47 protein-coding genes and 10 pseudogenes (1 of these 57 running past the window's edge) are annotated in these 57,671 nt (G+C 68.3%); 32 read left to right on the top strand and 25 right to left on the bottom strand.

Features of this window, described 5'->3' with window-relative positions:
- Positions 1-124 carry the end of a MarR family winged helix-turn-helix transcriptional regulator gene (locus JK364_RS46785; RefSeq protein WP_201857540.1) on the top strand. Its footprint begins 323 nt before the window's first position, so 124 of the gene's 447 nt are visible here — the last part of the coding sequence; its start codon lies off the left edge, out of view; its stop codon occupies positions 122-124.
- Between the two features lie 249 nt (positions 125-373).
- Here JK364_RS46785 and JK364_RS46780 read toward each other — a convergent pair whose 3' ends face one another.
- Together JK364_RS46780 and JK364_RS46775 are read right to left on the bottom strand one after the other, a co-directional pair.
- Positions 374-1,825, bottom strand: a complete 1,452-nt coding sequence (locus tag JK364_RS46780) for a leucyl aminopeptidase (RefSeq protein WP_201857539.1) — start codon at positions 1,823-1,825, stop codon at positions 374-376.
- 19 nt (positions 1,826-1,844) lie between these two features.
- On the bottom strand, positions 1,845-2,546 hold the full coding sequence (locus JK364_RS46775; protein WP_201857559.1) for a FadR/GntR family transcriptional regulator: 702 nt from the start codon (positions 2,544-2,546) through the stop codon (positions 1,845-1,847).
- Between the two features lie 267 nt (positions 2,547-2,813).
- On the opposite strand from JK364_RS46775, the gene JK364_RS46770 reads away from it, so the two are divergent.
- The 5 genes from JK364_RS46770 to JK364_RS46750 are packed head-to-tail and all read left to right on the top strand — an operon-like array spanning position 2,814 to position 8,346.
- Complete coding sequence (locus JK364_RS46770; protein ID WP_307841614.1) at positions 2,814-4,433, top strand: ABC transporter substrate-binding protein; 1,620 nt, start codon at positions 2,814-2,816, stop codon at positions 4,431-4,433.
- Positions 4,430-5,425 (top strand): ABC transporter permease, encoded by a 996-nt coding sequence (locus JK364_RS46765; protein ID WP_201857537.1) that lies wholly within the window; start codon positions 4,430-4,432, stop codon positions 5,423-5,425. Before JK364_RS46770 ends, JK364_RS46765 begins: the two co-directional genes overlap by 4 nt.
- A complete protein-coding gene (locus JK364_RS46760) occupies positions 5,425-6,393 on the top strand; it encodes an ABC transporter permease (protein WP_201857536.1) in 969 nt (322 codons plus the stop codon). Before JK364_RS46765 ends, JK364_RS46760 begins: the two co-directional genes overlap by 1 nt.
- Complete coding sequence (locus tag JK364_RS46755) at positions 6,386-7,360, top strand: ABC transporter ATP-binding protein (protein ID WP_201857535.1); 975 nt, start codon at positions 6,386-6,388, stop codon at positions 7,358-7,360. Before JK364_RS46760 ends, JK364_RS46755 begins: the two co-directional genes overlap by 8 nt.
- Positions 7,357-8,346 (top strand): ABC transporter ATP-binding protein, encoded by a 990-nt coding sequence (locus JK364_RS46750; protein ID WP_201857534.1) that lies wholly within the window; start codon positions 7,357-7,359, stop codon positions 8,344-8,346. The genes JK364_RS46755 and JK364_RS46750 overlap by 4 nt, the downstream gene beginning before the upstream one ends.
- Positions 8,347-9,085: 739 nt before the next feature.
- Here JK364_RS46750 and JK364_RS46745 read toward each other — a convergent pair.
- Positions 9,086-9,796: a CPBP family intramembrane glutamic endopeptidase gene (locus JK364_RS46745; RefSeq protein ID WP_201857533.1), complete on the bottom strand. Its 711-nt coding sequence runs from the start codon at positions 9,794-9,796 to the stop codon at positions 9,086-9,088.
- A gap of 141 nt (positions 9,797-9,937) precedes the next feature.
- On the opposite strand from JK364_RS46745, the gene JK364_RS46740 reads away from it, so the two are divergent.
- Entirely contained in the window at positions 9,938-10,531 is a 594-nt protein-coding gene (locus JK364_RS46740; protein ID WP_201857532.1) for a TetR/AcrR family transcriptional regulator, read from the top strand.
- Between the two features lie 94 nt (positions 10,532-10,625).
- Here JK364_RS46740 and JK364_RS46735 read toward each other — a convergent pair whose 3' ends face one another.
- From JK364_RS46735 to JK364_RS46715, 4 genes and pseudogenes are all read right to left on the bottom strand, one after another.
- Positions 10,626-11,249, bottom strand: a complete 624-nt coding sequence (locus JK364_RS46735; protein ID WP_201857531.1) for a TetR family transcriptional regulator — start codon at positions 11,247-11,249, stop codon at positions 10,626-10,628.
- Positions 11,250-11,544: 295 nt separating this feature from the next.
- Positions 11,545-11,754 carry a hypothetical protein gene (locus tag JK364_RS58530; RefSeq protein ID WP_230993606.1) on the bottom strand — a complete coding sequence of 70 codons (210 nt, stop codon included), beginning with the start codon at positions 11,752-11,754 and terminating at the stop codon, positions 11,545-11,547.
- 512 nt (positions 11,755-12,266) lie between these two features.
- Positions 12,267-12,644 (bottom strand): annotated as a pseudogene (locus JK364_RS46720) (FAD-dependent oxidoreductase); the annotation flags it as partial.
- A 256-nt stretch (positions 12,645-12,900) separates the two neighbouring features.
- Positions 12,901-15,111 (bottom strand): MMPL family transporter, encoded by a 2,211-nt coding sequence (locus JK364_RS46715; protein WP_201857529.1) that lies wholly within the window; start codon positions 15,109-15,111, stop codon positions 12,901-12,903.
- Between the two features lie 241 nt (positions 15,112-15,352).
- On the opposite strand from JK364_RS46715, the gene JK364_RS56290 reads away from it, so the two are divergent.
- The 6 genes and pseudogenes from JK364_RS56290 to JK364_RS46685 all read left to right on the top strand — a co-directional run bounded on the left by JK364_RS56290 (position 15,353) and on the right by JK364_RS46685 (position 20,718).
- Positions 15,353-16,624, top strand: coding sequence for a sensor histidine kinase (locus tag JK364_RS56290; protein ID WP_201857528.1), 1,272 nt, complete (start codon positions 15,353-15,355; stop codon positions 16,622-16,624).
- Between the two features lie 15 nt (positions 16,625-16,639).
- Positions 16,640-17,320 (top strand): response regulator, encoded by a 681-nt coding sequence (locus JK364_RS46705; RefSeq protein ID WP_201857527.1) that lies wholly within the window; start codon positions 16,640-16,642, stop codon positions 17,318-17,320.
- Between the two features lie 185 nt (positions 17,321-17,505).
- Positions 17,506-18,360: pseudogene (locus JK364_RS46700) on the top strand (IS701 family transposase); the annotation flags it as partial.
- Between the two features lie 276 nt (positions 18,361-18,636).
- Positions 18,637-19,287 (top strand): annotated as a pseudogene (locus tag JK364_RS46695) (transposase); the annotation flags it as partial.
- A 193-nt stretch (positions 19,288-19,480) separates the two neighbouring features.
- Positions 19,481-19,831, top strand: coding sequence for a putative quinol monooxygenase (locus tag JK364_RS46690; protein ID WP_201857525.1), 351 nt, complete (start codon positions 19,481-19,483; stop codon positions 19,829-19,831).
- A 446-nt stretch (positions 19,832-20,277) separates the two neighbouring features.
- Positions 20,278-20,718, top strand: a complete 441-nt coding sequence (locus tag JK364_RS46685) for a hypothetical protein (RefSeq protein ID WP_201857562.1) — start codon at positions 20,278-20,280, stop codon at positions 20,716-20,718.
- Here the strand turns inward: JK364_RS46685 and JK364_RS46680 are convergent.
- The 4 genes and pseudogenes from JK364_RS46680 to JK364_RS46665 all read right to left on the bottom strand — a co-directional run.
- A pseudogene (locus JK364_RS46680) lies at positions 20,672-20,941 on the bottom strand (transposase); the annotation flags it as partial. The gene JK364_RS46685 and the pseudogene JK364_RS46680 sit on opposite strands and share 47 nt — an antisense overlap.
- A gap of 212 nt (positions 20,942-21,153) precedes the next feature.
- Positions 21,154-22,107, bottom strand: a complete 954-nt coding sequence (locus tag JK364_RS46675; RefSeq protein WP_201857558.1) for an NADP-dependent oxidoreductase — start codon at positions 22,105-22,107, stop codon at positions 21,154-21,156.
- Between the two features lie 346 nt (positions 22,108-22,453).
- The gene (locus JK364_RS56285; RefSeq protein ID WP_230993587.1) at positions 22,454-23,029 is read right to left on the bottom strand and encodes a hypothetical protein; all 576 of its coding nucleotides are present in this window, start codon (positions 23,027-23,029) and stop codon (positions 22,454-22,456) included.
- 263 nt (positions 23,030-23,292) lie between these two features.
- A complete protein-coding gene (locus JK364_RS46665) occupies positions 23,293-23,610 on the bottom strand; it encodes a hypothetical protein (protein ID WP_201857524.1) in 318 nt (105 codons plus the stop codon).
- Positions 23,611-23,853: 243 nt separating this feature from the next.
- Between JK364_RS46665 and JK364_RS46660 the strand changes: the two genes are divergently transcribed.
- The 5 genes and pseudogenes from JK364_RS46660 to JK364_RS58525 form a co-directional block, all read left to right on the top strand.
- Positions 23,854-24,612, top strand: a complete 759-nt coding sequence (locus JK364_RS46660; RefSeq protein ID WP_201857523.1) for an NUDIX hydrolase — start codon at positions 23,854-23,856, stop codon at positions 24,610-24,612.
- Between the two features lie 6 nt (positions 24,613-24,618).
- A complete protein-coding gene (locus JK364_RS46655) occupies positions 24,619-25,812 on the top strand; it encodes a 5'-methylthioadenosine/S-adenosylhomocysteine nucleosidase family protein (RefSeq protein WP_201857522.1) in 1,194 nt (397 codons plus the stop codon).
- Positions 25,809-27,854: a hypothetical protein gene (locus tag JK364_RS46650; protein WP_201857521.1), complete on the top strand. Its 2,046-nt coding sequence runs from the start codon at positions 25,809-25,811 to the stop codon at positions 27,852-27,854. Before JK364_RS46655 ends, JK364_RS46650 begins: the two co-directional genes overlap by 4 nt.
- A 150-nt stretch (positions 27,855-28,004) precedes the next feature.
- Positions 28,005-28,541 (top strand): hypothetical protein, encoded by a 537-nt coding sequence (locus tag JK364_RS46645; protein ID WP_201857520.1) that lies wholly within the window; start codon positions 28,005-28,007, stop codon positions 28,539-28,541.
- A gap of 23 nt (positions 28,542-28,564) precedes the next feature.
- Positions 28,565-28,654 (top strand): annotated as a pseudogene (locus tag JK364_RS58525) (IS6 family transposase); the annotation flags it as partial.
- A 495-nt stretch (positions 28,655-29,149) separates the two neighbouring features.
- Here the strand turns inward: JK364_RS58525 and JK364_RS46640 are convergent.
- From JK364_RS46640 to JK364_RS46620, 5 genes are all read right to left on the bottom strand, one after another.
- Positions 29,150-30,775 (bottom strand): alpha-amylase family protein, encoded by a 1,626-nt coding sequence (locus JK364_RS46640; protein WP_201857519.1) that lies wholly within the window; start codon positions 30,773-30,775, stop codon positions 29,150-29,152.
- Positions 30,776-30,780: 5 nt separating this feature from the next.
- The gene (locus JK364_RS46635; protein ID WP_201857518.1) at positions 30,781-31,617 is read right to left on the bottom strand and encodes a carbohydrate ABC transporter permease; all 837 of its coding nucleotides are present in this window, start codon (positions 31,615-31,617) and stop codon (positions 30,781-30,783) included.
- The gene (locus JK364_RS46630; RefSeq protein ID WP_201857517.1) at positions 31,614-32,603 is read right to left on the bottom strand and encodes a carbohydrate ABC transporter permease; all 990 of its coding nucleotides are present in this window, start codon (positions 32,601-32,603) and stop codon (positions 31,614-31,616) included. The genes JK364_RS46635 and JK364_RS46630 overlap by 4 nt, the downstream gene beginning before the upstream one ends.
- A gap of 2 nt (positions 32,604-32,605) precedes the next feature.
- Entirely contained in the window at positions 32,606-33,907 is a 1,302-nt protein-coding gene (locus tag JK364_RS46625; RefSeq protein WP_201857516.1) for an ABC transporter substrate-binding protein, read from the bottom strand.
- Between the two features lie 85 nt (positions 33,908-33,992).
- Entirely contained in the window at positions 33,993-35,237 is a 1,245-nt protein-coding gene (locus JK364_RS46620) for an aminotransferase class V-fold PLP-dependent enzyme (protein ID WP_201857515.1), read from the bottom strand.
- Positions 35,238-35,477: 240 nt separating this feature from the next.
- Here JK364_RS46620 and JK364_RS46615 point away from each other — a divergent pair, with 240 nt between their 5' ends.
- From JK364_RS46615 to JK364_RS46605, 3 genes are all read left to right on the top strand, one after another.
- Positions 35,478-36,176 (top strand): FadR/GntR family transcriptional regulator, encoded by a 699-nt coding sequence (locus JK364_RS46615; protein WP_201857514.1) that lies wholly within the window; start codon positions 35,478-35,480, stop codon positions 36,174-36,176.
- A gap of 414 nt (positions 36,177-36,590) precedes the next feature.
- Positions 36,591-38,006 carry a DEAD/DEAH box helicase gene (locus tag JK364_RS46610; protein WP_201857513.1) on the top strand — a complete coding sequence of 472 codons (1,416 nt, stop codon included), beginning with the start codon at positions 36,591-36,593 and terminating at the stop codon, positions 38,004-38,006.
- 158 nt (positions 38,007-38,164) lie between these two features.
- Positions 38,165-38,407, top strand: a complete 243-nt coding sequence (locus JK364_RS46605) for a DUF5302 domain-containing protein (RefSeq protein WP_201857512.1) — start codon at positions 38,165-38,167, stop codon at positions 38,405-38,407.
- A 60-nt stretch (positions 38,408-38,467) separates the two neighbouring features.
- On the opposite strand, the pseudogene JK364_RS46600 reads toward JK364_RS46605, so the two are convergent.
- The 3 genes and pseudogenes from JK364_RS46600 to JK364_RS46590 form a co-directional block, all read right to left on the bottom strand.
- Positions 38,468-38,722, bottom strand: a pseudogene (locus JK364_RS46600) (transposase family protein); the annotation flags it as partial.
- Between the two features lie 134 nt (positions 38,723-38,856).
- The gene (locus JK364_RS46595; RefSeq protein ID WP_201857511.1) at positions 38,857-39,516 is read right to left on the bottom strand and encodes a response regulator transcription factor; all 660 of its coding nucleotides are present in this window, start codon (positions 39,514-39,516) and stop codon (positions 38,857-38,859) included.
- 61 nt (positions 39,517-39,577) lie between these two features.
- Positions 39,578-40,897 carry a sensor histidine kinase gene (locus JK364_RS46590; RefSeq protein WP_201857510.1) on the bottom strand — a complete coding sequence of 440 codons (1,320 nt, stop codon included), beginning with the start codon at positions 40,895-40,897 and terminating at the stop codon, positions 39,578-39,580.
- Between the two features lie 190 nt (positions 40,898-41,087).
- Here JK364_RS46590 and JK364_RS46585 point away from each other — a divergent pair, with 190 nt between their 5' ends.
- The 5 genes and pseudogenes from JK364_RS46585 to JK364_RS46565 all read left to right on the top strand — a co-directional run bounded on the left by JK364_RS46585 (position 41,088) and on the right by JK364_RS46565 (position 45,431).
- Positions 41,088-41,300: a hypothetical protein gene (locus JK364_RS46585; RefSeq protein WP_201857509.1), complete on the top strand. Its 213-nt coding sequence runs from the start codon at positions 41,088-41,090 to the stop codon at positions 41,298-41,300.
- A pseudogene (locus JK364_RS46580) lies at positions 41,297-41,451 on the top strand (ABC transporter ATP-binding protein); the annotation flags it as partial. The gene JK364_RS46585 and the pseudogene JK364_RS46580, both read left to right, overlap by 4 nt.
- Positions 41,452-41,686: 235 nt before the next feature.
- Positions 41,687-42,403, top strand: a complete 717-nt coding sequence (locus tag JK364_RS46575) for a hypothetical protein (protein WP_230993586.1) — start codon at positions 41,687-41,689, stop codon at positions 42,401-42,403.
- 201 nt (positions 42,404-42,604) lie between these two features.
- Entirely contained in the window at positions 42,605-43,795 is a 1,191-nt protein-coding gene (locus JK364_RS46570) for a serine hydrolase domain-containing protein (RefSeq protein WP_201857508.1), read from the top strand.
- Positions 43,796-44,042: 247 nt separating this feature from the next.
- Positions 44,043-45,431, top strand: a complete 1,389-nt coding sequence (locus JK364_RS46565) for an erythromycin esterase family protein (protein WP_201857507.1) — start codon at positions 44,043-44,045, stop codon at positions 45,429-45,431.
- Positions 45,432-45,634: 203 nt separating this feature from the next.
- On the opposite strand, the gene JK364_RS58520 is transcribed toward JK364_RS46565, so the two are convergent.
- Both JK364_RS58520 and JK364_RS46555 read right to left on the bottom strand, forming a co-directional pair.
- Positions 45,635-46,234 carry a hypothetical protein gene (locus JK364_RS58520; protein WP_443732275.1) on the bottom strand — a complete coding sequence of 200 codons (600 nt, stop codon included), beginning with the start codon at positions 46,232-46,234 and terminating at the stop codon, positions 45,635-45,637.
- 88 nt (positions 46,235-46,322) lie between these two features.
- Complete coding sequence (locus JK364_RS46555; protein ID WP_201857506.1) at positions 46,323-47,162, bottom strand: LysR family transcriptional regulator; 840 nt, start codon at positions 47,160-47,162, stop codon at positions 46,323-46,325.
- Between the two features lie 93 nt (positions 47,163-47,255).
- On the opposite strand from JK364_RS46555, the gene JK364_RS46550 reads away from it, so the two are divergent.
- Positions 47,256-47,993 (top strand): SDR family oxidoreductase, encoded by a 738-nt coding sequence (locus JK364_RS46550; protein WP_201857557.1) that lies wholly within the window; start codon positions 47,256-47,258, stop codon positions 47,991-47,993.
- Positions 47,994-48,143: 150 nt separating this feature from the next.
- On the opposite strand, the gene JK364_RS46545 is transcribed toward JK364_RS46550, so the two are convergent.
- Entirely contained in the window at positions 48,144-48,362 is a 219-nt protein-coding gene (locus JK364_RS46545) for a hypothetical protein (protein ID WP_201857505.1), read from the bottom strand.
- 221 nt (positions 48,363-48,583) lie between these two features.
- Here JK364_RS46545 and JK364_RS46540 point away from each other — a divergent pair, with 221 nt between their 5' ends.
- Both JK364_RS46540 and JK364_RS46535 read left to right on the top strand, forming a co-directional pair.
- Positions 48,584-49,681: an alkene reductase gene (locus tag JK364_RS46540; protein ID WP_201857504.1), complete on the top strand. Its 1,098-nt coding sequence runs from the start codon at positions 48,584-48,586 to the stop codon at positions 49,679-49,681.
- A gap of 181 nt (positions 49,682-49,862) precedes the next feature.
- The gene (locus JK364_RS46535; protein WP_201857503.1) at positions 49,863-50,369 is read left to right on the top strand and encodes a DinB family protein; all 507 of its coding nucleotides are present in this window, start codon (positions 49,863-49,865) and stop codon (positions 50,367-50,369) included.
- A gap of 53 nt (positions 50,370-50,422) precedes the next feature.
- On the opposite strand, the pseudogene JK364_RS46530 reads toward JK364_RS46535, so the two are convergent.
- Positions 50,423-50,539 (bottom strand): annotated as a pseudogene (locus JK364_RS46530) (IS5/IS1182 family transposase); the annotation flags it as partial.
- A 572-nt stretch (positions 50,540-51,111) separates the two neighbouring features.
- Here JK364_RS46530 and JK364_RS46525 point away from each other — a divergent pair.
- Positions 51,112-53,253: a SpoIIE family protein phosphatase gene (locus tag JK364_RS46525; RefSeq protein ID WP_201857502.1), complete on the top strand. Its 2,142-nt coding sequence runs from the start codon at positions 51,112-51,114 to the stop codon at positions 53,251-53,253.
- 132 nt (positions 53,254-53,385) lie between these two features.
- Here the strand turns inward: JK364_RS46525 and JK364_RS58605 are convergent.
- Positions 53,386-53,496, bottom strand: a pseudogene (locus JK364_RS58605) (hypothetical protein); the annotation flags it as partial.
- Positions 53,497-53,822: 326 nt separating this feature from the next.
- Between JK364_RS58605 and JK364_RS46520 the strand changes: the two are divergent.
- On the top strand, positions 53,823-54,659 hold the full coding sequence (locus tag JK364_RS46520; RefSeq protein ID WP_201857501.1) for an FAD binding domain-containing protein: 837 nt from the start codon (positions 53,823-53,825) through the stop codon (positions 54,657-54,659).
- Positions 54,656-57,463, top strand: a complete 2,808-nt coding sequence (locus JK364_RS46515) for a molybdopterin-dependent oxidoreductase (protein ID WP_201857499.1) — start codon at positions 54,656-54,658, stop codon at positions 57,461-57,463. Before JK364_RS46520 ends, JK364_RS46515 begins: the two co-directional genes overlap by 4 nt.
- Here JK364_RS46515 and JK364_RS56265 read toward each other — a convergent pair.
- Positions 57,429-57,572: pseudogene (locus JK364_RS56265) on the bottom strand (integrase core domain-containing protein); the annotation flags it as partial. The gene JK364_RS46515 and the pseudogene JK364_RS56265 overlap by 35 nt on opposite strands.
- Positions 57,573-57,671 lie beyond the last annotated feature (99 nt).

Here is a 57,671-nt window from a genome sequence, read left to right as displayed (position 1 = left end):
CAACGCGACACTGGCCGAGGTCGACGAGGTGATCTTCGCTCCGCTGACCGACGCCGAGAAGGACACCCTCGAGGCGCTGCTCAACAAGATCAACGCACGGCTCCCGCAGCCCGCCCAGCCATAGGTCGCCGCGCAGGCCGAGGAGCCGGGCTGCGCACCACGAGGCCGGGGGCTATGTGTGGATGGCCGCGGAGCTCTACCTGCGGGCGGCGGCGATGTGGGGAAGTGCCCAGTACTCGATCTTCGATGCGGACGACCCCCGCAAGACGGCCTTGGTTCAGGCCACCGAACGGCGGCAACGCCGAGTCCCACTCTCACCACGTGGGGCTGCTGACTGCTTACGACGCGAGCGAACTTATGGTGCGCTGCCCGGTCACGTTGGACTAACCGACTGAAGCTCGGCCGACACGACCGATCGCCGTCTCAGGCGGGAAAGGTAACGGATCAGGGTACGCACGGCGGTGCCGGTGGCTCCGGCCGGGTGGAGGTCGCCGGGCTTGGTGTGGAAGGCCGTGCCCGCGATGTCCAAGTGGGCCCAGGGCACGGCGCCCGTAAACTCCTCCAGGAACAGCGCGGCGTGAATGACGTCGGCGTGCTCGCCGCCGTCGTTCTTGACGGTCGCGACTGTCGAGGCGATCTTCGGGACGTAGCCGCGGAACAGCGGCAGCTCCCACATCGGTTCGCCGCACTCCTCGCCGGTCGCGACGAGGCCGGCGATCAGCTCGCGGTCGTTGCCGAGGACGCCGGTGATCTGGTCGCCCAGGGCGTGCATCACGGAGTAGGTCAGCGTGGCGGCGTCGATGACGAGGTCCGGGCCCAGTTCCGCGGTATGGGAGAGGGCGTCGGCGAGGACGACCCGTCCCTCGGCGTCGGTGTCAGTGATCTCGCTGGTCTTGCCGTTGCGGTGTTCCAGTACGTCGCCAGGCTTGTAGGCGGAACCGCTGGGCAGGTTCTCGGCGGCGGGGACGACCGCCACGACCCCCGTGGGCAGGCCCAGTCGGGCCGCGGCTATCGCGGTGGCGAGCACGGCGGCGCCGCCGCACATGTCGTAGCGCATGTCGACCATGCCGCGCCCGCTCTTGATGCCGAGACCGCCGGCGTCGAAGGTGATGCCCTTGCCGACCAGTCCCACGGTACGGCCGTTCGTCCCGGCGTACCGGATCTCGATCAGCTGGGGCGGGTTGACGCTGCCGCCCCCGACGCCGAGGATGCCGCCGTAACCGCCGGCGCGCAGGTCCTCCTCGTCCAGGACGCGGACCGTGAGGCCGTGTTCGGTGGCGGTGGAAGTGGCTCGCTCGGCGAACATGGCCGGGGTCAGCCGCCCGGCTGGAGTGTTGCCCAGGTCCCGGGCCCAGTTGACGGACTCGGCGGTGATCACGGCGGCCCGCACGGCGCCCTTCGCCTCGGTGGGCCCGGCAACGGTCACGGACTGCACAGCGGGCTTCGGCGCGCGAAGCCCGTCATACCGGTAGGAGCCGAGCACGGTGCCCTCGGCGACGGCGGCGGCCGCTTCGGCACCCTGGGGGTGGCCCTCCGCCAGACCGAGGGCGACGGTGGGGAAGTCGGCGAGGCGACGCACGGCCCGGGCGGCTGCGCGGCGCAGCACGTTGGAGCCGGCCTCGGTCGACGCGCCGAGGCCCGCGAACAGCACCGGCCGGTCGAGCAGACCGGGGACCAGCAAGTCGGTGCCCTGCTCGCCGCCGAAGCGGGCGGACGCGAGCACATCGGCCGCCCAGCCGGGCGCCGGTACGTCGTCGTGGATCGGGATGACGACGGCGTCGGCCTCGATGTCGGTCGCAGGCAGGCTGGAGAGGGAGACATCCACTGATGCGTTCCTCGGCTCTCTAGGAGCTCAGGCCGCGTTCGAGGGCCTGACGCATGATTTCTTCGGTGATGGTGAAATGTTCGCGGGCGATCGTTCCGGCGCGTTCGGCGTCGCCGGCCTCCACGGCCGCCAGGAGAGCCGCGTGCTCGCGCAGGGCACGTTCGCTGGAGTCGTCGTCGGATGCGCCCCAGGGGTGGTAGGGAAAGCCCAGCGCGGCGCGGGTTGTCAGGTCCAGGCAGAGCGCGGCGAGCCGCGGGTTACCCGCCGCGTGCCGGAGCGCGGTATGGAAAGCGTGGTCGGCGCTCTGCTCCGCGGTCGCCGAATCGGCGTCGCGGAAGGTCTCGAACGCCTCGTGCAGCGTCGCCAAGTCGGCGTCGGTGCGGCGTTCGGCGGCGGCGTGGGCCACGGTGGCCTCGAGCAGCCCGCACAGGTCAAACAGCTGCTCGAGCTCGGGCCAGCGGGGCTGCAGGGTGCGGCGGACCGCCTCGGCCGAGCTCTCCGTCCAGCTCTCCCGGACGAAGGCACCGCCCAGCCGACCGCGCCGGATCTCGACGATGCCGAGCGCGTCGAGGCCGCCGAGCGCCTCGCGCACCGCGCCCCGGCTGACATCGAGCATCACGGCCATCTCCCGTTCGGCGGGCAGCCGTTGCCCCGGCAGGAACTCCCCGATGGCGATGGCGGTGGTCAGGCGGTCGGAGACTTCCTCGGCGACGGTCCGCAGTCGGATGGGGCTAAGGGCCAGTACAGGTTTGCTGGTCAGGGCAGGCTCCTCGGAGGTGGGCAGGCGCGAACACCGTACTGAGGAAGGGAACCAAAAGAAAGGTCTTGTGATCGAACCATTTTGCGATCAGAATCCCCTCACGTTCATCGCCTGCCCAACCCGGTGATGTGTCCGAGGGGAGTTTCGATTCCGTTGCGCCGACCCTTCGCCGCCGTCGTCGCGCTGCTGACCCTCGTCCTAGCGGGGTGCTCCTTGGGGAGCTATCCCGTGCCGGGACAGTCCGCGGCACAGAGCCCACCACCCACCACGTTCCAGACGCAGCACGCCGGCGGGACCCTGACGGTCCTCTCCAAATCCGCCGCCGGCACCGTCGATCCACAGATCAGCTACGACCTTCAGCCGTGGCAGATGCTGCACACCGTCTACGACGGGCTGCTGGCGTTCCGTAAGGTCGGCGGCGAGAAGTCGACCGAGCTGGTGCCCGACCTGGCCCAGGTGATGCCGAAGGTCACCGACGACGGCCGGACGTACACCTTCACGCTGCGCCGGGGCGTGCGGTTCTCGACCGGGGCCGAGGTGACACCCGCGGACGTCGAGGCTTCCTTCCGGCGTATCTTCCGCGCCTCGGGCCCCACCGCCGGCACCTTCTACCAGAACATCGTCGGCGCCGACGCCTGCCTGGCCAGGCCCGCCGACTGCACCCTGCCGGGCGTCACGGCGCACGGCCGTGAGATCGTCATCCGGCTCACCCGGGCAGACTCCGAGTTCCCCATGAAGCTGGCCGTGCCGCACGCGGTGATCCTGCCCGCCGACACCCCGGCCAAGGATCAGGGCAACAAGCCCATCCCCGGCACCGGCCCCTACGCTATCGCTGCCTACGACCCCAACAAGCAGCTGTTGCTGAAGCGCAACCCGCACTTCAAGGAGTGGTCGCACGCCGCCCAGCCGCAGGGCTACCCCAACCGGATCGTCTACCAGTACGGTACGACCGTCGAGGGCGAGGTGACCGCGGTCGAGAACGGCTCCGCCGACGTCGTGTGGGACCAGCCGCCCGCCGACCGCCTCAACGAACTGGGCACCCGCTACATCAACCAGGTACACGTCGACTCGTTGAACGCCTTCTGGTACCTGCCGCTCAACGTCAACATCGCACCCTTCAACAACCTCAAGGCCCGCCAGGCCGTCAACTGGGCCATCGACCGCTCCGCGGCGATCCGGCTCTTCGGCGGCAACGCGCTCGGCCGCCCCGCCTGCACCGTGCTGCCCGACGGCTTTCCAGGACACACCGACTTCTGCGACTACACAAAGCCCTCCTCGACCACCTGGAAGGGCAATGACATGGCCAGGGCCAAGCGACTCGTGCAGGAGTCAGGCACCGCCGGTCAAAAGGTCGCCGTGGTCGTCGCCGACGATGAGACCAGCAAGTCGATGGGCGAGTACGTCCGCAGCGTCCTGCAGCAGATCGGCTACCAGGCAAGCCTCAAGGTGCTCTCGGCGAACATCCAGTTCGGCTACATCCAAAACACCAACAACAACGTGCAGATCAGCGTGACGCAGTGGTACCAGGACTACCCCGCCGCGTCCGACTTCCTCAACGTCCTGCTGTCCTGCACCTCCTTCCACAAGGGCAGCGACTCCAGCATCAATATCAGTGGCTACTGCGACAAGACCCTCGATGCCACGATTCAACGCGCGATGAAGCTCGACCAGACGGACCCCGAGGCCGCAGCCCGCCTGTGGGGACAGGCCGACCGGCAGGCCATGAGCCAGGCACCGATCGTCCCGCTGTTCGCCCCGCGCCAGGTGGACTTCGTCTCCCAAGACGTCGGCAACTACCAGTTCCACAAGCAGTTCTTCATGCTCGTCGACCAGCTCTGGGTGAAATGACCTCCTCGAAGAACGGACCCTGGCGCACTGCGGGCCGCCAGCTGATCCGCAACAGACCAGCCATGATCTCCGCCGCGGCCTTCCTGATCATCCTGCTCGCCTGCCTCGCCGCGCCCCTCTACGCCCACCACGTGGCGCACGTCGACCCCTTGGCCTCGAACATCGCCGGCACCACTGTCGTCGACGGCCGCACCACCGACCTGCTCCAGCAGAGCACCGACGGCCTCGGGCTCGGCGTCACCCCCCTCGGCCCGACCTGGGACCCCGGCCACTACCTCCTCGGCGCCGACAACCAGGGCCGCGACATCGCGGCCCGGCTCCTGTACGGCGGACGCAACAGCCTCTACATAGGACTCGCCTCAGCGTTCGTGTGCTGCCTGCTCGCCGCGGTTCTCGGCATCGTCGCCGGCTACTTCGGCGGCTGGATCGACGCCGTACTCGCCCGGCTCTTCGACGTCATATGGGCCTTTCCCGTCTACCTGCTGGCCATCTGCCTGTCCGTCGTGCTGGTGACCGGCGGCCTGCACATCGGACCCCTGCACCTGAACGCCGGCAGCCTGCTCCTGCCAATTCTGATCATCGCCGTGATCTACGTACCCTACGTAGCGCGTCCACTGCGCGGTCAGGTCATGGCCCTGCGCGAGCGGGACTTCATCCAAGCGTCGATCGGATCCGGCGCTGCCGACTGGCGGATCATGCGCCGTGAGGTACTGCCCAACGTACTGCCCACGCTCATCGTGTTCCTGCCGATGATGACCGCCCTCAACATGCTCACCGAGTCGGCACTGTCCTTCCTGTCGGTCGGCGTGCAGTCGCCCGACGCGAGCTGGGGGACGATCATCAACGACGGGCTCGGCCTGCTGTACACCCGTCCCGTGGTCACCGTTGCCCCCGGCCTGCTCATCGCGCTCACGGCCATCGCGCTCAACGTCCTCGGGGACGGCGTGCGCGATGCCCTTGACCCCAACGCCCGGCTGCGCGGTGGAGCCTGATGCTTGGTTACACGATCCGCCGGATCGGCGCCGCCCTGTTCGTCCTGTGGGCCATCAGCGTGCTGGTCTTCCTCATCTTCTTCGCCACCCCGGGAGTCGACCCGGCAGCACGCATCGCCGGCCGGAACGCCGACCCGGCCACCCTCGAACAGGTACGGCACTCCTTCGGGTTCGACGCACCCATCACCACCCAGTACCTCAAGATGATGAACCACTTGTTCCTGGAGCGGGACCTCACCTCGTTCGTCAACCGCGGCAGCCGCGTCATCCCGCAGATCACCGACGCCCTGCCGGCCACGCTCTCGCTGGTGATCGGTGCCGCCGTCATCTGGATGGCCGTCGGCATCGCCATGGGCACCGCGGCCGCCACCTGGCGCGGCAAGGCCGCCGACCCCGTGATCACGCTGCTCGGCGTTCTTGGCGTCTCCATGCCGGTCTACTGGCTCGGTGAGGTCATCAACCTCTTCACCCAGTCCCGGATGCACGAGACCGTCTTCCGCTGGGTGCCGCCGCTCGGCTACGTCCCGCCTACCGACAACCCCTGGCAGTGGTTCCTGCACCTGATCTTCCCCTGGCTGTCGCTGGCCGCGCTGTACGCGGGCATCTACGCCCGACTACTGCGTGGCGAGCTGATCGGCGCACTGCGCGAAGACTACGTCCGTACCGCCCGCGCCAAGGGCATCTCTGAACGGCGGATCCTCATCCGGCACGCGCTGCGCTGCTCACTCATCCCCGTCGTCTCCCTGTTCGGACTGGACTTCGGTGCCCTGGTCGGTGGCGCCGGACTGCTCACCGAGGTCGTCTTCGGCATCCCCGGCATCGGCCACCTCACCTACAGCGCGCTGCAGAACCTCGACCTGCCCGTCATTATGGGCACCGTCATGTACGCCGCCTTCTTCGTCGTCCTGGCCAATGCCGCCGTCGACCTCTTCTACGCCCGGCTCGACCCGAGGGTGCGTCATGTCTGAACCGCTGTTCGAAGTTACCGACCTGCAAGTCTCCTTCCGTGGCCGATCTGCCCCGGTGAACGCGGTCAACGGCCTGTCCTACACCGTCATGCCCGGCCAGGTCCTCGGCGTGGTCGGCGAGTCGGGTTCCGGCAAGAGCGTGTCATCGATGGGCCTGCTCGGCCTGATCCGCGACAGGGGCGCCACCGTCACCGGCAGCGCCCGGTTCCGGGGCCGCGAACTCATCGGCATGCCCGACCGCGAACTTCGCTCCGTGCGCGGCCGGGAGATCGCCATGATCTTCCAGGACCCGATGACCTCCCTGACGCCTGTCTACACCGTCGGCTGGCACATCGCCGAACAGATCCGCGCCCACGAATCCATCAGCAAGCAGGCTGCTCGCCACCGCGCGATCGAACTCCTCGCCGAGGTCGGGATTCCCGACCCGGCCCGGCGCGTGGACGCCTACCCGCACGAGTTCTCCGGCGGCATGCGCCAGCGCGCGGTGATCGCAATGGCCCTGGCCTGCGATCCGGCCCTGCTCATCGCCGATGAGCCCACTACCGCCCTCGACGTCACCACCCAGGCACAGATTCTCGACCTGATGCTGCGGCTGCGCGAGACCCACGGCTCGTCCATCGTGGTCATCACCCACGACATGGGTGTGGTCTCCGAGATCGCCGACCGCGTGCTCGTCATGTACGGCGGCCGCGCCGTCGAAGCGGGCACCTGCCGCGAGGTCTTCCACACCCCCCGCCACCCCTACACTCGTGGCCTGCTGGCCTCCGTGCCCAGAATCGGCGGCGAGAAACTGCACCGGCTGCCCACCATCCCTGGCGCACCCATCGCCTCGTCCGAACGCCCCACCGGCTGTGCCTTCGCCCCCCGCTGCGCCGAACGCCACGACGCCTGCACCGTGCAGCCACTGCTCACCGGCGACGGGCACCTGTCCGCCTGCTGGCTCACCGCCCCGGAGGTCCCAGCATGACCGGCGATGTACTGCTGAAAGCGACCGACGTCGTCAAGAACTTCCCCGTCCGCAGCGGAGCGGCGGGCCGCCGCGGCCCGGTCGTGCACGCGGTGGATGGCGTCTCGCTGGAGGTCCGCCGGGGCGAGACCCTGGGCGTGGTCGGCGAGTCGGGCTGTGGCAAGTCCACCCTGGGACGCTGTCTGGTCCGGCTCGGGGAAGTCACCTCCGGCCGGATCGAGTTCGAGGGGCAGGACATCACCCGGCTGTCCCGGCGCCGACTGCGGCCGGTCCGGCCAGGACTGCAGATGGTGTTCCAGGACCCGTACACCTCCTTGAACCCGCGGCGTACGGTCGGCGAGATCGTGGCCGAACCCCTGCTGGTCCACCGGCGAGGGACACGCGCGGAGATCCGGGGCACGGTGGCAGACATTCTCGACAGGGTCGGTCTGACTGCCGAGCAGGCCGATCGGTACCCGCACGAGTTCTCCGGCGGTATGCGCCAGCGTGTCGGAATCGCGCGCTCCCTCGCCCTCAAACCCCGGCTGATCGTCGCCGACGAGCCCGTCTCGGCACTCGATGTCTCCATCCAGGCACAGGTGCTCAACCTGTTCGCCGACCTACAGGAGCAACTGGGACTGACGTACCTCTTCGTCGCCCACGACCTGGGCGTTGTCCGGCGCGTCTCGAACCGCATCGCGGTGATGTACCTGGGCCGGGTCGTCGAACTGGGACCGGCCGACCGGGTCTACAGCACACCAGCCCACCCCTACACCCAGGCGCTTCTGTCGGCGGTGCCGCGGATCGACGATGGCACACCGGCACAAACGCCGGCGAGGGAGCGGATCATGTTGTCCGGCGACGTGCCCAACCCGATCGACCTGCCATCCGGCTGCACCTTCCACCCGCGGTGCCCGTTCGCGCGGGACAACTGCCGCACCGAACGACCCCCGCTGAGCGTCGACGCGACGGGCCGCCAGGTCGCCTGCCACTACCCCTTGGGCTGACCACCCACGCCCCGGACCCGCGAGCCCAGTCGCTGCCACCGCGATCGGCCATTGACTGCCCCCGAGGGACGTCGCAACATCATCTGGCAGCGGTCCCTCGGCAGCGGTTACGCGCTCGTGGCGCCCAGTCGGTGATCGTCTGCTCCGCCCCGGCCGGCACGCGCGAGGCATCGGCGCTCGACATGCTGCGCGTGACCGGCACCGAACGGATGGCCGTGAGTTCCCAGTCCGGCTACACCTCTTCGGCGGCGAACATCTCGAGGTGCCCGCACTCGGGGCAGCGGAATGCCACCAGGCCGACGGTGCCGCAGTGGGTGCACGTGTTGTTGTCCATCCCGTGAGTCCAGGAAACCGTACGGCCAGGACGAACCCGAGGCCCGGGGCCACCAGCACGGCATCGGCGAAATGCCGGAGGTACCGGAACGTGGCCTCCTGCGGGACCGCTACTCCCCGCGTCCGAGCCCGTTCCTTCGCCAGGTCGAACGCCCTACACAGGGCGCCCTCCCATACGGGCGCCCAATACCTGGTCACCGTGACCAAGTCTCCGTACTCCTCGAGGATGGGCGGCAAGCCTCGCCTTTCCCGCTGACGCAGCGCTGCGGCGGATAGAGGTGCTCGCCAACGAGCCATATGCCGGGAGAAGACGGCCATCGGGTCCGGCAACTGGGAGACGCTGACCGGACATGTCGCGGCCGCGACGGACGTTGGGCCCTGGACAGCTGCGGTGCCGGGGCACCCTTCAGCCGAGCAGCACGCCGAGGAGGGTTGCCAGGCTGTTGTTGACCGCGTGAACGATGACACCTGGCCATACCGATTTGGTGCGCACCAGCAGAATGCCGTTGATCGTGCCGACGACGAGCGCGGGGATCATAGCGAGGTTGATGCCGTGGGCCAGGGCGAAGATGACGGTGCTGCCGATGACGCTCACCCATGCGCCGTACCTGTTGAGCGCGGTGGAGAGCACGCCTCGGAACGCGAACTCTTCGCCGAGGGGAGTGAGGACGGCGATGAACAGCAGTTGCAGAGTCAGGGCGAGCGGACCGGCGTTGGCCGCGTCGTGGTAGTCGCCTTGCGGATCGCCGTCCGTGCTTCCGGTGATCGCCACGAAGACGGCGGCGACCACACGGGTCAGGACGAGCGCGAGCAGTCCGAAGCCGAGCGAGTAGAAAATCCAGCGTGTCGTGATGGCGCGGACATTGAACGCGGGCCAAGAGCGGTTACGGATGGTGAAAGCGGCGAAGAAGGCGAGCAGGCCCATGATCCCGGAGAGCGCCGCGAGAGACAGCCCGCTCGCGACCGACTCGTCGTGGGTGAGCGCGCTGATGATCGGCGGGCCGATGAGGTAACACAGGATGTAGGCGATGGCGGCGGCGCATATCTCAGGCCACCCGGGTCGCTGCTCCTCCGCACTGATCGAATCTGTCGGAGTGTGAGTGGCGTGGGGAATCATGGAAATTCCTCTCCTGCGGGTGGGATGTTTCGACGGGTTGTGTGTATTGGCGTGGTTCGCGTATGTGGCGGCGCCGACCGGACAGCTCCCGCACACCGTACCGCACACTGTGCGGCACACTGTGCGGATACACTCCTCGGCATGGCCACTCGGGAGAAGATCATCGAGGCCGCGCTCCGTCTGGCCGCGACGCGAGGGATCGGTTCGCTGAGCGTCCGCCGTGTCGCGGTTGAGGCAGGCGTGGGGGCAACGACGCTCCGGCGGTACTTTCCAACCCAGGTGGAGCTGCACCTTGTCGTCGCCGAGGAGTTCGTCCGCTGTTCCGTCGACGACCTCTCGATCGCCGACGACAAGCGCGATCCGTCACAACGCTTGTTCGAGTGCCTGGCTCAGCTCTTGCCTTCAGGCGGCCGGACGGCAGCGGTCGAGGGCTGGTTCGAGTTGCATCGGCTCTCGGCCGGGTCTGACGCCATTCCCGCTGCGCGCTTCACCATCGAGAGCGCGAACAGATTATTGGCGGAGCGCCTGCGCCGGTGGCTGACCATCCTCGCCGACCGGGGGAATCTCAGACCCGAGGAGGTCGACGGCCATGCCTCCTCCGCGCTGACGCTTGTCAACGGGCTGTACCTGAATGCACTGCTCTACCCCGACCAAGCCGACCTTGATACCGCGAAGAACACGATCCGCTGGTTCGCCGAGCGGGTGGTCGGCAGTCGATCCGCGTCCTACCGGTGACGTTCCACCTTGCCCGGAGTGGTGAACCACGACCCCGGAGGCACCGTGCGACGAGCACTCGATCCGTCCAGTGGTCTCCGGCTCGCGCGATCCTTCACGCCGGTTTCGCGCCTGGGGCTTTCTCGCCGGGAGCGGTCAGGGACTGTTCCGCGAACCAGCGGAGTGTGTTTTCCGCCCGGTCGAGCGCTCCTTCGCCCTTGTCGAACAACAGGCTCAGGTGCAACCCGTCCACGAGGGCCACAAACCGGGCGGCCAGTACCTCTGGCGTGTCTTGCAGCGCGCATCCGTCCGCTGCCAGAAGCGTGAACCAGCGTGTCACGATCACGACCGACTCATCGTGCCCGGAGAGCACCATTTCGAGAACCTCCTCGTTGGCATGGGGGCCAAGAGCGAGGGTGACGAGTTCGAACCACATCATGAGGGCGGAATGCCGTTCCGCCGCGCCGGGGAGGAACTGCCGCAGGCTCGCGTACAAGCGATCCGCGGGGGCCAGGGAGACGTCCTGGATCCAATCGTCGCTGAGCGCGTGGGAGACCGCCCGCCCCGCGACGGCCCGGTAGAGCAACGCCTGTGATGGGAAATACGCGCGCAATGTCGTCGCGCCAATACCGGCCGCGGCGGCGACGGATCGCACGCTCAGGCCCCGAAGGCCCTCTGTTCCGGCGAGGCGCGTTGCCACGTCCAAGATGTGTTGTCGCTTGTCGGCATTCCCAACCACGTCGCGATCCTATAGCGCGGCAAGCAGCACAGTGCACCAAGGTGGTCATGCTCGAAGTGGAGTCCTGCCCCTCGGGAGCGAGCCGCGACAGTGAATCCCCGGCACGGGGTGCGCTCCCTGCGTCGTGAACGGCTACGGACGGTACCGGATTTCCAGCATCACGCAGCCTTCGGCTGTCCGGTACGGTCCGTGCGCCATACCCGGGGGGCGTGCCGCGAAGTGTCCGGCGGAGAAGGTCTCGTCGAGAGTCAGGTCGTGGTGGCTGCCTTCGAGCAGATAGACCTCTTCGACCCACTCATGCCGGATCACGCCCGAGGGCGAGGTGTCGAGGCCCGGCTCCCAGCGCACCAGCCGGGTCGAGGTCCGTGAGCAGGTTGCGGGCGAGTTGGGTGACCCATGCGCCGGTGGGATGGGCGGTGACGCCCAGGACATGGACGCGCCGGGTCTTGATCTCCATGACGAAGAAGACGTAGAGACGTTTGAGGAAGACGGTCTCCACGTGCATGAAGTCGCAGGCGAGCAGTGTGTGGGCCTGGGCGCGGAGGAAGGAGCGCCAGGTCTGCTGGGATGCGCGCTGCAGTGCGGGCGGTAGACCGGAGCGGCGCAGGACGCACCGGATAGTTGCGGCGGCGACCCCAAGCCGTCGCGGTTCACCTTGGATCCTGACGTATCCCCAGGCGGGATTCTCTCGCGCCAGGCGCTGAAGCCGATGGCGACGCAAGACGGGTGGCGGGTGCCGTGCGAGAGCGGAGAGCACGGCACGATCAGCCCACGAGAGCCGCGGCCGCTCTACTTGCCGACGCAGCACAGCGACCTCATGCGGAAGCACGAGGATCTCGGCATTGTTCGCGGCGGTCGATCGGCCCGGCAAAAGGAAGCAGCCCAGCAGCCGACAGAAGACCAGGTACAGCAGACGCAGACCCACGATCACTGACCATGCCCATACGTGAGCGATCGCAAAGCCCCAGGTCAACCACCGTACGGCAATAAAGACACCCTTCAGGGGACACGGCCGGGCGTTCCCGGTCGCGGGGAGTCGAGTAGCAGGTTGCGCAGCTGGCCTCGGTCGATTTCCGGCTTGAAGAGTTCGTCGGGCGCCGGGACTTCATGGGACGTGATCGTGCCGGTGGGGTCCATCTGGCGCATTTCCTGCCCTTCGGGGCGGGCGAGCTCGAAGAACTCGTCGAGTAGACCGGCTTCGCGCAGGGCGATCTGGCCGTTGTCGGCGTGCAGGCCGAGGGTGCCGCCCTGGTTGCGGGCGTCGGGGCCCGGGTCACGGTCGTGGACGGTGACCGCTATGCCGTGCTGCTGAAGGATGCGGGCGCAGGTCGGTCCGCCGGGGCCGGCACCGATGATGCTGATGCGTGCCCGGCGGGTTCTGCGGTCACGATCCAGACCGCGCCGCGCAAGCGGCAGCTTCGAGGCATACCCCGGTGTCGAGTCCTCCTCCGGCCAGCGACACCGCTCGGCGGGCGGCCATGGTGTTGTGCGCCCCTTCTGCGGCCCACCCGGTGGCAACGCCCACCGGGTGGGCCGAGCGGCGCCGCGGGCACGAGGAAGTGTTCGGCACGGTCAGCAACCCATTGAGCCGACCCCACAGGTCTGAGACCTGCTGCCGACCGGTGTGCGCCACTCTCATCCGCGGATCGGGTCAGTGCCGGGGGCTGAGTTCGGTCGCGGGTTCTGGCCGCGCGCCGACCGCCGGGGAGTTGGCCAACCGCTCGCCTTCTATGTCGACGATGGGCAGGACACGGTCGATCCAGGCGGGCAGGAACCACGCCCGGCGGCCGAGGAGAGTCAGGATCGCAGGCACGATGGTCATGCGGACGATGAAGGCGTCGAGGGCGACAGCGACCGCGAGACCGAGTCCCAGGGCCGCGATGACGGAGTCGGTGGAGCTCATGAAGCCCGCGAACACGCAGATCATGATGATGGCCGCGGCTGTGACGACCTTGGCACTGTGCTCGAAGCCCGTGACGACGGCCTGACGCGGATCGGCGCCGTGGACGTATGCCTCGCGGATGCGGGTGACCAGGAAGACCTGGTAGTCCATGGCCAGGCCGAAGACGATGCCGACGGTGAGGATGGGCATCAGGCTCATGATCGGCCCGGGCTGTTCGACGCCGAACAGGTCCTTCAGCCACCCCCACTGGAAGACGGCCACCACGGCCCCGAGCGAGGCCAGGACGGACAGCAGGAAGCCCAGCGCCGCCTTCAACGGCACGAGCAGGGAGCGGAAGACGAGGATCAGGACCAGGAAGGCCAGTCCGACGACGACCAGGAGGTAGGGCATCAGGGCGGCGCTGAACTTGTCGGAGACGTCGATGTTCAGCGCGGCGGTGCCGGTGACCATGCTCTGGGCGCCGATGGAGCGCTCCGTGGTCGTCGCCAGGGAGCGGATGTTGGCGACGAGGTCCTTGGTCGGGTCGTCGGACGGCGCGCTGTCGGGGATGACGGTGATGATGGCCGTGTCACCGGAGGTGTTGAACACGGCGGGGGTCGCCACGGCCACGTCGTCCAGTTCGCGGATCTTCGAGCCCATGGTGGCGGCGGCTTTTTTGGCGGTGGCCGCGGCTTGGTCGGTGACGACCACGGTCAGGGGGCCGTTGAAGCCCTTTCCGAAGGACTGCGCGAGCATGTCGTATGCCTTGCGCTGGGTGGTGGACGGCGGCTTGGAGCCGTCGTCGGGCAGTCCGAGCTCCAGCCCGGTGGCCGGGAGCGCGAGCACGATCAGTGCTGCCACAGCGGGGACGAGAACCCGCACCGGTCGGCGCACCACCGCCGTGACCCACCGTCGGCCGAACTGCGCCTTGGTCTCACGGCTGTCGTGGCCCTCCGCGCGATCGTGGGAACGTCCGCGGACGCGTTCGGGGGCGAAGGCGAGCATGGCCGGGATCAGCGTGATGGCGACGAGGACGGCGACGGCGACGGCTCCGGCGGCGGTGATGCCCATGGCGGTGAGCACCGGGAGGTTGACCACGGCCAGGCCGACGAGGGCGATCATGACGGTGAGGCCGGCGAAGACGACGGCCGACCCCGCGGTGCCGTTCGCCCGGCCCGCTGCCTCGCGGGCGTCGTGGCCTGCGGCACGTTCGGAGCGGTAGCGGGAGACGATGAACAGCGCGTAGTCGATCCCGACCGCGATGCCCAGCATCGTGGCGAGTGCCGATGTGCTGCTGTTCAGATCGAAGACCGAGCTCAGCGCTGTGATCGCGGAGAGGCTGATGCCTACTCCGATCACGGCCGTCAGCAGCGGAAGACCTGCGGCGATCAATGAGCCGAGGGCGATGAGGAGGATGACCGCCGCCAGGGCGAAGCCGATGGCCTCGGCCGAGGTGCCTTCCTCCTCCGTGGCGACCGCGTTGCCGGAGGCTTCGACCGTCAGCCCGGTCTTCCTGCCCTCACTCAGAGCGTCGTCGAGTCGCTCGTGGTCACGATCGGTGAGCTCCGCGGCCGTGATCCGGTATGTGACCGTGGTGTAGGCGGTCGCACCGTCCTTGCTGATGGTTCCGGTCTTGAAGGGGTCACTGACGGTACTGACCCGGGAAGAGGAGGCCGCCAGGTGCTTCAGGGTCGCGCCCACCGAGGCATGATTCCCCTTACTCGTGATCTTTTCCCCGTGCGGGGCCCGCAGCACCACGCGGGCGGTGGCGCCGCTCGCGTTGGCCGCGGGGAATTTGTCGCCCAGCAGGTCGTTCGCGCGTTGTGACTCGGTGCCGGGCAGGGTGATGGCGGATGTCGAACCGCTGGTGGTCTGCGCGGCGGCGGCGCCCACAGCGGCAACGACGATGCCCCAGAAGAGAAGCACCAGCCAGCGCCGCTTGAAAGCGGTCCGACCGATCCAGTGCAAGAAGGTGGCCATGAGAGTGCAGAAGACTTTCTACTCATGCGATGTTGGGACAGGGAAGTGCTGCACACGCCGCTTCCTTGGACGGCGCGCTGGTCACAGGCCGATCCTTGATGGATGTCGCCGACCGCCCGCGATCACCATCGTCGGCCCGGCACACGGGGCGGCACGTCAGCCCTACGTACCGGGTGGGCGCGCGGCTGTCGGCCGTTCGGCCGACAGCCGCGCGCCCACAAACCCTCCTACGCTGAGCATCGTGGATCGACATCTTCCGCGTACTCCGCACGTCAGACGGCTGATCACCGTCAGCGGCCTGTTCGCGTTCGCTCTTACCTGGCTGGCGGACATCGCCGTGGTCAGCAGCGCTTCCATGACGTCCGGAACCGCCTGGCTGCCCGTCGTGGCTACCGGCCCCCTGATCGCCCTGGCTGTCGCCGAGACCCGCTGGTCGCCGTCGCTGGGCACGTGCGTCGCCGCCGCGGTCTCACCGTCCTTGGCGCTGACCGCTTGGAGCCTGATCGCGCAGAGCACCATGGCGTGGTGGGGAGCACTGGAGACATTGGGCCTGCTGTGCATGGCCCTGCGCACCTCAGCCCAACCCGGCCGGCCGGCCGCCGCGGTGGCGGAAACCGTCCTGATCAGCGCGACCGTACTTCTGCTGCCCCTGCGGGCCGGGTCGTGGCAGGCGTTCACCGGCGGCGGCTATGTGCTGACCGTCGCCCTCGCCATCTTCATCACGCTCGGCTATACCATCCGAGCCCTGGAAGCGCGGAGAGAGCGCACAGCCCGCGAGGTCCGCTACGGGGAGCGCCTCGCCCTGGCCCGCGATCTGCACGATCTCATCGCCCATCACATGACCGGGATCATCGTGCAGGCCAACGCCGCCTTGTCCATCCAGGCCGCCGCACCGGACAAGATCGAGCCCATCCTGCGCAACATCGCCCAGGCCGGTGCCGAGACCCTGGAATCCACCCGCCGTCTGGTCCGCGTCCTGCGCGAGGAGAGCAACACGCCATCGCGGCCCGGCGACTTGCTCAGCGATCTCGGTGAACTCGTGTCCGCCCACTGCGCCGCCGCGTCGCCCGGCTCCGGGCCCACCGAAGCCGAGACGGCACGCCTCGAAGCCACGGCGGCGGCGCGGGGGGTCCAACTGCGCCCCGAAGTGGAGACCTCCGCCCACCGGGTGGTCCAGGAAGCCCTGACCAACGCACGCCGCCACGCACCGGACGCGCACACCGTCGTCCGCCTGGATGCCGACACCGAGCGGCTGCGCGTGACCGTCACCAACACTCCACCTCACCGCAGGGCGCTCATACCGGCCGGGGGCCGGGGCGGCTTCGGCCTGCTCGGGCTCCAAGAGCGCATCGAGGCCCTCGACGGCACCCTGCGCACCGGGCCGCTGCCCGACGGCGGCTGGGAAGTCTCCGCCGCCCTCCCCCTCGCACCGTCACGACCCCTGGCCGAGCCCTGCCCGAGCCGGGCCCTGACGAAGCGACCTGGGCCATCTCGACGCAGCCCGGCCCCGTGATGATAGGAACGGTCAGTGCCCGAGCCCCGGATTGACGTCGTCATCGCCGACGACCAGGAACTGGTGAGGATGGGATTCAGCCTGATCCTCGGTGTGCAGCCAGGGATCACGGTGGTCGGTGAGGCGGCAGACGGTGTGGAGTGCGTCGAACTCGCGCGTCGTCTGCGTCCCCGGGTCGTGCTGGCCGACATTCGTATGCCGCGGCTGGACGGGCTGGAGGTTGTGCGACAGCTGGCCGGTACCTGCGTGGCCGATCCGATGAACGTCGTCGTGATCACCACATTCGACCAGGACGACTACGTGCGAACCGCACTGCGCAACGGCGCCTGCGGTTTCCTGCTCAAGGACGCCTCTCCCGCCCTTCTGGTAGAGGCGGTCCGGGCGGCAGCGCGGGGAGACGCCCTCGTCTCCCCCGCGGTCACCGTGCGGCTTCTGCGGAAGCTGGAAGCGACGGAACACGGGATGGCGCAGGCGGCCGCGGGATCCGATGACGCCGGCCTCAGCGAACGGGAGCAGGACATCGTCCGGCTGGTGGCCGTAGGCCGCACGAACCAGGAGATCGGCAATGAGTTGTTCCTGTCGCTGTCGACGGTGAAGACGTACCTGGCACGCGTCCAGGCCAAGCTCAACGCCCGCAACCGGGTCGAGATAGCGGCCTGGGCCTGGGAACACGGAGCAGTCCGCGGGAGCCGATGAGACAGCCAGCGGCCAGGGCACGGTGGGCTTGAGGGGCAAGGGCCCGCTCCAGTGCTCCAGTCGCAGTTCGCTATTTCCGCTGGTCAGGAGCGTGTCTGTGCGTGCACTCGCCTGACGTGTTGTCAGATGCTGTGAGTTCGTGACTTCGGGTGCGGCGGACCGTTGTGCTCGTCATGCAAGACGATGTGCGGCTCGATGTCTGGGCGGCGGAACTGGAAGAACTGCTCGTACGTATTGGCCACCGGTTCGGGCGGGTGGACTTACGGCGGCGGATGCGAGCTTCTGTGCACGGTCTGCTGGGACCGGTGGGCCGGAAGAACAGCCGGCAGTCGGCCGAGCATGCCGGTCACCGCACACCCGCCGGGTTACGGCATCTGCTGAGCCGGGCCTGCTGGAACCCCGACGAGCGGGGGTTCGCCACCAAGGGCGAACTGGCCACGGCGATGGTCGCCCGCGTCCTGGCCTCCCCGCTGCCGATCGCCTGGGTGACCGCGGATTCCGCCTACGGCCGGGAATGGCGCTTCCGCCGCACGCTGGAAGAAGCCGGCATCGGCTACGTCCTGGCCGTGCCCAAGTCCCAGCACGTACACGCCCTGGGGCGCATGGACTTCGCCATCGCCCAGGCACCCGAAGAAGCCTGGGAACGCCACTCCTGCGGCAACGGCGCGAAGGGGCCGCGCGTCCATGACTGGGCCGCGGCCCAACTGCCCGCCATCGACGACTTCGAGGGGGACCAGCCCACCCATCAACGATGGGTACTGGCCCGGCGCAGCCTGGCCCGCCCGGAGGAGATCGCCTGCTACCTCGCCTACGCACCGGATGGAACCGCCGTCGCCGAGATGGCGCGCGTCGCCGGAACTCGCTGGGCGATCGAGGAAGCCTTCCAGGCCGCGAAGAACGAGTGCGGGCTGGACCAGTACGAGGTCCGCCGGTATCCGGGCTGGTACCGGCACATCACCCTGGCCATGCTCGCCCACGCCTTCCTCGCCGCCATGGCCCCCGCTGCGGGGCCGGAAAAGGGGGCAGCAGAAACGCTTCCGGCTCCCTCGCCCCGCTCACCGTGGCAGAAATCCGGCGACTCCTGGCAGCTGGCAGTCCCCCGCCGGCACACCTTCGGCACACCTTCGGGACACCGACCACGCGATGAGCTGGTCCTGGTGGCGACGCCGACACCAGGCCATCGCCCGCCGCTGCCACTACCACCGCCGCACCCGAAGTCACGAACTCACAGCACCTGACAACACGTCAGGCGAGTACACTCACAGACACGCTCCTGACCAGTGGAAATAGCGAACTGCGACTGGAGTACTAAGACGGTGCAGTTCGCCACCAAGCCCCGCCTGGCCGGGGAGATGATCACAGCCGCCCTCGACGCCGACATCAGCGCCGCCTGGGTGACCGGCGACGAAGCCTACGGCCAGGATCCACAGCTCCGCACCGTCCTGGAGGACCGAGGCACCGGCTACGTGATGGCCGTCGTCCGCTCCATCCGGGTTCGGATCAACCACGGCCGCACTCCCGTCCGCGCGGACACCGTCGCCGACCGCCTGCCTGCCACGGCCTGGCAGCGGCACAGCGCCGGGCCGGGGGCGAAGGGCGCGCGCTACTACGACTGGGCCTGGATCCACATCGGCACCGATCACCACCGCCATCTGCTGATCCGCCGGAACTGGACCACCGGTGAACTCGCCTTCTACCTGTGCTGGTCACCCCTCGCGGTGACGCTGGCCGAACTGGTCCGCACCCTGGCATTCCTGACCGCCGTCGCCGCCAGCGCGGCCCCCAACCGTCGCGCTGATCCGTACCACCACACCGCCCGCAGGAACGATCCGGTCCCCGTGACCGTCCCGGAGATCCGCCACCTCCTCACCCTCGTCTTCAACCCGCCAGCCGTGACCATCGCCAGACTGCTGCACTGGTCCACCTGGCGCAGACGCCATCAGGCAACAGCTTGGCGCAGCCACTAACCCACTGGATAGATCGCAAAACTGCACTGGAGCACAACCGACCACTTCCTCATCGATCAACTGGCTCTTGCACCTGACGCCGATGTCAGGGTCTACCTTGCGAGGGCAGCGCCGTGGCTCTCAGACTGCGCACGGCGTCATCGAGACGGGCTGGTCCGGCTCCGCACCGGAACACCAAGGAGGAGAAAGAATAGTGAATTCGCTCCAGGACAAGGCGGCCGCCATCGCGGACACCGGGCAGACGGCCATCATCGTTGCCGGCCGGGTCTTCGTCCCTGCCGACGACATCGAAACGTTCATCGCCGAGGCGCAGGCGACCTACCCGATCGCTGCGGCGAACCCGGGAAACATGCTGATCTCGTTCTGTGTGGAGGACGCGGCGGCCGGAACCGTCACGGTGCTCGAGCAATGGGCGTCCCAAGAGACGCTCGATCGGCACCTTGCCACACCGGAGGTCATGGCGCTCTTCACCAAGTGGGGCCCGCACATGCGCAATGAGGTACGCAAGTTCGACGCACTCAACGAGAGAGACCCCCTGGCCTGAGACACCGGCATCAAGGCTGGATCGCGTCGGCACCGCCGCAGACGTCCCAGCCCGGACATGTCTCGACCACGGTCTTCGTATGCTCGGCCACCCGTCCCATGCCGAAACCCCAGGACGAGAGCATCTTCTCGGCTGAGTCCTAGATGTCGAAGTCGGCCGAGCGGCGATGCCAGGGCAGCAGCGTTCCGGGGGTGACCAGCCGGTGTGCTCGAAGTTTCCTCGGCAGGAGTCGGGCCTCGGCCTTCGGCACGGGTGGGCTCTCCTAAAAGGATTCCGAACCCTGAAGAGGGCCCCCTCCAGGCGTTCGCGTACGACCTCCGCGCGCTGGGGGATGGGAAGGTCTCGGTCGCCTGGATTGCCGGGCGTGAAGAGACCGCGGTCTCCCGGGCGGCTCTGTATGCGGCCCTGTCGGGCATGCGCTTGTCGAAGAGGACACCGTAAACACCTTGTTGCGCTGGTGGGCCGGCGACCCGGCGCTTGAGGAGCCAGTCCGGGACGAGGCATACCGCAACCCCATCTGGGTCTGGATCGACAGGCTTCCTCGGGATCACGAGAAGCGACGGCTCGCGAACGAATGGCGGACCCGGTACGCCAGGATGGAAAGAGATGTCCTCGGCGAACGCGAGTTCCAGCCCCGCGCCGCACGTGTCGCCATCGCCATACCGCCGGGGCAACAGCGCTTCATCAGGGAACTGGCCGACCTGATCGAGAAGATCGGGCTGAAAGATGAACCATGGCTCTTGCTGGGAGCCTTCTGCTCTCGCGTGGAGAGGTACTTGGCGGGGAAGTCGATCCCGATAGACGACGCCTGCTGGGAGCTGGCGGAGCGCCTCTCGTCCTTAGAGCATGTACGGCTTCGGAAATCCCTTGTTCAGCCCACTCCTTGACGCGTCGGCGGATGGTGCGAATGGAGCATCCGGGGGTGGCGATGCGCTCGTAGCCCGAGCCGTGGACCATCGCGAGTACCACGTGCTCGAATACCGTCCGATCGGGGATCCTGCGGCGATGGCAGCCGAGTGGGTGGCTCGCGGCGAACTCCGTGCGGGCGGGCAGGAGAGCGGCGAATTGGTCCCAGAGGGGTTCGAGCAGGCAAGATGGCAGCGCGGGCACGGCTGTCCTTCGGGGTCACAGAACGTAGAGAACTCCATGATCATGTAGGACCGTGCCCGTTGCTGCCCGCCCCAGCTCTCCAGTGCCCATCGCCAGTCGGTCTTTATTCCGGAGGCGTCGTATTCTCGGGCGGCGACCCGCCCATTGGGCCGGCCTGCGGTCGGGCTCGCCCTGAGTGCGGTGAATGTCTCGAGCCCGGGTGGTCTCTCCAGTTAATCGGCGTCGCAGGCGGGCAGGAGCAGGAGCTTCCCGCGGGCGTGCCCGGTCAAGCTGATCTCAAGGGCCTTGCGCCAGTCCGCGAGGGGGAAGGTTCCGGCGACCGGCACGGTGAACCTGCCTTCGGCGGCCAGCTGTGCGAACTCGGTGAAGACGCCGAAGAGTTCGTCGTCGGTACGCTTCGCGGGATCTTCGTGAAAGGTGTCGCGCACCCCGAGCTCCGGCGCCGCGGCCACGTCGGAGCAGGTCAGCACACGCTTGGGATCACCGCCGACTATCTCGACGAGTTCGGGCAGGGCGCCATTGGGCGGCGCGGTGTCGAAGGCGAGGTCGACCTGGCCGACGCCGAGGGCCTTGACCCGATCGGCCAGGCCTTCGCCGTAGCCGACCACCGTGGCTCCGAGGTCGCGCAACTGCTCGGTGTAGGTCTGCCCGGCGGTCGCTATCACCCGCGCTCCGCGGACGAGGGCGATCTGCACGGCCGCGTAGCCGATGGTGGTTCCGGCACCGTTGACCAGGATCGTGTGGTCCGCGGCCAGGCCGAGTCGCGCGAGGTGCCAGGATGCGGTGCTCAGCGCCATCGGGAGCGCGGCGGCCCGGATGAGGTCCAGGCCCTCGGGCACCGCGAACCAGTGATCCAGCACTGCGCGCTCCGCCGCGCCGGCGCTCGGCTGGCCGGCGAAGTCGGCGGTGCCGAAAACGCGGTCGCCGACGGCCACGTCCGTGACGCCCGCGCCGACGGCCTCGACGATGCCCGAGACGTCGCAGCCGATGCCGCGCGGCAGGCTCCCGGGGAAGAGCCCGCGGCACAGCGCCCAGTCGGCCGGGGCCAGGCCGCACGCGTGCACGGCGACACGGATGCGGCCGGGTCCCGCCTCGGGCACGGGAGCGGTCTCCAGGCGCAGGACGTCGACGGGCTCGCCGTTCTCGTGGAAGCGCACCGTGCGCATGGTGCCCGGCGCGGAAGCGGGTTCGGCCATGAGGTCTCCTCCAGGGTTAATTGGAACGCGTTCCGTTTGGCTCGGGCCTAGACTGCCCAGATGACCGACTCAAATGGAACGTGATCCGATTAGGCATGACCACCGAACCATCCCCGGCAGCCCACCAGACGAGGCGCAGGTGGCGTTTTCCGGTGATCAGGACGCGGTCGGTTGCCTCGCGTCGGCATGATCCGATCCAGCGTTCCGCGATGGCGTTCATCCGGGGCACTTGGGGCGGTGTCGGGCCGGTCGGGTGCCGGGTGACGCCGGCGATGTGCACGTGTCGGGTGTTGTGGTCGATGAAGAACAGCACGAATCAGCGCCGCGGGAAGGCCGTGTCGATGTGGAAGAGGTCGGTGGCCTCGATGGCGGAGGCCTGGGCTTTGAGGAAGGCGGGCCAGGACTGGTTGGTGCGCTGGGGTGCGGGGTCGATCCCGGCCTTCTGCGAGATCTCCCGGACGGTCGAGGCGCCGAGTTTGGGTCCCAGGTTGAGCAGTTCGCCGTGGATCCGGCGGTACCCCCACCCGGGGTTCTCCCGCGCGAGGCGCAGGACCAGCTGCCGTAATGCTTCCGGTTTCGGTGGTCGGCCTGGATTGCGGCGTGGGTAGGTCCATTTCCGGGCGACGATGCGTGTATGTCGGCGCAGGAGTGACCGTGGTGTAACCAGCAGTGCCAGCTGTGAGCGCTGCTGCTTGTTCGTCATCCGGAGCAGTGCTGCCATGACGGCCCTGTCGCTCCAGGAGAACCGGGGCCGTGGGTGGATGCGCTGTGCGACGGTGAGTTGGTGGCGGAGCATCAAGATCTCAATGTCTTTCGCCGCGCTCGACCGGGCCGGCAGCGCGAGCCATCGGGAGATCTGGGACCCGAGCTGATAGATCAGACGTATCGCCACGACCCAGCATCATGCCGTGCAGCGCCCGCCAACCTCCTGCGCTCTGGTAGATCCGAACCCGCAGGTCACCTCGGGTGACACAGTTTTCGGCACCCACAGGCAGTAGCGCAGGAAGCGGGTTGCTTCCTCGGCTGTCCAGATGCGTCGCTCGGCGGTGGGTGGTCGGGGCAGGGCGGCGGGGCGTGCGGGGTTGGGGGTGGGGCGGTGCTGGCGGACGGCGTCGCCCAGGGCGCTGGAGAGGGTGGCCAGGCACCGGTGGACGGTCACTTGGCCGCGGCTTGCGGCGAGCTGGGTGTGAACGAGTAATCGGCGACGGTTTGGTTCGGGTCGCCGTTGAACCCGCTGGCCTCGCCCTCGAGGATCCGCCGCAGCGTGGCCTGGGCGGTGTCCTGGGTGGGGAAGCCGCCACGGCGGATGGTGGTACGACGGTGGCCGGGGGAGGGCAGGTCGACGGCGAAGGTCCAGCTGCCGTGGTCACCGTCGGTTGCCGGCCGCGGGCAGCGGGTTCCGAGCTGGTGGCGGTGTGCGTCGCGGCATCCGCAGCGCCGGTAGACCCGACCGCGGTCGGTGACGGAGCGCATGGTGATCGCCTCCTGGGTTGGTGCGACGTGCCGACGATCCCAGTCTCCGCCGACCGGGCACACCACGCGATCACCTCAGCCTCCATCGGCCTCTGAGCTGGGTGTTCCCCTGGTTGTGGCCTCAAGTGAGGGGCGGTGGCAGTCGGTGTTTCGATGATCGATGTTGCTGCTCGCAAATAGTGCGCCAAGCAGTGCATGCCACGCTTATTGTCAATGTGACAGCAATCCGATACGGTCGGCACCATGCGTGATGATTCCTGGACGCCGCCGTCCGTTCTGCTCACAGTTGACCTTGTAATCCTGACGTTGCGTGAGGGGCGGCTGTGCGTCCTGCTCGTGGAGCGGGGCAAGGAACCCTTCGCTGGCATGCAGGCGCTGCCCGGCGGTTTCCTCAACCACGCCGGTGAGGCGATCCCGGAGGCCGCTCGCCGCGAGCTGGGCGAGGAGACCGCTGTTGATGCCCGGCAGTTTCATCTGGAGCAGTTGGCCACCTATGGGGATCCAGGGCGTGATCCGCGTGGGCGGGTCGTCTCGGTTGCGCATCTGGCGATCGCACCGCGCCTTCCTGAGCCGGTCGCGGGAACGGATGCCGCGAATGCCTCATGGATTCCGACGGACACGGTCCTTTCCGGGCAGGTGAAGCTTGCTTTCGACCACGATCAGATAGTGGCGGACGGAATTGAACGCGCCCGTACGAAACTCGAGTTCTCCGCACTGGCCACTGCGTTCTGTGGAGACCTTTTCACCATCGCCGAGTTGCGGCAGGTGTACGAGGCGGTGTGGGGCGTCACGCTCGACACCCGGAATTTCTACCGGAAGATCCAGGCCGTGGACGGGTTCATCGTTCCGGCCGGGACGGGACGCAGGACCACGGTGGGGCGCCCCGCACGCCTGTTCCGCGCGGGACCGACCACGGTGCTCTCGCCTCCGCTGGTCCGGCCCGTGCCGGCACCGGCGGAACAGAAGGCGGAAGAACAAACAGAGGAACACGCGAAGGAATGAGAAGAGATGCCAAATGACCTGGTGGTGATTCTCACCGCCCTCAATCTCGAATACCAGGCCGTGCACCGGAAACTGGCTGATCCGCAGGTGACCGTACACAAGACCGGCACGCGGTTCGAGGTCGGGACCGTGCTGGGCACGTCGTGCCGTGTGGCACTCGGTCTGACGAGCAAGGGGAACCATTCGGCCGCAGTGCTGGCGGAGCGCGCGATCGAGCACTTCTCTCCGGCAGCCGTGCTGTTCGTCGGTGTCGCCGGGCGCATGCGGAGCTCGATCGCGCTGGGCGACGTGGTGATGGCCACCAACGTGTACGCCTACCACGGCGCGACCAGCGAGGACGACGGGCTCAAGGCGCGACCCCGGACGTGGGAGGCGCCGCACGGCCTCATCCAGCTCGGCCAGCATCTGGCCCGGATGATGGACCGGGCCGGCCACGCACCGGAGAACGGGGAAGTGTCGCGGGTGCACTTCGGCCCGATCGCCGCCGGTGAGGTCCTGCAGAACTCGCGGGAATCCGCCGAGGCCGCATGGCTCCGGAAGCACTACAACGACGCGTTCGCGATCGACATGGAAGCCGCCGGCGTGGCGCAGGCCGGCCATCTCAGCGGTCTGCCGGTCGGCGTCATCCGCGGCATCAGTGACCGGGCGGACGGCACGAAGAACGGCGCGGAGGACCGTGAGCGGCAGCCGCGCGCCGCGGCGAACGCGGCGGCTTTCGCGGTACGGCTGGCTGCGGAACTGATCAAGGAAGCAGGACTGGCAGAGAAAGCGGAAGAAGAGGAGCGGACCGTCATGGCCCAGAAAGACAGAACTGGCAGGGGCAGCGGAAGCGTCGTCAACACGGCCTTTTCCAGCACGGTGGGAATCATGGCCGGAGAGGTCACCGGCAGCACCGTCCACGTGAGCGGGGCAGCTCCGAAGGCATCCACCCCGACGGAACTGGTCGCGGAGCTGGACCGCTTCCGCGAGGACCTGACACGACACCACGCCGACGGGACCCTCGACGCGGACATTCACCACGAGGCACAGGTCGAGCTGAGCATCGCGAGGCGCGCAGCGGAGAAGTGCACCGCGAATGCCCCGGCGCCTCCGAAGAAGGCAGCTCTGGCGCTCAGGAAGTTACGCGGCCTGCTCGATGACCACCCGGAACTGGCCGCCGGTCTTGCGTCCTTGATCGCGGCGGCGGGTGACCCGGCATGACCGAGGGCTTCCCCTCCACGCACAACGAGGCGCACGATTCCTTCGTCGGCGTCCAGACCTCGGTGGTACGCGACTCCACCATCAACATCGTCCCGCCGGATGCTTCGCCCCAGAAGAAATACGAGGTCGGGGTCCGCTGTCTGGAAGAAGGCTTACCCGGCCGGGCGCGGGAACTGATCTGGGACGCGATCACCCACAACCACGACGGCCCGCAGATCCGCTTCCACTGGATGCTCGCGATGCTCAGCAAACGCGCCCACCACGACCTCAGTGCCGAGGAGCGCCGTCAGCTGGACCGGACGCGGGACGTCATGCAGGGCTACGCCGAGGACAAGGACTGGAAACCCGGTCTGCAGGTCGTCTTCGATCTGCTGGCACTGCCCGGCAAAGCTGACAGTGAGACCGCCGCCGTGCTGAAGCGGCTGAGGGATCTGGCACCGCCCCAGCGTGACCTGATCGTCCACCACCTCGACCTCGTGCTCACCAGCCGGACAAAAGCCACCCTGTGGGCCGAGACCTGCGAGCTCGCCAAGGCCGGGCAGTTCCATGGTGACCGTTCCCGGCGGGTCCGGTACTACTTCGAGCCCGATCCCATCGGGGCACGGACCCGGCCTCCCGAGGAGAGCACCGCCTTCCGTCACCGTCGTCGCCTGGCGGCCTGGACCGGTCTGTTCGTCGTCGCCGCGGGATTCCTCGGGATCTCGGCAGTGATCGCGGAGCCGCTGACCGCGATCGTCGAGCTGCTGATCGCGCTCGGCACCGGATTCCTCGCCGCCCGGTTCGGCCAGCGATGGTGGCACAACAAGCACCGGCTGCAGGCCAAGGAGCAGGAGCTGGGCCAAGCGTCGAACCAGGGGCCGGTACCGGATCCGGCCCGCTCCCCGGTCGCCTCCTCCCCCGCATCCGCGGGCGGCGGGGCCCCCGCGGCGGACGGGTTCACCAGCAGCGTCCGCAATTCCTTCGCGCACTACTTCGGCAAGTACGTGCCGCACGGGTTCGACCGGCCCGAGTGGCTCGCCCACACCACTGGCATCCGCGCCGTTCTGGCCGCCGAGGTCGCGTTCCTCTACCGGGAGAGCAGAATCAGCGTCGACCGGGTCAGCTGGCTTATCCGCTACCTGGCCCGGGACGCCAGGGACCGCCATAACAACGGCACGCTGTTCGCCCACCGGCAGCGGTACCGGACTCCGGTGACGACGAAACTCGCCTGCGTGCCCGCCCTCGCCGTGCTGGGCGTCACGTCCCTGGCCGTCACCGTCACCGCCGCGACAGGTTCGGCGAGTGCGCTCCACGGCCTCCTGGCCTTCGCCGTGTTCTTCGGCGCCATCGGGAGCGGGCGCCGGGCAGCGTCGGTATGGCTGGACATACGCAGCGAGGAACAGCGGTTCACCGAGGAGACGCAGGAGTACCACCGGCGGATGTACGCGCGTGAGGAGGAGTTCCAGCGCTGGAAGGAGCAACTGGAAGCCATCCGGCCCTCCGACGCTGAGATGGAGGCGTGGCTCAGCCACGACAAGGTCCTGTTCACCGCCGATGTGCTCCGTCACCACCAGCTCACCTGGTACGACATCATCGCCCACACGATCCTGACGACACCGGCACGCCCCTACAGACGAGCACGGCGCCGAGGCGGCCCCTGGCGCTACTCCCGATATACCCTCCGGCTGTTCCTGGCCACACGGAACGGTATCCGCGAGATCAGCACCGAAGTCGACTTCGCCCGCGCCACTCGCCCGGGCGAACAACGCACCAACTACCGCTTCAACGCGTTCTCCTCCGTGCAGGTCACCGAGGACGACCGCATCGGCTATGAGATGGCGCTGCTCCTCTCCAACGGCCCGGCCAGAACCATCCGGATCAAGGACGCCGACAGCCACCAGCTCGAACCGTACGAGAACGCCCGGGACCTCTCGCAGATCAACCTCGACGCGGCCGGCTTCGCCCATACGTTCCGTCTCCTGGAGGGCATCGCGGCCGACGGGAAGGCGTGGATCGAGCGGAACAACGCCGACAGTCCACCGCCCGCGGACAGCACCGACTGAGTCCTCCCGGACCGGATCCGGAGGCCGACCGGCCAGGGAGCTGCCGAGAGCACGGCAGCTCCCTGAAGGTCCAGGTACCACGGGCCGAGTACGGGTACCACCGAGCCACCCCCCGCCAAGGTGTCGCGAAAACGAGGGTGACAGCCAGTCATGACGGACAGAGAACGGAGCACCAGCGCCCTACTCCTTGCCGAGTACGCACAGATCAAGGACGAGCAGCGTGCACGTATCGGCTTTCGGGACAACCTGCTGTACGTGACGCTCGCGGCGGTGACCGCCGTCGCGGCTGTCGCCGCGCAGACGGACTACCCGCAGCTGATCCTGGCCCTGGCCCTTCCAGTGGTGTGTCTTGTGCTCGGATGGACGCACCTGGTCAACGACGAAAAGATCTCAGCCATCGGACGCTACGTCCGCACCGAGCTCGCCTCCCGGCTCGCCGAGGCCACAAACGTGGAGGAACCGCTGTTCGGCTGGGAGACCTACCATCGCAGCGACGACAGACGGATCTCGCGCAAGACCACACAGACAGTCGTCGATCTGCTGGCCTTCCTCGTCACTCCCTTTGCCGCACTTATCACCTTCTGGTGCCACAGCACGGACAGCGCCCTTCTGGTCGCGGTCTCAATCCTGGAAGCCGCCGGACTCATCGTCCTGGGTGTGCTGTTCCTGCAATACGCCGAGAGGTGAGACTTATATGTGCGTGCTGGCTCGACAAGGCTGCGGCCAGGCGCTTCTTCCGCAGGCTGTTCAAGAGAACCGGCACGGTGCCCAGGATGATCGTCACGGACAAGCTCCGCTCTGCCGCCCGCTACCCACCATTCGTACTCGCGCGGGGCGTGGAGAAGGTGGTTCTGGTTCCAGGGCAAGGTCCGGTGCAGAAGTTCCCTGCGGCAGGTCTGTGTCCAGCGCTCCATGAGTGAGTTCATCCGTGGTATCCGAATGCCGGTGGTGACGGCCTTGGGACCGGCATCGGTCATCAGGGCGTCGAAGGCGGCTGTGAACTTTGTGTCGCGGTCGCGGATGAGGAACGTCACCTTGCTGCCCGCGTCCTCGGGCTCCATGAGGAGGTTGCGTCCGAGCTGCGTGATCCACTCCGTGGTGGGGTGTGTGCCGTGGCGCCGAGGATCCTGATACGGCGGGTGGTGTGCTCGTCCGCGTCGCTTGGGTACGCGGGTCGCGGCATGGCGCCGCCTGAGCAGGTTCGCGGTGAGACAGTTCATCAGGTCGTCCACCCGTCCGGGCGGTGTCGCGAATCCACCCGCGCCCGACCAATGGCCAGGGCCGTCTACAGCTGTCTAGAGCGGAAGCGGCGGCCACGCACCCCAGGGCTGGGACCACGTGTACGTGCGTTCCGCGTTGCCCGTCCGCCAGCGGCGCGGGGCCGTGGTCCCGAGCCAGTCCAGCGGTTCGACGCCGCCGGGCGACCCGCCGTCCAGCGCGAGCCGGACGGCCGCGCCGAGGTCGGCATCGGTCTGCGGGGTACGGGCGGCCGGGGCGACGGAGACGAACAGTGCGGTGCCGGAACGGGCCACCAGGTCCAGGAACTGACGGTTCAGCCGCCACTCGGTGGCCGGGGTACAGGGCACGCAGTCGGCATCCACCGCGTAGAAGCGGCTGTGCTGGGCCAGCCGGAAGGCGAGGGTGTTGATGCCCATCCGTCGGGTGCGCTCCCAGTGGCGGCCCGAGGTGTCGTCACCGGTTCGCTGCACCTGCACCAGACCCGCCGCCAGATGTCCGACGGTGTTGCAGCCAAGCACCACGGCGTCCCCGGCCGCCTCGGCGATGGTCCGGTAGAGGCCCACCAGCACTTCGGCGGTGGTGCGGGTGCGGTCGGCGAGCCGCCATCCGGCACCGGCCATTTCGTGCGGTGTGTCCGGGTGGAAGCGGCCGAAGACGTCGTACGTGCTGAAGTCGTGCTTGATCAGCTCGAAACCCCAGGAGCGGAAGCGGGCGACATCGGCGGCGACGGTCGCCAGCGTCGCGTCCAGCGACGGGTCCAGGGGGATCCGGCCGGGAGCGCCGGTGTCCGTGCGCATCCCCTCCGTCGGCACCCGGGACAGCAGCGGCCGGAACCACAGGCCCGGCCGGGCGCCACGGTCGGCGATGCCCGCGGCCAGGCCCGCCATGTCGTCGAACAGCCCGGGCAGGCCGGTGTCCCACGGCCCTCCCGGGGCGCTTCCCCCGCCCTCCGTCCAGCCGTCGTCGACGACACAGAACGGCCGCACTGGATGGTCCCCGGCGAACTCGGCGATGGTGGCCGCGTCGCGCAGTACGGCGTCCGGGCCGAAGTCCCGGCCGTAGGCGTAGTACCAGTTGTTGCAGCCGACCACCGGCTGCGCGGGCAGCAGCGGATCGGGGGACATGGCGGCGCACAGCTCCTGGAGCGCCGCGTACGGGGTGGTGTCCGCACCCGTCGCCACCCCGACCACCGTGGCGGCGGCGATCTCCCGGTGGCCCGGCAGCACAGGCAGGCCGCCGGAGCGTACGTCCAGCCACAGCGTGGTGCCGTCCTCGTCCACCGTCCAGCAGCACAGCGCCCCGGCGCGGGTCCGTACGCCCAGCCCGGTGCAGCCACCGGTCGCCGGGTCGGTGCTCAGCCAGTACCAGGGCAGGGGGCGTTCCGGCTGGACGCTGCGCCACTGCAACTCGCCGTACGAGCGCTCCCACGCATCGCCGAGCACCAGGGCGGGGCGGTGACCGCCGGGGTGGTGGCGCCAGCGCAGCGCCACCGTCGACAGGCCCTCCGGACCCGGCGCGGCGAGCACCAGCCGCAGGGCGCCGTATGGATCGTGTCGCGCCGTCACCTCGGCGCCGGGCACGGTCCAGCGGCCCGCCCCCGCAGGTGCGGCGGTGCGCGGGTCCCCGGACGGACCGGTGATCACATGGACGGAGTCGGGCAGCGGAACGTCGATCGCGGCCATCGGCCTCACCCCTTCACGGCGCCGGAGGTGAGCCCCTGCACGATGTGGCGGCTCGCGAAGGCGAAGAGCACCATGGTTGGCAGGATCGTGAACACGGCCGCCGCGGACATCGAGCCCCAGTCGATGTTGAAGCTGGAGATGAACCCGTTGAGGGCCGTGGGGGTCGTCTTGTTGGCGTCGCTGTTCATCAGGGTCACCGACAGGAACAGCTCGTTCCAGCAGTTGACGAAGTTGAAGATGAACGCCGCCACGATCCCCGGACGCATCACCGGGAGCAGCACCCGGAACAGCGCCGCGAACCGGGAGAGGCCGTCGATCATCGCGGCCTCCTCCAGTGCGTCGGGGATGTTCTCGAAGAAGCCGCGGAGCATCACCGTGCAGAAGGGGATGCACACGGCGATGTAGACGAGGATGAGCCCGAGCCGGTTGTCGACCAGTTTCAGGTCGGTCATCAGCAGATACAGCGGGCCCAGCGCGATGAAGGCCGGGATCATCTGGGTGACCAGGGCGGCCGTCAGCAACGCGGACTTGGTGCGGAACTCGAAGCGCGCCAGCACATACGCCGACAGCATCGAGATGGCGGTGGCGACCGCGCCCGCGACGGTCGCGACGATGAGGCTGTTGGTGAGATAGGTCCCGAAGTCGGCCTTGTTGAACAGCTCACTGTAGTTCTCCAGCGAGAAGTGCTCGGGCCAGTAGGCGAGGGGGAAGGAGAAGATGTCGCCCGGTGCCTTCAGCGAGGTGATGGCGATCCAGTACAGCGGGAACACGGTGAAGACCAGCCACAGCACCAGGAAGACGATCCGGACGGCCCGGCCGGCCGCGGTCTCTTTGCCGATCACGACCTCACCTCTCGCTTCTCACGCGTGGCCAGCAGGAAGAACACCGTGAAAAGCAGCAGCCCCGCGACCACGAGGAGACCGAGCGCCGAGGCCTTGCCGTAGTCGCCCTGCTGAGTGATCTTGATCATCCAGGTGGTCACGATGTGTGTCTGGTTGTTCGGCCCGCCACCGGTCATCCCGAAGATCAGATCGGGGAAGTTGAAGATCCAGATGACCCGCAGCAGCACCGTGAGCACCAGCGTGACCCGGATATAGGGGATGGTGATCTGGAAGAGCGTGCGTGCCTTCCCGGCCCCGTCCAGCGCCGCGGCCTCGTACAGCTCGTCGGGGACCGACTGGAGCGCGGCCAGGATCATGATGGTGAAGAAGGTGACGCCGTACCAGATGTTGGCGATCAGTACGGCGATCATCGCCTTGTGCGGATCGGCCAGCCACGCCACGGGCTCGTCGATCAGCCCCGCCTTCTGGAGCAGATCGTTCACGACGCCGAACTCGCTGTTGAACATCCAGCGGAACAGGATGCCGATGAGGAACCCGGAGATCGCCCAGGGGAAGAAGATCAGCGCCTGGTAGACGCCGCGGAAGCGGAACCGGCGGCGCAGCCACAGGGCGAGCGCGAAACCGATCACGAGCTGGGGCACGATCGATCCGATGACCCAGACGCCCGTATTGCCCAGCACGGTGCCCCAGTTGGGGTCGGAGAAGACACGGTGGAAGTTGTCCAGGCCCACCCAGGAGGTGTCGGTGAGATCGTTCAGATCCCAGTGGCGGAAGGCCATCTGGCTGCCCGAGATCATGGGGTAGTACGTGAACACCGCCACGAAGATCGCGGCAGGTGCCATGAAGGCGGCGATGAGCAGGCCCCGGCGGGTCGTGAACTCCCGCTTCCGGCCGCCCCGCGGCCCGTTCCGGGCCCGCGAGGCGGCTTGCTTCCGGACGGGGCGCGAAGTCTTCGGCCCGGTCGTCGTCGCTGACGTGGCGGGCATCCCTACTTCTCCTGCTCCCACTTCTTGGTCCAGTACGCGTCCCAGCCCGTCAGCAGCTCCTTGGGCGATATCTTGCCGATCACCATCTTCTGCACATCGGCGTCGGACTTCTGCTCCCACTCGCGCCACCAGGTCACGCCGCGCGGCTGGCTGACGTTGAGATAGGTGTCGGGGTGCTTGGTCATGGTGACGTAGGACGACCACGGGCCGGTCTTGTAGAACGGGTCCTCGGTCGCCGACTTGAGGATCGGCACCAGGCTGTTCTTCTTGGTGAAGTCCGTCGACGCCTTGCCCTGGGACAGGAACTTGATCAGCTTGACGGTCTCGGCCTTGTGCTTGCTGCCCTTCGCGATGCCCCACCCGGCGGTGGCCAGCGGCTGGACGGTCTTCCCGCCGGGTCCGGCCACCAGCGGAGCGGTGTCCCATTGCTCCTTCGAGATCGACTTGGACTCGGAGACCGTGGCGATGACTTCCGGATCCTGGAGCAGGAAGGCCGTGGAGCCGTTGGAGAACGCCTCGACCATCTCCGGATAGCCCCAGGACACGGACGACTTGGGCGATGCCTTCTTGAAGAGTGTGAGGTAGGTCTTGAGGGCGTCCAGGGCCTCGGGCGCGGAGAAGATCGTGCGCCCGTTCTTCAGCTTGTAGCCGTTGGCGAGGTCGACCTTGTCGGCCACGTACGCCTCGATGATGGCGGTGGCGTTGCTGTTGGCGTTGGCCCCGCCGCGGAACGCGTAGCCGTAGCGGCGCTTCGCCGGGTCGTTGATGGCGGACGCCTGCTTCAGCAGCTGGTCCCAGGAGGCCGGGGGCTTGCTGAACCCGGCGTCCTTGAGCAGGTCCTTGCGGTAGAAGAGGCTCAGCCCGTAGAAGCCGTAGGGGACGAAGTAGGTACGGCCCTTGGCGTCCTCGGACGCCTTGACGGCGTTCTCCGTCATGGCGTTCCAGCCCTGCCAGCCCTTGAGGTCCTTCTCCATGTCGTACAGCCAGCCGTTGTTCGACCACGGGCCGACCGTGATGTCCCGTACCTCGAGCGCGTCCACGCCGCTGCCGGACTGGAGCATCTGCTGGATCTTCTGATCGGCCTGTTCGGTGGGCGGCGAGATCAGGTTGACCTTGATCTTGGGGTTCTGCTTCTCGAAGTCGGCTATGAGCCCCTTGAGCAGATCGGTGCGGGAGGGGTTGGTCAGGCTCTCGACCATGTTGAGCGTGACCGTGCCGTTCGCGTTCGGACTCATGGCGGAACAGCCGGTCAGGACCATCGCCGCGGCGGTGCCGAGGGCGAGGGCTGCCGTCCTTCTCCTCATCGTGCTGACCTCTTTCTTGGGTGCGGGCCGCGCTCGGAGCGGCTTGGGGAGTCGGGGGTGGGGAGGGGAGTACGGTGTCGCGCCGCTATGGCGCGCCGTGCCGCCCGCGAGCCGCGCGGGCCCACTCAGCGAGGACGGGGACGCAGGTCTCGGCGAAGTACTCGTAGTCGGCGGCGGTGTTGTAGACGTGGGCGGACACCCGCAGATAGCCGATGCCGCCGAAGCTGGTGAAGGCCGCCTCGACACCCAGCTCCCCGGCGACCCGGTCGCGCAGCGCGTCGGCCTCGACGCGGGTGGCGCCGAGCCCCTCGGGCAGCCGCACCAGACGCATCCCGGGGACCGGCATGCCGACGTCGACGCTGCTGTCGGCGCCGGTCAGCCCGGTGAACGCGGCACCGATGACCTGCGCGGCGTAACCGGCCAGGTGGTCCATATAGCGGCGGGCGTGCCTCCAGCCCCAGGTGTGCTCGATGAAGCCGAGCGCCGTCGGTGCCGCCAGATAGCAGGTGGCATCCACCGTGCCCTGCTGGTCGAAGCGGTCGGGGTACGGGTCCTTGGCACCCCATGAGTCGATCGGTGGGTAGAGCCGCTCACGCAGCGGACCACGGGCGACGAGCGCTGCGGTGCCCCGGGGCGCGCATCCCCACTTGTGCAGGTTTCCGACCCAGAAATCACAGGTCAGCCCCGAGAGCGGGGCGGGGAGCAGACCAGGTGCGTGCGCACCGTCCACGAGCAGCGGGATCCCGCGCCGCCGAGCCTCCGCGCCGATCCGCTCCACCGGCAGCCGGCGGGCGGTCGCCGAGGTGATCTGGTCCACCACGATGAGGTCCGTCGCCTCGGACAGTTCGGCGAACACGGCCTCGCACGCTTGCTCCTCATCTGCGTCGAGGGGTACCCGCGCGGTGCGGACCCCGCCATCCCAGCGGTCGCGCGCCAGCCGCTCGGCGCCCATGGTCACGGCGCCGTAACCGTGGTCGGTGACGACGATCTCCCCGCCGCGACGGCGGTCGAGGGCGGCGTACACGGTGCTGATGCCCGCGCTCGCGTTCGGCACCAGGGCCAGGTCGTCGGCGGCCACCGCCAAGAAGTCGGCGATCTCGACCCTGGTGTCGGCGATCCGCTGAGGCAGCGCCGGGAACCACACCACCGGGGAGCGCTCCATCTCCACCCGCAGCTGCTTCTGCCGCTCCTGTGCCACCAGGGGAACCGCGCCGAAGGAACCGTGATTCAGGTGTCTCAGGGCGGGGTCCAGCGTCCACGCCCGGTCGGCGGGACGGCCGTCGGCCAGCAACAGGGGGCGTGGCGCCGTGATGACATCGGTCTCGCTCACATGAGTCCCGATCTGCCGGGGTCCGGGTGTTCCGAGGGACGTCAGAAACGAGAGAGATCTGATCGCCACCAGAACACGTATGATGACTCGGCATCCTGCATGACGAATTCCACGCAATCAAGGGGTGTAGCAGCGTGGATCATCAGATGACTTCCGATCGATACCTCTGACATATCTGATGAATCGGTACAGTGCGACGAAGGGCGCGGGACCGCGCCCCGCCCGTTCGGGAGGAATCGGATGTCCGCAGTCGACAAGGCGTTCCACGGCCTACGCCACATGATCGCCACCGGGCGCCTCAGCGCCGGAGGGCGCATTCCGCCCGAGGGCGAGCTGTGCGAGGAACTCGGCGTGTCCCGGGGGTCGTTGCGCGAGGCCGTACGGATGCTCGCGGCCCTGGGGGTGATCGAGCCGCGGCACGGCTCCGGTACTTATGTCTCCCAGCTCAGGCCGGAGGACATCATAGGTAGCCTGTCGCTCACCCTGGAACTGCTGCCGCTCTCCGGTCTGCTGGAGGTGTACGAGATCCGGCGTGTCCTGGAGTCCCACGTCGCGGCGCAGGCTGCGGCCCGCAGCACCCCGGAGACGGTGCGGGAACTCTTCGCGCTCATCGAGGCCATGGACGCCACCGACGACCCCACCGAGTCATCGGACCTCGACCACCGCTTCCATGCCGAGATCGCCACCGCGGCCGGAAACCCCGCCCTCGGCTCCCTGCTCTCGGTCTTCCGCGCCCGCTCCCGCAAGTACCAGATCTTCACCCTCCCCGAGGGCGAGCAGATGCGGCGCAAGAGCGACGAGGATCACCGCCTGATGGCCACCGCGATCGCCGACCGCGATCCGCGCGCCGCCGCCGGAGCGGCCGAGGCCCATGTCGCCCAGACGGAGCGATGGCTGCGCGCCTTCATGCCGCCCATGGAGGAGGACTCCCCGGCCTGACGCGTCGCGTTGCGTTTGACGCGTCAGACCATTGCGCGTTCGCAATGCGCCTGTGGGTGCCGGAATCCGTGTCACCCCGCGTGGATCGCGCACCGGGGACACTTCCGGTGTCGTCGGGTGCGGCGTGCGGGCCTTTATGCGCACAGGCATGGTGGCCGCAGGGTCGCACCTGTGCCGTCGCAGCCGTCCAGAGGCTTCGGCGTGGGCGAAGCGGGGGAAGCAGCGGGCAGACGGCCGACTGAGGCCGGGACCGCCGGGACGCGATCTCGGGACGCGGGGCTGTCACTTCGTGTTAACCTTATGCTTTTGCGCGCCCGTGACGGTTGGCGATCTTGCCTGTCCGGTTCCTTTTGTTCGTCGACTGCTCATTCCTACCGGGCCTTCCTCGGTACGTTCGCATGCGGAAGGCTCTTCATGAATCACCCTGACCTCCCCGGCACCTCGCGCAGCGATCCCGCCCCGCTCATGGCCACTGCGCCAACGGTGCCTCCGGTCGCTTCCTTCGCCGGCCTGGAACTACCAGCCGAGGTGCTGCGAACGCTCAGCGAACTCGGTGTGCGCGAGCCCTTCCCGATCCAAGCAGCCACGCTGCCCAACGCCCTCGCGGGACGCGATGTCCTGGGGCGCGGGCGCACCGGATCGGGCAAGACGCTCGCTTTCGGCCTACCGCTGCTCGTACGGATGGCTGGGCGGCGCGCGGAACCGAAGCAGCCCCTGGCTCTGATCCTGGTGCCTACCCGGGAGCTGGCCCAACAGGTCACCGAGGCGCTTGCGCCGTACGCAGAGGCACTGCGGCTGCGGATGGCCACGGTCGTCGGCGGCATGTCGATCGGCCGGCAGGCCGCTGCGCTGCGCGATGGAGCCGAGGTGGTCGTCGCCACCCCCGGCCGTCTGCACGACCTCATCGAGCGCAGGGCCTGCCGCCTGGGACGGGTAGGGATCACTGTCCTCGACGAGGCCGACCAGATGTGCGACATGGGCTTCCTGCCGCAGGTGACCGAGGTGCTCGACCAGGTATACCCCGACGGTCAGCGGTTGCTGTTCTCGGCCACTCTGGGCCGCGACGTCGACCACCTGGTCCGCCGCTACCTCCACGATCCCGTCGTCCACTCGGTCGACACGTCCGCGGGCGCGGTCACGACGATGGACCACCATGTTCTGGTCGTCCACGGCCCCGACCGGTACGCCGTCACCACGGAGATCGCCGCCCGCGACGGCCGCGTACTGCTGTTCCTGGACACCAAGCACGCGGTCGACCAGCTCACCCGGCATCTGCGAGCCAGCGGAGTGCACGCCGCGGCCCTGCACAGCGGCAAGTCCCAGCCGCAGCGCACACGGGCCCTGGCGCAGTTCAAGAACGGCCGGATCACCGTCCTGGTGGCGACCAATGTCGCGGCCCGTGGCCTGCACGTCGACGACCTCGATCTGGTGGTCAACGTCGACCCGCCCACCGACCCCAAGGACTATGTGCACCGCGCGGGCCGTACCGCCCGGGCCGGTGAGTCCGGCAGCGTCGTCACGTTGGTGCTGGCGGGCCAGCGCCGCGAGATGAGCCGACTGATGGCAGAGGCCGGCATCGAGCCGACCATCACCAAGGTACGCTCGGGCGAGGCGGAGCTGAGCCGGATCACCGGGGCCAAGGCCCCCTCCGGCACCCCGCTCGATGGCGGGCCGGCCGCGCCCCGGCCCAAGAACACCAACGCTCCCTTCCGCGGCCTGGGCACCAGCAAGAACACCTCCCGCGGCGCCGGCGGCAAGTCCCGAAAGGCCGGCGAGGCCCGCAAGCTCGCCGAAGCCCGCAAGGCGGCCAGGGTGCGTCGCGGCGGCTGAGAGCCGTCGCCCTGATAGTCGAAAACCTCCGCCCCGGAACGGAGAACCCCCAGCCCGGCCCGAAACCCTCCGGTGCATACACCTACGAGATGAACGCCCTCGTGGTGTGCTCGGCATGACAAGCTGTGCTTCCCACTGCCCGAACCCAGGAGGTCGCCATGACCGCAGAGTCCGTATCCGAAGAAGGTTCGGAGCCGACTGACCCCGAGACGTCCGCTCTGGTGCCCGACAGCGACGGCCACTACGACCTGAAACGCAAGTTCCGGGAGGCCCTGGCGCGCAAGCGCAGTGCTCAGGCGGACGCCGCTGACCTCGCTGCGAACGTCGAGGCGTCGAAGGTCCGTAGGGCGAACGGCCCGGCTGCGAGCCAGCGGTCGTTCCGGCGCAAGAGCGGCGGCTGAGTCAATGAGCTCTTTCAGCATTGCCGCTCCAGAGTGAGCATTGCCGCTCCAGAGTGAGCATTGCCGCTCCAGAGTGAGCACGGCCGCGGAGATTGACGACATTCGATTCGGACTGCACCGGGACCTGCGGAAGATCCGCCACGACTTCAGCCGCGCGACGCCGCGCTCGACCGGTGCCCGTGCTGTGGGCAGCGCTCGGTTGACGGTTTGCTGGGTCGGGGTGAGGTCACGGCCCGGCGGGCGTCTGAGGGGTGTCGTCACCCACGGGCCAACTCCCATGTAGGCGCGGTCGGCGAGGATGGGAACGCCCTGGCGTAGAGCGGTCAGCAAGCAGGCCGACGACGGCTGTCGTGTAGGCGTGGGCGGTGCCGACGGAGATTGACCTTGCCGAGAATGTCATCCGTGCAGGTCATGCGGCATAGGATGCTCTTGGCTGTACCAACACCACCTCAAGCCAGCCGCCGTAGATCCTCCAGATATCGCAGGACGGCCGCGACCCGGCGGTCCACCTGGTCCGTGGGAGACAGATCGAGCTTCGCGAAGATGTTGCGGATGTGCTTGTGGACGGCGCCGTCGGTGACGACGAGTTTCTCGGCGATGGCAGAGTTACCCAACCCCTCGGCCATCAGGGCGAGTACGTCCCGTTCGCGGGGGCTGAGCCGTTCCAGGCGGGTGTCCTGGCGGGAGCGGGTGAAGAGCTGGGCGACGACCTCCGAGTCGATGGCGGTGCCGCCAGCGGCCACGCGCCGTAGCGCGTGCAGGAATTCCTCGACCCGGCCGACCCGTTCCTTGAGCAGATAGCCGAGGCCGTTCACCCCGCCGCCGAGCAACTCGGTGGCGAAACTCTGCTCGACGTAGGCGGACAGCACGAGCACAGCAAGGTCGGGCCGTCGGCGCCGGGCCTCGACCGCGGCGACGATCCCCTCGTCGGTGTGGGTCGGCGGCATCCGTACGTCGAGGATGGCGACGTCCGGCTTGTGCACATCGATGGCGACCAGTGCCTCGTCGGGGGTGCCCGCGGTGGCCACCACGTCGAGCCCCTCGGCGCGCAGCAGCAGGGCGAGCCCCTCACGCAGCAGGGGATCGTCCTCGGCTATCACGATCCGCATGTCAGGCTCCACAGGGTCCACAGGGTCCACAGGTCGGGCTCCACAGGTCGGGCTCCGGTCGTCACGACCCACAGGGAAGATCCACTGTCAGGACGGTCGGGCCACCGGGCGGGCTGGTCAGGGTGAGGCCGCCGTCGTGCGCCGCGATGCGGCGACGGATGCCGGTGAGCCCGGAGCCGCCGTCCTCTCCCTCGGAGCCGAAAGCCCGGGAGTTACCCCCGGCGCCGCCCCTGCCGTCGTCCTCGACGGACAGCACGAGTCGGCCCCCGCCGCCGCGTGCCGTGACGACGGCGTGCCGGGCGCCGCTGTGCTTGGCGATGTTGGTCAGGGCCTCGGCGACCACGAAGTAGGCGGTCGCCTCGACGGAGGCGGCGCAGCGTTCGGGCACGTCCACGTCGATCCGGCAGGGCACCGCGCAGTTCGCGGCGAGACCGGAGAGCGCGCCCGCGAGGCCCCGGTCAGCCAGCACCGGCGGCAGGATGCCGCGGGCGACGGTACGCAGCTCGGCCAGCGCCTGTTCGGCGGCGGACTGGGCGCGTTCCAGGAGTTCGTCGGCGCCCGCCGGATCGCGGGCCACCATGCGGCGGGACGCCCCGATCAGCACGGCGACGGAGACGAGCCGGTTCTGCGCACCGTCGTGCAACGAACGTTCGATGCGGCGCAGTTCGGTGGCATGGGCGTCCAGAGCGGCGGCACGTGTGGCGGTCAACTCCGCGACGCGCAGGGAGAGATCGACGTCGGGACCGGCCGACAGGAGCCGTCGCCCGAGGCCCGCCTGGAGCCGGGCCATACCGGGCGTCAGCCCCAGGATGATGGCGATCCAGCCCATGCCCAGAAGCGTCACGGCGACAGCGTCCGGCCAGGTGTGCGCGTTTCCGATGCCCACGGAGGTGGCAGTCGCGCCCTCGGGTATGAACGTCCAGTACAGCGGGAAAGCGGTGTCCCGCACCGCGAGGACCGGCAGCACCACGCCGAGCAGTCCGAGCAGCGCCCCCACGGTGGAGTGCTGGACCAGCCAGCCCAGTTCGCGGTGGGTGGTGCGGTCGACGAGGGCGGCCCGCAGCCGGGTGGGCGCGGGTTCCGGGGCGGCGACCTCGGGGCCCCAGCGGGCGAGCCGGCCGCGTTCCCGGCCGGCCAGGGCGTGCAGGGTGCGCAGGAGTACGGGTGCCATGAGCAGCCCGACGCCGACGACGCTCGTTGCGGCAGTGAGAGTCAGCCACAGCAGCAACAGCATGGCCAGCAGCGCCGTGTTGAGCCCGGACATCAGCTGGGCGATCGCCTCACCGGCGGCGCTCAGGCTCCGTAGCGCGATGTCCTTGAAGCTCTCGCGGCTCTCGCGGCTCTCGTGCCGGTCTGCCGCTCCACTCCTGCCCGCTGTCATGCGAACGACTTTATGCCGTCGGCGAGTTCGCCGTCGCCCAAGCGGCGGGGCAGTACAGCCTGCTGTACCCCGAACTGGGCGGACTGCGGGATCGGCCGCCAGAGGTGCTGATCCATAGCCTCGATGACGACAGCAGGAACGGCACACGGCCACCGCAGGACCACCCCACAAGACTCCGGGAGCAGCCGCCATGCAGCACACGACGACCCCCGAACCCGCCGACCGGCTCAGCTCCGGGGACATCGCCCGCACCGTGCTCTGGATGGTGGTGGTGGCCAGCGCGCTCGCGAACATGGCGACATCCTTCGGCGGCGCCGACACCTGGGTGCACCTGGTGTGCGGCGCGATCACCGTCCTGTGCGCGGGCACTCTCGTCGTACGGAACCTGCGGGGCCGGCGATGAACGCCACCAACACCGCCGTCGCCCCCCCCGCCATCGTCCTGGAGGGCGTCGGCAAGGCATACCCGGGCGGCGTACGCGCCTCGACGACGTGTCGTTGACCGTGGAACGCGGCACCATCCTCGCCGTGATGGGCCCCTCGGGCTCCGGCAAGCTCGGCGAACTGGGCCGTTGCCCGGCGTCACCACGATGGTCGGCGACATCGGCTTCCCCGCCGCCCTCGTCGACGCCCACGGACAGGTCGTACCGTCCGAGGATCCCCGGGTGGCGGGGCACGGCTGGTCCTCGACGAAGCTGCTGGCGGATGCGCGCGTCAGCGGCAGCGAGCCGGGCGACAAGGTCCAGGTCGTGGTCAATGTCTGCCCGGCCACGGCTATCGCGTCTCGGCCGTGGTGGACGTGCCTGGCACGGGTGTCCACTTCGCCGATACGACGGCCCTACGACTCTCCGGCCGCTCGGACCACGTCGATCTGGTGGGCCTGGCTTCGCGGATGCCGGCCACCGAGGCGGTCGCCGCATCAGGCAGCGAACCACGCGACCCGTCGCGGACCCGGACCCGGACGCGTATCGGCGTGATCGTCATCCTCGTCGCGATGGTCATGTCGGCCCTGCCGCTCTTCCTGCGCACGGTCATAGGTGCCACCGCCACCTTGATCGCCGGCATCGCCGGCATCGCCGGGTCGATCGGCCTGGCCATGGCAAGTTCGACGCTGGTGCGGGGCATCGGCGGTGCGGCGGCCCGGGCGACACGCTGCAGCGGCTTTGCACCGACCTGGCTGGCGATGGCCAACCTCCGCGCCTACGCCCTGCGCAACGCCGGGATCGTCTCCACCCTGGCCATGGCGGTCGTGTTCGCGCTGACGTACACCTTCACACAGGCCACCGTGCTGGCCGCCACCGACCACGACAACCGGCACCCTGGACCAACTGCGTCCGAGTGCCCCGGGGTTGGACGGAATTCCCTCCGACGGAATTCCCTCCGACGGACTCGCCGCCGTACGGAAGACGGCCGGTGTGCAGGCCGCCGCCCCGTCGGCACGGCGACCGTGGTGTGGGAGTACATGCAGTTCGGCGCCCAGAGATTGTTTCGACTCTTTCGGCCTTGATGCCGGCGAACAGCCTGGGGCGAACCGCACTCGTGGCATTCGAGGCCGGGGCCCGGTCAGTACAGCAGGCGCTACCCGTTCCGGGGTGACCGCACCCCCACCGGTCGGCCCGCCTGCTTGATCGTGGCGCCCGGCCGGAGTTCCTAGCGTGATGGTCATGTCAGGGCAGTGGCCTGAACGAACGCAAGGAGTCCGCGACCGATGAAGACCGAACTCATCTCCCGTGTGGTGACCACGACATTGGCGACCGCGCTGGCCGGTATCGCCCTGGCAGTTCCCGCCGAGGGCGCGACCGCAGCCGTTCCGGTGCACGGCGGGACGCACCCCGCGTCAGACAGCACGGCGCTGAAGGCACACGTGGACACCATCATGAAGACGGGTACCGTCGGAGTGGTGGCCCGGTCGACCGGACCACACGGTGCCCGGAACGCCACCGGCGGGGTGGCCGACCGAGCAACTGGGGACCGTGCACGCCCCGGCGACCGGTTCCGGATCGCCAGCACCACCAAGACGTTCGTCGCCACGGTGGTGCTGCAACTCGTCGGCGAGGGACGTATTTCGCTGGACGACACCATGGAGCACTGGCTGCCCGGAGTGGTCTCCGGCAACGGCAACGACGGCAGCAAGATCACCGTCAGGCAGTTGCTCCAGCACACCAGCGGACTGTTCGACTACACGGCGGACTTCCCCGAGTTCGCCAGCAAGGCCGGATACCAAGCCAACCGTTACACCACCTGGACCGCCGAGCAGCTGGCCGCCATCGGCATGCGGCACGCCCCGAATTTCCAGCCCGGCACCGGCTGGAGCTACTCCAACACCAACTACATCCTCGCCGGAATGATCATCAAGAAGATCACCGGGCACGACTGGACCCAGGAGGTCACCGCGCGAATCGTCCGCCCGCTGGGCCTGCACGACACCTTCGCCCCGACGACGGACTCGCGGATCCCCGGCCGCCATCTGCGCGGCTACTCCGCCTTCGACGAGGCGGGTCCGGAGATCGACGTCACTGCGCTCAACCCCTCCGCCGGGGGTGCGGCGGGCGCCATGATCAGTACGACGGCCGATCTGAGCCGCTTCTACCAGGCGCTCCTGGGCGGCAAGCTGCTGCGCCCCGCGCAGCTGGCGGCGATGAAGACGACTGTACGGGCCTCGGAGCTGGATCCTGGGTGGGCCGGCGCGCGCTACGGCCTTGGCCTGATGGAGGTCCCGCTGTCCTGCGGCAGTGTCTACTACGGCCATGGCGGCGACATTCCCGGCTACACGACCCGCAACGGATTCAGCGCTGACGGCCGCCGTGGCGTGGTTCTGAACGCGTCCGGCGACGGCTCCTCGGACTCGTCCAGTCAGCAGACCCAGAACGACCTGATCGACGACGAGCTGTGTAGGTGAGGATCAGCTGACGCGCGAGAACCAACCGTGTGAGAACAGCTGATCAGGCTGTGACGGCACCCGCTTCGGAGCCGTCACGGCCTTTCGTCGTCCCCTCTATCTGTGCTTCGCCCGCGACCGGCTCCACCAGGCGGCCATGCCACGGCGTACGGGTGGTGGCCCGAGTCCCGGGGTAGTGCCTGCGGTACTTGGAGATGGGCAGCACACGGGTTGGTGACGGACCCTGTGCGCACGGAAATCTGTAGGCATGACGCGACGCAAGGCAGTAATCATCCCCTCGGTCCTCCTCTCCCTCAGCGCGCTGACGGTCGCCACACTTGCCTTGGGCGCCACGGCGCATGGTTCGCCGGACCCGGCCTCGAAGGCATCTGCCTCCTGGCAGCCCGGCGAGAGTGTGGTGGCCGGCATCGACCGCAGCTCCCACCCCCTGCGGACCACGAACCCCAGGGGCAGTCTGCGAGACCTCGACGCGCTGGGCCGCATGCTCAAGGGCGCCGAGGTGGTGGGACTGGGCGAGGCCACCCACGGTTCGCGGGACTTCTTCCGCATGAAACACCGGGTCTTCCGCTATCTGGTCGAGGAGAAGGGCTTCCGTACCTTCAGCCTGGAACTCCCCTGGAGCAGCGGTGTGCGGATCGACGAGTACGTGGTGCAGGGCAAGGGCAACCTCAAGGACATCGCCCGTGAGGAGTTCCAGGGTTCCTACCGGAGCTGGAACAACCAGGACTACATCGACCTCATCAGGTGGATGCGGGACTACAACCTCCACCACCCCGGCGACCCGGTCCGTTTCATGGGCGACGACATGGGCTATGCCGGCCCGGAACTGTACGCACGGGTCAGCGACTACGTATCCCAGAAGTACCCGCAACTGCTGAAGCAGATAACCGAGTTGTACCGCGGTCTGGCCCCGACAACCGACGCCGGCACCTACACCGAGGAATACTCCAAGCTGCCGCTCACCGAGCGCCAGGACCGGGCGGAGCGGACCCGGAAGGTCTACGACCTTCTGCGCGCACAGCGCCCCCACCCCGGTGACAAGCAGAACCATCTGTGGATGACACAGCACGCCCTGGCCATCCACCAGATGGCCAGGGGCATGGCCTTCGACACCGGCGACGAGGACCAAATCGCCCAGATGATGAAGCTCCGCGACCAGGTGATGGCCGAGAACGTGGAGTGGTGGCGCGAGCACACCGGGAACAAGATTCTACTGTCGGGCCACAACACCCACGTGTCCTACGACTCGTTCGACACGCGGTACCCCAAGACTCAGGGCTCCTTTCTCCGCGACGCGCTGGGCAGCCGCTACGCCAGCATCGGCTTCACGTTCTACAAGGGTTCCTTCAAAGCGTTCGGCACCGACGACAACGTGATGCGCAGCTACCACGTTGACGGCGCGAAGCCGGACTCCAACGAACAGACCCTGGACAAGGCCCGCCGGGACGACTACATCCTCGACATGCGCAAGGCCCCGGAGCCGGTGCGCAAGTGGCTGGACAAGGAGCGTGTCACCTGGAACATCGGCGCCGGATGGCCCGACCCCGTGGAATACACGGCCGCACTCGGCAAGGCCCACGACATCCTCATACACCTGCACGACATCCAGGCCACCACGTACCTCGGCACACCCTGACACCTCACCACCGACACACCTGACGGAGGGCCGCAACGGTCCGGTTCGCCACGCACCGTGGCGGCCGTGACCGTTGCGGCAGCCAGGCATGTCTCCGAGTAGCGTGCGCATGGCACGTCGGCATGTCACTGCTCCGGTGCACCGCAGATCAGAAACTCGCTGCGACGGCTGCGGTGCGTAGCGACATTCACGGCCGCTGGGGGTCAAGGGGACGCAGGTTCAAATCCTGTCGCTCCGACCAGCGTTTTCGCAGGTCGGAGCCCGTTTCCGCAGGTAGCGGGGGCGGCCTTTGTCGTGTCTGGGTTGGGAGCAAGTGGGAGCCCTCTCCATCGATTCGGACCGCAGGTCGCGGCATGGCGCCGCCTGAGCAGGTCGCGATGCCGGCGCAGGACCGTGTCGGGGCGGACCAACAGCAAAAGGTGCCGCAGTCTGTCTTTGGGGAGGTGGTAGAGCAGGCCGGCGAGGATGGCACGGTCGGTGTCGGTGAAGGTCGGCTTACCGACCTGGCGTTGCAGGACCGGCAGTTGGTGCCGGAGTACGAGGATCTCGACGTCCTTCTCCCTGTCGCAGTGCTGGTGGAGATCGACGCGAACGGGCCGGGACGACGCGCTGGCGCTGATCGCGTCCCACTGGGGCTGACGGGGACCAGTGGTCCGGCCTGCCGGGTCGTTCACAGGCGACGCTTCGTGGCCACGGCGCGCCAGTGGCCCGCGCGCGTGCAGCCACCACTTCAACTTCAGCCGGCCGGTGCGGCTGTGGCGGGCGATCGTGGTGGCGAGGTCCGCCCAGGGCCAGATGGTCAAGGAGACACGACCTTGATGATGCGGGAGCGTAGAGTTGCCGGTTGCTTGATAGGGGCTCTCGTTGGGTGGCCGCCCTCCTCATCCGGGTTCAAAGACGTGTTGCCACGCGGATCAGGTCGGCAACTGTACGAAGGCGGCTGTGCGGCGGCCAGGCGATTACCGTTGTCACGGGCGGAGCGTCCAGGACCGGCACGGCGGCGAGGTCCCGGCGCAGGTCGGCGCTGGCTGACTCGGGAATGACCGCGGTGGTACGGCCGAGCGCGATGAGCTGGAAGAGCTGTGTCAGGTTCCGTATCTCTGCGCCCGGTCCCTCTGGGTAGCTGCCGCCGGGGCCGGGCCAGCGCGCCATCGGGAGCGTTGGCAGGGTGGTGATGTCGGCCATCCGGACCTGGGAGCGGCCGGCGAGCGGGTGTGAGGCCGGCAGGATCGCGGTCTGCCCCTCGGTGCACAGGGTTTCGGTGTCGAGCCCGACTGCTGAGTCGAAGGGCAGGTGCAGCAGAGCCACGTCGGCCTGCCCGTCCTGCAGCAGCTGCTGGTGCTGGTGCGCCTCGCAGAGCAGCAGATCGACGGTGGCCGCGCCGGGTTCCGCGGCGTAGGCGTCGAGCAGTTTCGTCAGCAGCTCGCCAGTGGTGCCGGTTTTGACGGCGAGGACGAGGCTGGGGTGTGGTGTCGCGGCCCGTTGGGTACGCCGCTCTGCTGCGGTCACCGCGCTGAGGATCGCGCGTGCTTCGGCCAGCAGCACGGCTCCGGCCTCGGTGAGCGTGACCTTGCGGCTGGTGCGTTCCAGCAGTGCGATTCCGAGCCGTCGTTCGAGCTGGGTGATCGTGCGGGACAGGGGCGGCTGGGCTATCCCAAGGCGCTGGGCGGCCTTGCTGAAGTGCAGCTCCTCGGCGACGGCGACGAAGTACCGCAGCTCGCGTATTTCCATGTGCCCAGGCTAATGACGGCTCACGGCTGATCGATATCGTTCGGGTATCGCTGCACTGCCGAGAGGGTGTTGGTGCCCGGCCGCAGCGCGGGCATGCTCGCTGTCGTGAACGAGAAAACGATCGCGCTGGTCACCGGCGCGAACAAGGGAATCGGGTACGAGATCGCGGCCGGGCTCGGTGCGCGGGGCTGGAGTGTCGGTGTCGGCGCCCGGGACGAGCAGCGTCGGGAGGACGCCGTGGCGAAGTTGCGCGCGGCTGGTGCCGACGCCTTCGGCGTGCCCCTGGACGTGACCGACGACGAGAGCGTGATCGCCGCGGTCCAACTGATCGAGGAGCGTGCGGGGCGGCTGGACGTACTGGTCAACAACGCCGGCGTGGCCGGCGGCTGGCCGGAGGAACCCACGACCATCGACCTCGAGACCGTGCGGCGGCTGGTGGAGACCAATGTCATCGGCGTCATCAGGGTCACCAACGCGATGCTTCCGCTGCTGCGGCGTTCGGCGCACCCGCGGATCGTCAACCAGTCCAGCCACGTCGGCTCCCTGACTCTGCAGACCACGCCCGGTGTCGACCTCGGGGGGATCAGCGGGGGTTACGCGCCGACGAAGACCTACCTCAACGCCGTCACCATCCAGTACGCCAAGGAGCTGAGCGGCACCAACATCTTGATCAACAACGCCTGCCCCGGTTACGTGGCCACCGACCTCAACGGATTCAGCGGGACTCAGACCCCCGAGCAGGGCGCGGCGATCGCCATCCGGCTGGCGACCCTGCCGGACGACGGCCCGACCGGCCAGCTTTTCGACGACAACGGGGTCGTCCCCTGGTGACCTGACCCTCGGACGCGTTCCCCGTCGATCAGGGCGTTGTACCAGCGGATGTGGGCGGCGATGGCGGCGTTCTGCCAGGGTTTGAGGATCCGGTAGGAGATCTGGCCGGTGGCCAGCTCGAGGGCTGCGAGCGTGTGAATCACCCCGCCGCTAGCGGTTGTAGGTGGCCCGCAGGCGCCGAGGCTTGGCCGCCAGGCGCCAAGCCTTGGCCTTGCGCGGCATCAGGTTCAGCGGGCCGAACTCATCGACGCATCTCACCCCGTCGGCCGGCGGTCTGTCGTATAACGCCAGGATCCAGTGCATCTTGGCGATGAGGTCGCGGTCGGTGGACGCCTTCCACGTCGTGATCGCCTCGGCGGCATCCTTCACGCATACCGGGCCCGGTGGCGGCATTGCCCGGGCTGCTGTCGGTGGAGACCGCGCCGAGTATGCGGGGTGGTCAAGGGGGCGTCTCCGATCGTCGGATAGCGCCGCGTACGAGGCCCTTCGTGTCGCATAGCGCCCACTGGGACGGTGTTCCTGCCGCGGGGCTCAGCGCGAGGGGATTGTGGCGGGGCACGAAAATACATCGCTCCGAGAGGGAATTCCCGATGCCCAACGCATTCGACCCGATCACCATCGGACCGCTTACCCTGCCCAACCGCGTCGCCATGGCCCCGCTGACCCGCCGCCGCGCCTACGGCGACGGCCTGTCAGCGACCCCGCTCATGGCCGAGTACTACCGGCAGCGCGCGACCGCCGGGCTGATCGTCGCCGAAGCCGCCCAACCCAGTCGGGTCGGCCAGGGCTACACCGACACCCCCGGCCTGCACGACACGGCGCAGGTCGCGTCCTGGCGCCCGGTCACCGACGCCGTGCACGAGGCGGGCGGCCGGATCTACATGCAGCTCATGCACGCCGGCCGTAACAGCCACCCCGAACTCCTCGGCGGCGGGCTGCACCCGCTCGCGCCGTCCGCGTGTGCCGCCGAAGGCGTCGTGCGCGTCCACGGCGGCGAACCGGCCGTGCGCAAGCCGTATCCGATACCGCAAGTCCTGACCATGCAGGGCATCGCGGATACCATCGCCGACTTCGCCGATGCGGCCACGAACGCGATCGACGCCGGGTTCGACGGTGTCGAACTGCATGGAGCCTACGGTTACCTCATTCAGCAGTTCCTCTCCGGCAACGCCAACCGCCGCACCGACCGCTACGGCGGCAGCGTCGCCGGGCGCGTCCGGTTCCCGCTCGACCTCGTTGATGCCGTCGCCGCGCGCATCGGATCCGAGCGGCTCGCACTGCGGATCTCCCCTGGCTGCACCGCGTTCGGCCTCGACGAGCCGGACCTGCATGAGCTCTACCTGACCCTGGTCAACGGTCTGCCACGCGACCTGGCCTACCTGCACGTATTCGAGTTTCCGGGCCACCGCGACCTCACGGTGAAACTGCGGGAGCACTGGGCAGGAGTGTTCATGCTCAATCCGCACGAGACCCACCACGACTGGCCCGCCGGCCCCCGGCAACTGCGCCTGGTCGACGACGGGCTGGCGGACATCCTCTCGTTCGGGACGCTGTTCATCTCCAACCCCGACCTCGTGCACCGCCTCCGCCTCGGCGCGCCGCTCGCCGAAGCCGACGAGACCACGTTCTACCGCGGCGACCACCGCGGCTACACCGACTATCCCTGCCTGGGGGAAGTCCTCTCGTGACCGCTGTCCTGCGCAGCGCGATCGCGTGGTCACCGGTGCCGGCAGTCGCATCAGCCGCGCGAACGCCGCAGGCTCAACCTTGCGGACCGGTCGGCCGCGCGCGGGGGTCGAGCCTCGCTGTCCCAGCTCTCTACTCGCTCAGGGGTGGCTCGCGGGAGGGGGTCCTTGCCATCATCGTTTGGTGAACGATGACCAGCGCATACCCCCCTCGAAGGTGGCCGACGACCGTGCGTCGCTCACCTCGTTCCTCGACTACCAGCGGGCCACCCTGGCCATGAAGTGCCAGGGGCTGACCGGCGAGCAGCTGAAACAGAAGGCGATCCCGACCTCAGGGCTCACACTTTTGGGCCTGGTACGCCACGCGGCCTCCATCGAGCGAAGCTGGTTCCGCTTCGCCCTGAACGCCGAGGACATCAGGTCGCTTTGGCCTGGCGAGGTCGACGGCACGTCCGCCGAGTTCCACGTCGAGGACGCCGACGTGGATGAGGCGTTCGGAGCCTGGCACGAGGAGTGCGCCCGTGCCCGCGCAGTCGCTTCTTCCTTCGCTTCCCTTGACGACACCGTCAACTGCGGCGGCGTGACCATCTCGCTTCGCTACGTCCTCACCCACATGATCGAGGAGTACGCGCGGCACAACGGCCACGCCGACCTACTGCGCGAGGCGATCGACGGAGCCGTCGGCGAGTGAGCGCTGTCCAGTAAATGATCACTAGCATGCTGGATGACCTGCGGGTTTTCCGGTTACCCGGCATGGGTGAGGTTGTGCGAGCGGGCGATGCCGAGCATGGCGTGGTGGACGCCGTCGCCTTTCAGGCGGCAGTTGCGGAGGATCTTCCAGCTCTTCATGCGGGGATGTATGCCGAGTCGTGGTCCTCCTGAGTACCTGCGTTCACCCGCTGGCACCTGGCCCCTACGTCGTCCGGCCAGTCGTCTGACAATGTCAGCGACCCTGTGGGTGCCGGAACCTGTGTCACCCTATGCGACCTGCGAGTATTCGTGGACAAGGCCGCCGAGTCGATCGCGTCGACTGAGGCGAGTGTGGTCCCTGGAATGGGCACGCGGCGGGTGCTGTGGTCGATGAAGAGAACAGCACGAATCAGCGCCGCAGGGAAGACCGTGTCGGCCAGTGGCCTTGTACACGTCGGTGTACCCGAAGCCCGGGCGGTGGCCGGTGCTCAGATGGTCGATATCCGGGGCACGCAGGGCCTGCTCGGCCTCGGCCGCCGTCCCCTCCTGAAGGGCTTGTCCCAGACCGGTATCACCGCCCGGAACCTTCATGTTGTTGTTGCTACTCACTACCTGGACAGCTTCCTCCGGGACTCATCCGTCCCAGTAAGGCTGTCCAGATCAGCGGGAAACTTGAGGCCGAGAACCAGGACGTGATGTGGGCGTACTGTTTGTGGTGAAGCGGGCTTTGACTGGGAGGACTCATGGGTTCCCTGGAGACACCTGTGGGTGTGGATGTACGGGATAGGCTGCTCGCCACCGCGGCACAGGATGTCGTACATGCGCTGAGAGCTTCGGCGGCGACGGTGTATCTTGTGCGCCCGGAACCACCGAAATTGATGCTGATAGCCACGGCAGTGGTGGTTAGCTCCCTCGGAGTGGGACCTATCGAGCATATACCGGCAGATGATCCGGTATATGCGACGGCGGCCGCCTATCGGTCCGGTGACACGGCGACGGCGCATTCGATCGATTTCCTGGGAGAGCATCCCGAGGAGGCGATTTCCATGCCGTTTCCTTTTACCGCATTTTCGGCCCCCGTCGGCGGGGTAGGGGTGATGACCGCGTTTTGGATCAATGGCCCCAGGGAGCCGACAGCAGAAGAGAGGCGGCAGCTCGCGGAGGTGTCCGGCAGGCTGGGGCGCGAGCTGGAGCAGCTGGCTGCCCAGCGGGTGCCCATGACTCCTCCGGCCGTGCCGCGGGTACACGCTGCGGAGTCCGGGCTGGCTGAGGGCCAAGGAGCAGCGGCCATTGACAACGCGCCGCTCGTCTATCACCTGCATCGGCTCGCCGTGCAGCTCAACCACGTGTCGGACGGCCGGGAAGCTGCCGCGTTGGCCTGCGCGCGGGTGATGTCCGCGGTGGACGCGGACGCGATGGCGGTGACCCAGGTAAAGGGTGACCGGCTCGTCATTGCCGCCGCCGAGGGTTGCTCGCACTTGTTCCTGCGGGAGCTGGAAGGGCAATTGCTCATCAGTGCTTCAACGCCCGAGGCGAGGGCGGTGGCGCACAGGCGGCAACTGACCTATGCACCGGGAGCGGCACCGACACGCGGCCGGGTGGGGACAGGGGACCGTGACGATTACGCCTGGGTGGTGCTGCCGCTCCTAGGGGGAAGCGGGGTCGTGGTGGGCACCTGCTCGATCGGCAGCGAGCAGCCAGGCATCTCGAAGACCGCTCCATCCGCGCTGGCCACGCTGCTGGGACAGGCACTGGAACGCACGGCGGCGGACGGCGCCCGACACGCCCTCGCACAGCAGCTTCAGAGGACCCTCTTGCCGCGGGTGCTGCCGCAGTGTGCAGGCATCCGCAGCACGTCCAGATACGTGCCGACCGGCGGGATCGACCTGGGCGGCGACTGGTATGACCTGGTGACACTGCCTGATCAGCACAGCGTCACCGCGCTGGTCGGTGACGTCCAGGGGCACGACATTCAGGCGGCTGTGGTGATGGGCCAGCTCCGGGCGGCCGTGCGAGCCTACGCCACCGAGGGCCACCACCCCGGCACCATCCTGGGGCGGATAAACCGCTTTCTCTGGGAGAGCAGTCATTTGATGTGCACATGCGCATGCATGCAAATCGACTTGGATACCGGCGTCGCTCAGCTCGCAACCGCCGGACATCAACCGCCCATAATCCGTAATCCCGCGGGTTGCTATTGGAATTCCAATTCCGGCCTGGACATAGGTGTACCACTGGGAGTCGATCCCGATAGCTCATATCTGGTGACCGAGGCCATTTTGGAGCCGGGCACACTGCTGGCCCTCCACACCGATGGAGTGATCAGTCAAGAGGAAACCCAGTCGGACATCATGGAGGCCGCTATTAAATCCTCCGGTGCTGATGAGTTGGAAACTCTGGCAGACGAGCTGATCCGCCGCCGCAGCAATCGCATGACCGATGATGCGGCGCTGCTGCTGCTGCAATTTGAGGGTCCTCCTGCGCATGCGCGCATTCGTCAGCTTGAAATCACGCAGAATGATTTGCGAGGTGCTCATCGCGCTCGTTCTGCCGTCCATGGCTGGCTGCATGAGTGGGAGATGGGCCATGTAGCCGAAAAGATGGAGCTACTGGTATCCGAGATGGTCACCAATGCGCTGATTCATGCCGCCACCGACGTGCATGTGTGTGTGCGCGGATACTCGGACTGTGTGCGTGTCGAGGTGCGGGACAGTGACGTGCACCCGGCGCGGCCGGACACCTCGCCCCTGCGGGACGGCGATCCCGCGGAGAGCGGCCGCGGGTTGCTCATCGTGGATGCGCTGGCAGACCGCTGGGGCAATTCGCCCAGCGGCCGGGGAAAAACGGTGTGGTTCGAGGTGGCGGCAGAGCCATCGTGTCCGTAACGCTGGTTGGCGCATCCGGTTGATCTTGCCCGGACAGGCGTGGGCCGCGCTTGGCGGCAACCTGCCTGAGGTGCTGTGTTTGCGCAGCTCGATACGCGGCTTCCCCGCGGAAGCGCGTGCGATCGCGGTCGCGGAGCAGGCGTGCCGGAGGGTGACCTTCGACAGGCCGCGGTAGCGGGTCCGGCGCAGGCCCGTGGCATCGAGGACCTGGTTGATCGCGCCTTCCACGCCGACGCGCAGGGCGTACTCGGCCTGTCACCGGTCGGTGGTCTGCTCGGCGCGGACGGAGCGTACTCACGAGGGATTCGCGGTCCGCACCAGCGGCGTATTTTGCCCGATGTGCATACGCGCCCGCTACTGGTCGCGGATCGACGCCCTCTACTCCAGCTGCGACTAGAATGGCACCGAGGACAACGAATTCGGTGATGCCGTCAGCATGAGGACTTTCGGAAAGTCCGCAGCGCGCGGAGCATCACCGTCGAGCAGACGCACCTCACGTTGGGGTGGCGTGGACGGACAGGCTCGACGGCATCCGTACTGACACCCTTCCCCCGCGCTCAGGGTTCCGAATGGATCTGAACACCATCGAGACGGTCGTCGAGGCGCCTAGCCGTGCCGAGCAGTCGGTGTGGCAGGCGGGTGACGCCTGGCTTGCCGGCGGCACGTGGCTGTTCTCCGAGCCGCAACCGGAATTGCGCCGCCTCATCGACGTGAGAGGTTTCGGCTGGGCACCGTTCAAGACCGACGCCGATGGGCTGGAGATCGCCGCGACGTGCACGCTGGCGCGACTCGTCGAAATCCCGACGCCCGCGGAGTGGACTGCGACCTCGCTCCTGGACCAGTGCCGTCAGGCGCTGCTGTCTTCGTTCAAGGTCTGGAACGAGGCGACCGTGGGCGGCAACCTCTGCCTGGCACTGCCTGCCGGCTCGATGATCTCGCTCATGGCGTCTCTCGACGGCGTCTGCACCATCTGGACCCGCGAAGGCGGCGACCGGCAGGTCATGGCCACCGACTTCGTCACTGGTCCGCGGCGCAACGTACTCAGACCCGGTGAGCTGCTGCGCTCGATCACCTTGCCGGCGTCCGCGCTGCGCTGCCACACGGCTTTCCGCCGGATCTCGCCGGCCCCGCAGGGCCGGTCCGCCGCACTGGTCATCGGCAGGCGGTCACCCGACGACGGTGCGTTCGTGCTGACAGTGACCGCATCGACCGTACGTCCGGTCCGGCTGGCTTTCCGCGGGGTACCCGGGCCGGGCGAGCTTCACGCCGCCCTCGAGCAGGCGATCCCGCCGGAGCTCTACCACCGCGACGTGCACGGAGCACCGGCGTGGCGGCGCCATATGACTCTCCGGTTCGCCGAGGAGATTCGGTCAGAACTGTCATCACTCGGTGGGCGAGGCCGATGAAGATCGAGGTGAACGGCGAGATCTTCAGCGAACCAGCGCGCCCCGGGCAGTGTTTGCGGAGCTACCTGCGGGATCTCGGCTGGTTCGGGGTGAAGAATGGCTGTGACGCGGGCGACTGCGGCACGTGCACCGTGCACGTCGACGGGCAGCCTGTGCACAGCTGCCTCTATCCCGCGTTTCGCGCGGCCGGCCATCGGGTGACCACGGTGGAAGGACTCGCCCGCGCCGGGGATCTCCATCCGGTCCAGCGCGACTTCCTGTCCGCCCAGGGCTTCCAGTGCGGCTTCTGCACAGCGGGCATGATCACGACGGTGGCCGCACTCGACCCCGCCCAGCTGCGGGATCTCCCCAGGGCGCTGAAGGGGAACTTCTGCCGGTGCACTGGCTACCGCTCGATCGAGGACGCCGTCCACGGGATCGTACGAGTGGAGCAGGATCCGGGAGGGGAGCCGTTCGGGCGGAACCTGCCGGCGCCCGCCGGCCGGCAGGTAGTGACGGGAACGGTCCGTTACACCCTGGACGTCCCCGTCGACGGCCTGCTGCATATGAAGCTGTTGCGCTCCCCGCACGCGCACGCGCGGATCACGGCGATCGACACGAGCGCCGCGCGTGCCGTTCCCGGCGTGCACACTGTGCTCACCCACGAGGACTCACCGCCACGGCTGTACTCGACGGGGCGGCATGAGGACCCCAAGGGCGATCCCGCCGACACACGGCTCTTCGACGACGTCGTCCGGTTCGCCGGGCAGCGGGTCGCGGCCGTCGTGGCCGACACGGTGGCAGCCGCGGAGGAGGGCTGCCGCAGGCTGGCCGTCACCTACGACCTGCTACCGAGCGTGTTCGACCCCGAGGAGGCGATGGCGCCGGGCGCCCCCGTGCTCCACGGCGACAAGGGGAGCGAGCAGTACATCGCGCACGCGAAACGCAACATCGCCGATCAGGTGCACGGTGACATCGGCGATGTGGAGGCGGCCTTCGCGGAGGCCGATGTGATGTGCGAGCGCACCTACGTCACCCAACGTGTCCAACACGCGCATCTGGAGACCCACGCCTCGATCGCCTGGCTGGACGAGTCCGGCTGCCTCACCGTACGGACGAGCAGCCAGGTGCCGTTCCTCACCAGGAAGGCACTGTGCACCCTCCTCGACCTGCCCACGGAGAAGGTACGGGTGGTGTGCGGCCGTGTCGGCGGCGGCTTCGGGGCCAAGCAGGAGATGCTCACCGAGGACGTCGTCGCGCTGGCCGCGCTGCGCACCGGGCGCCCCGTGCAGCTGGAGTTCACGCGGGAGGAGGAGTTCACCGCGACCGTCACCCGCCATCCGGTCAGCGTCCGCGTCAAGGTGGCCGCACGGCGCGACGGCACGCTCACGGCCGTGCAGTTGCGGGTCGTCTCCGACACCGGGGCGTACGGCAACCACGCCTGCACCGTGTCCCGCGCGTGCAACGAGTCGATCGCCGTCTACCGCTGTGCGAACAAGAAGGTCGAAGGGTACGCCGTGTACACCAACCACATGCCCTCCGGCGCTTTCCGCGGGTACGGGCTCAGTCAGACGATCTTCGCCGTCGAATCGGCGATGGATGAACTCGCCCGCGCGCTCGGCATGGACCCGATCGCCTTCCGGGAACGTAACGTGATCCGGCCGGGCGACGCCATGGTGAGCTTCAGCACCGAGCCGGATGACGTCGAGATCGGCAGCTACGGCCTCGACCAGTGCCTGACCCTCGTCGACACGGCATTGCGCCGCGGCAACGACGTTCAGGCGCCGCCGGGCGAGGAATGGCTCGTCGGGCAGGGGACGGCGCTGGCGATGATGATCACAAGTCCGCCCCACGGGCATCGAGCCGAGGCGCGGATCGGACTGCTGCCGGACGGCCGCTACCAACTGGCCGTTGGCAGCGTCGAATTCGGCACCGGCACGACGACCGTGCACCAGCAGCTCGCCGCGAGCGTGCTCCACACGAGTCCCGACCGGATTCTGATTGCGCAGGGTAATACGGACCAGGTCGGCTACGACACCGGAGGGTTCGGCTCGACCGGGACGGTGGTCGCGGGCCTGGCGTCCGCCCGTGCCGCGGAGTCACTGCGTGAGCGCATCATCGCTGCCGCTGCCGACCACGTGGGCGGCGAGCGGTCAGCCGGTGAGCTCGACGAGGACCAGGTGTGCTGCGACGGTGTGCGAATCCCGCTCGCCGAGCTCGGGGCGGCGTCCCAGGCCGCCGGCAGGGAGCTGCGCGCGACCGGCACCTGCGAGGGCTCCCCGCGTTCGGTCGCCTTCAACGTCCAGGGCTTCCGGGTCGCGGTCCATACCGGTACCGGTGAGATCAGGATCCTGCAGAGCGTCCAAGCGGGCGACGCCGGCCGGGTCGTCAATCCGATGCAGTGCCGTGGACAGATCGAGGGCGGTGTTGCGCAGGCCTTGGGCGCGGCCATGTACGAGTCGTTGGTGATGGACGAGGAGGGCCACGTCACCACGGCGACTTTCCGCGAGTACCACATCCCGGAGTTCGCCGATGTGCCGCGGACGGAGGTGTACTTCGCCGACACCGCCGACGCCCTCGGTCCCCTGGGCGCCAAGTCGATGAGCGAGAGCCCCTTCCTCCCGGTCGCTGCCGCCTTGGCCAACGCGGTGCGGGACGCCACCGGGGTTCGGCTCGGCACGATGCCGATGACGCGTGATCGGGTCTGTCTGGCCATCGCCGCCTCCCGCGGCACACCCGTCGCGCCTGACGAGGTCCGGGCAGACGGGCCAGCCGGGCACGCCCCGGCGCGTGATCGAGGAGTTCACGCCGCAGGCTCCCGATGACTCTCTCGCAGTGCGCGTTCATCCGCGGGGCCCGCGGGGCGGTCCTGACGGTTTCGATGCCCTCAGCTTCGAAGACCGCGTCGAAGGATTCGGCGTACTTGCTCCGCCGACCGGCCCGGCCTGGTCCGGCACTCGCTGTAGTCCCACCTGCGTGTAACGAGACGCCGACGCCGGCGGAGCAACGTCCCTGGCGTGACAGGGAACACCC

The sequence above is a fragment of the Streptomyces endocoffeicus genome (assembly GCF_016741935.1).
GTDB classification, from domain to species: Bacteria; Actinomycetota; Actinomycetes; order Streptomycetales; family Streptomycetaceae; genus Streptomyces; species Streptomyces endocoffeicus.
Note: the sequence above shows the minus strand (reverse complement) of the source record. Positions and strands in the feature narration are given on the sequence as shown.

Coding starts and splice junctions, on each gene's coding strand:
- JK364_RS46765 (WP_201857537.1), top strand. CDS start 4,430: ATGACCTCCTCGAAGAACGGACCCTGGCGCACTGCGGGCCGCCAGCTG.
- JK364_RS46760 (WP_201857536.1), top strand. CDS start 5,425: ATGCTTGGTTACACGATCCGCCGGATCGGCGCCGCCCTGTTCGTCCTG.
- JK364_RS46755 (WP_201857535.1), top strand. CDS start 6,386: ATGTCTGAACCGCTGTTCGAAGTTACCGACCTGCAAGTCTCCTTCCGT.
- JK364_RS46750 (WP_201857534.1), top strand. CDS start 7,357: ATGACCGGCGATGTACTGCTGAAAGCGACCGACGTCGTCAAGAACTTC.
- JK364_RS46745 (WP_201857533.1), bottom strand. CDS start 9,796: ATGATTCCCCACGCCACTCACACTCCGACAGATTCGATCAGTGCGGAG.
- JK364_RS46740 (WP_201857532.1), top strand. CDS start 9,938: ATGGCCACTCGGGAGAAGATCATCGAGGCCGCGCTCCGTCTGGCCGCG.
- JK364_RS58530 (WP_230993606.1), bottom strand. CDS start 11,754: ATGCACGTGGAGACCGTCTTCCTCAAACGTCTCTACGTCTTCTTCGTC.
- JK364_RS46715 (WP_201857529.1), bottom strand. CDS start 15,111: ATGGCCACCTTCTTGCACTGGATCGGTCGGACCGCTTTCAAGCGGCGC.
- JK364_RS46675 (WP_201857558.1), bottom strand. CDS start 22,107: ATGCGCACGGTGCGCTTCCACGAGAACGGCGAGCCCGTCGACGTCCTG.
- JK364_RS46665 (WP_201857524.1), bottom strand. CDS start 23,610: ATGCGCTCCGTCACCGACCGCGGTCGGGTCTACCGGCGCTGCGGATGC.
- JK364_RS46660 (WP_201857523.1), top strand. CDS start 23,854: ATGCGTGATGATTCCTGGACGCCGCCGTCCGTTCTGCTCACAGTTGAC.
- JK364_RS46655 (WP_201857522.1), top strand. CDS start 24,619: ATGCCAAATGACCTGGTGGTGATTCTCACCGCCCTCAATCTCGAATAC.
- JK364_RS46650 (WP_201857521.1), top strand. CDS start 25,809: ATGACCGAGGGCTTCCCCTCCACGCACAACGAGGCGCACGATTCCTTC.
- JK364_RS46645 (WP_201857520.1), top strand. CDS start 28,005: ATGACGGACAGAGAACGGAGCACCAGCGCCCTACTCCTTGCCGAGTAC.
- JK364_RS46640 (WP_201857519.1), bottom strand. CDS start 30,775: ATGGCCGCGATCGACGTTCCGCTGCCCGACTCCGTCCATGTGATCACC.
- JK364_RS46630 (WP_201857517.1), bottom strand. CDS start 32,603: ATGCCCGCCACGTCAGCGACGACGACCGGGCCGAAGACTTCGCGCCCC.
- JK364_RS46625 (WP_201857516.1), bottom strand. CDS start 33,907: ATGAGGAGAAGGACGGCAGCCCTCGCCCTCGGCACCGCCGCGGCGATG.
- JK364_RS46615 (WP_201857514.1), top strand. CDS start 35,478: ATGTCCGCAGTCGACAAGGCGTTCCACGGCCTACGCCACATGATCGCC.
- JK364_RS46610 (WP_201857513.1), top strand. CDS start 36,591: ATGAATCACCCTGACCTCCCCGGCACCTCGCGCAGCGATCCCGCCCCG.
- JK364_RS46605 (WP_201857512.1), top strand. CDS start 38,165: ATGACCGCAGAGTCCGTATCCGAAGAAGGTTCGGAGCCGACTGACCCC.
- JK364_RS46595 (WP_201857511.1), bottom strand. CDS start 39,516: ATGCGGATCGTGATAGCCGAGGACGATCCCCTGCTGCGTGAGGGGCTC.
- JK364_RS46590 (WP_201857510.1), bottom strand. CDS start 40,897: ATGACAGCGGGCAGGAGTGGAGCGGCAGACCGGCACGAGAGCCGCGAG.
- JK364_RS46585 (WP_201857509.1), top strand. CDS start 41,088: ATGCAGCACACGACGACCCCCGAACCCGCCGACCGGCTCAGCTCCGGG.
- JK364_RS46570 (WP_201857508.1), top strand. CDS start 42,605: ATGAAGACCGAACTCATCTCCCGTGTGGTGACCACGACATTGGCGACC.
- JK364_RS46565 (WP_201857507.1), top strand. CDS start 44,043: ATGACGCGACGCAAGGCAGTAATCATCCCCTCGGTCCTCCTCTCCCTC.
- JK364_RS46555 (WP_201857506.1), bottom strand. CDS start 47,162: ATGGAAATACGCGAGCTGCGGTACTTCGTCGCCGTCGCCGAGGAGCTG.
- JK364_RS46550 (WP_201857557.1), top strand. CDS start 47,256: ATGCTCGCTGTCGTGAACGAGAAAACGATCGCGCTGGTCACCGGCGCG.
- JK364_RS46540 (WP_201857504.1), top strand. CDS start 48,584: ATGCCCAACGCATTCGACCCGATCACCATCGGACCGCTTACCCTGCCC.
- JK364_RS46525 (WP_201857502.1), top strand. CDS start 51,112: ATGGGTTCCCTGGAGACACCTGTGGGTGTGGATGTACGGGATAGGCTG.
- JK364_RS46520 (WP_201857501.1), top strand. CDS start 53,823: ATGGATCTGAACACCATCGAGACGGTCGTCGAGGCGCCTAGCCGTGCC.
- JK364_RS46515 (WP_201857499.1), top strand. CDS start 54,656: ATGAAGATCGAGGTGAACGGCGAGATCTTCAGCGAACCAGCGCGCCCC.